This is a genomic window from Micromonospora sp. NPDC005194 (assembly GCF_040608335.1).
GTDB lineage: Bacteria > Actinomycetota > Actinomycetes > Mycobacteriales > Micromonosporaceae > Micromonospora.
Genome location: NZ_JBEXIA010000035.1, coordinates 1 through 57,086 on the forward strand (window position 1 = coordinate 1; position 57,086 = coordinate 57,086).

Genomic DNA, 57,086 nt, shown 5'->3' on the forward strand with positions numbered 1-57,086 from the left:
GGCCGCGCGCACCCGGGGCGCGGGCATCGCCCGGGCCGTCGCCGGCGGCGCCCGGGAGGCGCTCACCCGACTCACCACGTCGATCGCGGCGGCCGAGGAGCACCGCGACGCCGTCGCGCGGGAGCGCGCCGCCCGCGAGGCCGAGCTCCAGGAGGTACGCGGGGCAGCCAAGCGGCTCGGCGCGGAGCTGGAGCGGCTGACCAGCCAGGTGCACCGCGACGAGGTGGCCCGCGCGGAGCAGCGCCTGCGCATCGAGCAGCTGGAGGCGAAGGCCGCCGAGGACTTCGGGCTGGACGTGGAGACGCTGGTTGCCGAGTACGGCCCCACCCAGCCCGTTCCGCCCACCCAGGCGGACGTGGCGGCGGCCGAGCGCGACGGTCTGCCGGTGCCCGAGCCGGTCCGCTACGAGCGGCCGGTGCAGGAGAAGCGGGCCGCCAAGGCGGAACGCGAACTGGCCCTGCTCGGCAAGGTCAATCCGCTCGCGTTGGAGGAGTTCGCCGCGCTGGAGGAGCGCTTCAAGTTCCTCTCCGAGCAGTTGGAGGACCTCAAGGCGACCCGGCGGGACCTGCTCACCGTCGTGAAGGACGTGGACGAGCGGATCCTGGAGGTCTTCGCCAGCGCGTTCGAGGACACGGCCCGGGAGTTCGAGCAGGTGTTCACCGTGCTCTTCCCCGGCGGCGAGGGTCGGCTGATCCTCACCGACCCCGAGGACCTGCTGACCACCGGCGTCGAGGTCGAGGCCCGACCGCCGGGCAAGAAGATCAAGCGGCTGTCGCTGCTCTCCGGTGGCGAGCGGTCGCTGACCGCGGTGGCCATGCTGGTGGCGATCTTCCGCGCCCGGCCGAGCCCGTTCTACATCATGGACGAGGTGGAAGCGGCCCTGGACGACGTGAACCTGGGTCGGCTGATCACATTGCTGGCACAGTTGCGGGAGAAGAGCCAGCTGATCGTCATCACGCACCAGAAGCGGACGATGGAGATCGCCGACGCGCTCTACGGGGTGACCATGCGCAGCGGGGTCACCCAGGTGATCAGTCAACGGCTCAACCGGGCCGACGAGGACGACCAGCGGCCCGGCCGCGGCGAGGAGAACGGGTAGTGGCTCGGGAACGCGCGACAGCGCTCCTGCTGGACTTCGACGGCGTACTGCGCCGGTGGGACCCGGCGGTGGCCGCCGATGTCGAGCGGGAGTACGGCCTCGCCGAGGGGGTGCTCGGCGACATCGCCATGCAGTGGGGGCGGCTCCAGCCGGTGCTCACCGGCCAGGTCAGTCACGCCGAGTGGGTGAGCAGCGTGGCGGACGCCCTGACCGAGTCGGTGGGCAGCCCCCAACGGGCCCGCGCCGCCGTCGAGCAGTGGCAGAGCTACCGGGGAGAGGTCGACCAGGAGGTGCTGGCGTTCGTCCGGGAGGTCCGCGCGGCGGGCGTCCGGGTGGGGCTGGGCACCAACGCCACCGACCTGCTCGACACCGACCTGGCCGCGCTCGGCCTGGTCGGCGAGCTGGACGTGGTGGTCAACTCCTCCACGCTCGGGGTGCACAAGCCGACGCCGGAGTACTTCCAGGCCGCCTGCCAGGCGCTGGCCACCCCGCCGGCCCGGGTGCTCTTCGTCGACGACGAGGACTGGGCCGTGCGGGGCGCCCGGGCCGCCGGGCTGTCGGCGCACCGCTGGGGCGGCCACGCCGACCTGCGCTACCTGCGGGCGGCCCTGGACTGCTGAGCGGCGCGGTAGGAGGGGCGCCTTGGCTGACCCGCGAGGCCGACATGCTGACAAGCGGTATACCTCAGAGACATAAATATGTCTCTGAGGTATACCGCTCACCACCGCATCCGCCCCGGCGGAGGTGACCGAGGGTGACCGTTCTACCGTACGGTGCCGGAACCGGTTGACCGGGCCTGTTCACTCGCCGGTGACGCCGTCGATGCGTTCCCGGATCAGGTCGGCGTGGCCGTTGTGCCGGGCGTACTCCTCGATCATGTGCACGTACACCCAGCGCAGGTTGAACGTGCGCTTCTTCGCGCTGACCTCGGTGAACGTCTCGTCGAGCGAGTGCCCGGCGGCGGCCGCGCGGGCCAGGGCCACCTCGCGGTGGAAAATGGCGAAGTCCGCCTCGGCGTCGGCGGCGCTCACGTCGTGGTCGGCGTCCGGGTTCTCCGGCGTGAAGTACGGGTAGTCGACGCGCTCGCCGGCGAAGTTCTCCCGGAACCACCACGCCTCCACCTCGGCGAGGTGCCGGACGAGGCCGAGCAGGGTCAGCCCGGACGGCTCGACGCTCGGAGTGCGCAACTGCTCCTCGGTGAGACCTGCGCACTTGAGCAGCAGTGTCTGCCGGTGGTAGTCGAGCCAGCCGTCGAGCATGGTGCGCTCGTCGCCGACGTACGGTTCCGGGTTCCGGGTGATCTCCGGTGCGATCCACGTCATGGCGCGCATCCTGCCCGGCACACTGACCTCACGCGACGGGTTATTCAGGGCACCACGACGACGGGCCAGTGACCCTTGCGGACCAGCCGGGTGGCGACCGAGCCGACCAGCCGGTGACCGGCCTGCTCGGACGCGCCCACCACCACCATGTCGGCCTGGAACTCGTCGGCCGCCGCGCACAGCTCGGCGTACGCGTCGCCGCGCCGGCACAGGAAGGTCACCGGGATGCCCAACTGCTCGGCCCCACGCCGGCACTCCCGGCGCAGCTCGTCGGCCAACTCGTCGTACGTGCGCTGGACCGCGCCGGCGTCCATGCCGGGCACCAGGGCGGTGAGCCCGCTCGCCGAGCTGACGAAGACCACCACCAGGGCGGCGCCCTGCCGGCGGGCCAGCCCGGCGGCGTAGGCGCCGGCCCGCCCGGAGGTACGGGTGCCGTCCACCCCCACCATGACCACCCGCGGGCCGTCCGTGCCCCGCTCGAAGGGCAGCGGGCTGATCCGAGGGCCGTACTCCTCGCGGTCCGGCGCTCCCACGCTCATGGCTCTACCTCACCTCTGCTCGCCGGTCTGGACCGCGCCGGAGACGAGGTTCGATTCCCCGTCGACCGCATCGGAAACCGGGCTGCCGTTGTGCTGCCGCAGCGGCACCTCCTTGATGAAGCTCACCGCGATCAGCGCGATCAGCGCGAAGGGAGCGGCGGCCAGGAAGATGTCGCCGGCGCCGTGGCCGTACGCGCTCTCCACCACCGCTCGCAGCGGACCGGGCAGGGTGTGCACGTCAGGCAGGGTGCCGCCGCTGCCGGAGCTGGACGCCCGGATGCCGAGCTGGGACAGCCCGTCGGCGGTGTAGTCCTTGACCTTGTGGGCGAGCACCGCGCCGAGGGCCGAGACGCCGATCGCGCCGCCCAGACTGCGGAAGAACGCCACCACGGAGCTGGCGGCACCCAGCTCGTGCGGGCCGACGGTGTTCTGCACGGCGAGCACGAGGTTCTGCATGGTCAGGCCCAGGCCGACGCCGATCAGCACCATGTAGACGCTGAGCAGGGTGAAACTGGTGTCCGCGCGCAGCGTGCCCATGAGCGCGAAGCCGACGGTGAGCAGCGCCGAGCCGAGCACCAGGAACCGCTTCCAGCGGCCGGTCCTCGTGATGATCCGTCCACCCACCGTCGAGGCGACCAGCAGGCCGAGGATCATCGGCAGGGTCATCAGGCCGGACATGGTCGGGGTCTCGCCCCGGCTGATCTGGAAGTACTGGCCGAGGAAGATCGACGCGCCGAACATGCCCACGCCCACCGCGATGCTGGCGACGACGGCGAGGCTGATCGTGCGGTTGCGGAAAAGCCGCGGCGGAATCATCGGCTCGGCGGCCCGGGTCTCCACCCGGATGGCGAGCGCGCCGAGGAGCAGAGCGCCGAGGACCATGGCGACGGACTGCCAGGAGGCCCAGGCGAACTTGTCGCCGGCGAGGGAGACCCAGATCAGCAGCACCGACACGGCCGCGGTGATCAGGGTGGCGCCCCACCAGTCGATCTGCGCCTTGCGCTTGACCACCGGCAGTTTCAGGGTCTTCTGGAGCACGACCAGCGCGGCGATGGCGAACGGCACGCCGACGTAGAAGCACCAGCGCCAGCCGAGCCACGAGGTGTCGACGATCACGCCGCCGATCAGCGGTCCGCCGATGGTGCCGACGGCCATCACGGCGCCGAGGTAGCCGCTGTAGCGGCCCCGCTCGCGCGGCGCGATCATCGTCGCCATGATCACCTGGGCCAGGGCGGTGAGGCCGCCGGCGCCGACGCCCTGGAGCACCCGACACGCGATCAGCTCGCCGGTGCCCTGGGCGGCGCCGGCCAGCACCGACCCGAGGACGTAGATCCCCAGGGCGAGCTGGACCAGCGTCTTCTTGCTGGTCAGGTCGGCGAGTTTGCCCCAGATGGGGGTGGTCGCGGTGGTCGCGAGCAGAGCCGAGGTGACCACCCAGGTGTACGCGGACTGGCCGCCGTGCAGCTCGGTGATGATGCGCGGCAGCGCGTTCGAGACGACCGTGGAGGAGAGGATCGCGACGAACATGCCCAGCAGCAGGCCGGAGAGAGCCTCCAGGATCTGCCGGTGGGTCATGTCGACGGCGGGCGCCCGGGACGCTGTCGCCTGGCTCATCGTTTACTGCCTCCGAGCGGAGTAGAGGTGGTGGGCGGCGGGCCGCACGGCGGGTCCCGCCTGGGAGTTGCCTGAAGCAACCGTACGGTTCGGTTGCCTCAAGCAACAACTGGGCGGACGGTGGCCGCATTCCCACCGTCGGAGGTCATCTCCAGGAATCGTTGAACCGGCCGAGCAGCCGGGCGAACTCCTCGACGTCCCGGGCCGGCCAGTCGTCCAGGGCACGCAGGAACTCGCCCAGGCGGGCGGACCGGGCGACGTCGAACCGGCGCTGGCCCTCCTCGGTGAGGCTGATCTGCGCCGCCCGCCGGTCACTCGGGTCGGGGTCGCGGTGCACCAGACCGAGCGCTTCCAGCCCGTTGATCTGCCGGCTCAGCGTGCCCTTGCCCACGCCGAGCCGCGCCGCCAGCTCGGTCAACCGGATCGATCCACTGCGCCGCAACCAGAGCAGCAGCCCGTACGTGTTCGGTTCGAGGGTCGGGTGCACCTCCCGGGCGATTTCCCACGAAACCGCCCGACCCCGGCGCAGCAACGCCGTCAGCTCGTGCTCGACAGCCCGGATCGGCTCCGGCAGGTGCTCGTCCACGGGCTAGAGAGTACGGCGAGGCCCGGTCAGTCGTCGCCGGACAGGCGGCGGCTCATCACGGGACGTAGGTGCCCGTCGCTCGTGGTGCCCTCGATGGTCACCTCGGCCCGCCGGCCCCGGTGGGTCAGGGTGGCGACGGCATTGCCGAAGTAGGGACCGGCCAGCTTGCGCCAGCGCACCCCCGGGCGTCGGACACCCGCCGAGCGGGCCAGCGCCCGCGTGGCGCCCGCCGGCCCGGACGACCAGCCCAGCCGCATCAGCGGCCGGATGCCCGCCGGCACCTGGTTGTGGATCGGCGAGCAGGTGAGCTGGTGCACCGGGGTGACCACCGCCGGGTCGGCGAACCGGGCCCGGGCCACGTACGAGTGGTGCACGTCCCCGGAGAGCACGCTGATCGACGCCGGTGGGGCGTACGCCGGCCCGGCGCCGACCCGGGCGCCGGACTGCCCCGGGGTGCCGGTGCCGATCCGGGCGAAGGTCTCGCCGAGCGCCTCGAAGGAGCGCCGGAACGCCGCCCAGTGCTCCAGGTCGAGTGCCCGGCGCAGCTTCTCGGCCCCCCGGGCCACCCACGGCCGGCGCGAGTCGGCCAGCTTCTCGTTCCACGCCTCGATGTGATGGATGCCCTGCGGCAGCAGCCAGGGCAGCGACGCGCCCACCACCAGGTGGTCGTAGACCCCGTGCGCCTGGTCGAGGAACCACGACCACTCACCCGGCGGCAGCATCGCCCGGCTGCCCGGCTCGAGCACCCGGCTGCACCGGTTGTCCAGCATGACCAGCCGGGTGCGCCCCAGGTCGATCGCGTAGCTCCACTGGTACTGCACCGCGCGCCAGCGCTCCGTGTCGTGCGCCAGGTCGGACTCCTGGTCGACCCGGTGCCCGAAATCGCGCAGCACGCCGGTGGCGTCCTCCGCGGCGGCGACCTTGGCGAAGACCGGGTCGGCGGCGATCTCGTCCGGGGAGAGGTTGCCCAGGTGCTGGTAGACCCAGTACGAGGCCAGCCCGCTGCCGATCCGTTCGGCCCACCACGGCTGCTCGCGCATCTCGGCACGCCACTCCGCCGAGGTGTTCCAGTCGTCGATGATCTCGTGGTCATCGAAGATCATCACGCTCGGCACGGTGGAGAGCAGCCAGCGGATCTCCGGATCGCGCCACGACTCCAGATAGAGCTTGGTGTACTCGTCGAAGCTCACCACCTGGTCGGCCGGGGCGCCCTTGGGCCGCCGCCGGCGCCGGCGCAGCAGCCGCCGCACGGTCGGGGAGGTGACGTCGGCGTAGACCTGGTCACCGAGCAGCACCAGCAGGTCGGGCAGCGCGTTCGACTCGGGGTCGGCCATCAACCGGCGGGCGTACGCGTCCAGGGCGTCCGGCGGCAGCTTGCGGGTGGTGGCGTGCTGAGTGGTCTCCCGACAGGAGCCGAAGATCAGGCTGACCGGCTGGTCCCGGTCGTCGGCCGCCCGGGTGCGAATCACGCTGGGCGGAAAGCCGCTGCTCTCCACCGGCCAGACCAGCTCGTCGTCGACAAGCACCTCGTAGGTCGTCGTGCTGTCCGGGGTGAGCCCCTCCACCACGACGAGGGCGTAGTGGTGGTCGTACGCCGAGAAGGTGGGTGCGGTGCCGCTGGCGCCGTCGGCCGTGCGGACGGTGACCACGGCGGGCGCGGCGGTCTCCACCCAGATCGTCGCCCGGGTGTCGACCACTCGCCGCAGAAGTGGGCCGATCAGGAGGTGTGCGGCGGGCATGCGGCGAGCCTACCGCCGGTTCGTGAGGCCGGCCGGGTGCGGTGGCTGGGACGCCGTCGCCGGCATCTGACAGGATTCCGGCATGGCCGAATATCTCGTCCTCGCTCTGGTCCTGCTCGGTGTGCTGATCGCCGGCACAGTCGGGCTGGTCGTGCCGCGTCTGCGGCGGCGGCCCGAGCCCCCGCTTCCGCGCACCGAGGTCGACACCCGCGCCGAGGAGGATCTCGCCGGCCCGCCCGTCGAGGCACCGGAGTCTGATCTGTCCACCGGTGTCCTGGTCGAGCCGCCACCGGTCATCGAGGCGCCCGCCCCGACCGTGGAGGTGCCCGAGCCGACCGCCGGCCGCCTGGTCCGGCTCCGCTCACGGCTGTCGCGTTCGCAGAACGTCTTCGGCAAGGGCCTGCTCGGCCTGCTCGCCCGCGACCACCTCGACGAGGACGTCTGGGAGGAGATCGAGGACAGCCTGATCACCGCCGACGTGGGCGTCGACGCGACCCGCGAGATCGTCGACCGGCTGCGCGAGCGGACCCGGGTGCTGGGCACCCGCTCGCCTGGTGAACTGCGCGCGCTGCTCGCCGCCGAGCTGGTCAACGCCCTCGACCCGAGCATGGACCGCTCGCTGCGGACCGCCCCGAAGGACGGCGTACCGGCGGTGGTGCTGGTCGTCGGCGTCAACGGCGCCGGCAAGACCACCACCTGCGGCAAGATCGCCCGGGTGCTGGTCGCCGACGGCCGTACCGTGCTGCTCGGCGCCGCCGACACCTTCCGGGCCGCCGCCGCCGACCAGTTGCAGACCTGGGGCGAACGGGTCGGTGCGGAGACCGTCCGCGGCCCGGAGGCGGCCGACCCGGCCAGCGTCGCGTTCGACGCGGTCCGCCGGGGTATCGACACCGGCGTGGACACCGTGCTCATCGACACCGCCGGCCGCCTGCAGAACAAGGTCGGTCTGATGGACGAGCTGGGCAAGGTCAAGCGCGTGGTGGAGAAGCAGGGGCCGATCGACGAGACGCTGCTCATCCTCGACGCCACGACCGGCCAGAACGGTCTGGAGCAGGCCCGGGTGTTTACCGAGGTCGTCAACGTGACAGGTCTGGTGCTGACCAAGCTCGACGGCACCGCGAAGGGCGGCATCGTGATCGCCGTGCAGCGCAAGCTCGGCATCCCGGTGAAGCTCGTCGGCCTCGGTGAGGGTAAGGACGATCTCGCCCCGTTCGACCCGGCGCAGTTCGTCGACGCGCTGCTGGGCACCGAGCCCGCCGGACGGGACGCGTAGTCTCGGGTGACCACTGACGATCGCGCGTACGCGGGCTGGCGCGACCCCGGCCACCCTTCGCAGCGCCTCGGGAGACCGTACGTGACTTCGCAGGAGATCCCGCTGCACGGCGGCAACGTGAGCACCGTGGTCCGGGTCGGTGACACGGTCCGTCGTAACGCCGGGCCGTGGACCCCTTCCGTGCACGCCCTGCTGCGCCACCTGGAGTACGTCGGGTTCACCGGCGCCCCCCGGGCGCTCGGGATGGACGAGCGCAACCGGGAGGTGCTGTCGTACCTGGAGGGGGAGTGCGGGGAGTACCCGCTCGCCCCGCACTGGGTGACCGACGAGGCGCTGGTCACCGTCGCCACCATGCTGCGGATGTTCCACGACGCGCAGTACGGCTTCGCCCCGCCGCCGGGGGCGGTCTGGCGCTCGTTCGGGCCCCCGCCACCGGACACCGAGGTGATCTGCCACCACGACGCCGCGCCGCACAACGTGATCTGGCGGCCGGACGGCACGCTCGGGCTGATCGACTTCGACCTCGCCTCGCCCGGCGCCCGGATCTACGACGTGGCGTACGCCGCGTGGACGTGGGTGCCGATCTTCGCCGACCGGGACTCGATCACGCTGGGCTGGAAGCATCCGGACCGGCCGCGGCGGCTGCGCCTCTTCGCCGACGCGTACGGGCTGATCCCGCGGGACCGGCACCGGCTGATCCGCACCATCCGCAAGCGGATCGTGGACCACGTCGAGGGCATCCGCCGGATGGCCGCCGCCGGTGAGCCGGCGTTCGTCCGGATCGTGCACAAGGGGCACCTGCGGCGGCCGATGCGCGACCTGCGGCTGCTCGACTACGAGCGGCACGCCCTGGAGAACGCCCTCCGCTGAGCGCCGACCGGTCGGTTCCGGAAGGCGGTCGGTCGATGGCTCCACCCGGTCAGCCATCGACGTCCGCCGTCCGGGCGATCAACCCCTGTCCATGCCGCCTGGTGTGCGGACTTCGTGACACGTACGAAACAACCCGTCACGAAACGGAAACCCGCACGGGACCCTGGGTGAAACAGCCGGCCGCGAGGCTTCCGCGCAACCGGCCTACGGGCGACGCTGCCCCGGAAAGCCGCGAAGGAGGACTTCACCTTTAGGAGGCCAGCGTGCCTGAAGCACCGACGATCGACGGCGCCAATACCACGTGGCTGCTGGTTTCGACCGCGCTCGTGCTGCTCATGACCCCCGGACTGGCGCTGTTCTACGGCGGCCTCAACCGGGCCAAGGGCGTACTCAACATGATGATGATGAGCTTCTCGGCCATCGGGCTCATCTCTGTTCTGTGGTGGTTCTACGGCTTCAGCGTCGCCTTCGGGACCGACGTGAACGGCTTCTGGGGTGACCCGGGCGCGTACCTCGGCACCAAGACGTTCCTCGCCGAGACCGACCTGTGGGGCGCCACGGCGGAGAACCCCAGCGGCATCGGGATTCCGCTCTACGTGTTCATGGCGTTCCAGATGGTCTTCGCGGTGATCACCGTCGCGCTGATCAGCGGCGCCATCGCCGACCGGGCCAAGTTCGCCGGCTGGCTGCTGTTCGCCTTCGGCTGGGCCACCCTGGTCTACTTCCCGGTCGCCCACATGGTGTGGGGCGGCGGCATCATCGGCGCTGACATCCACGCACTGGACTTCGCCGGTGGCACCGCGGTGCACATCAACGCCGGTGCGGCGGCCCTGGCCGTGGCGCTGGTGCTCGGCAAGCGGCTCGGCTGGCCCCGCGAGGGCATGAAGCCGCACAACATCCCGCTGGTCGCGCTCGGCGCCGGTCTGCTGTGGTTCGGGTGGTTCGGGTTCAACGCCGGCTCGGAACTGACCGTCGACTCGGTCGCCGGTCTCGCTTTCATCAACACCCAGCTCGCCACCGCGGCCGCGGTGCTCGGCTGGATCGCGGTCGAGTGGGTCAAGGACCGCAAGCCGACCATGGTCGGCGCGTCGTCCGGCGCGGTCGCCGGCCTGGTCGCGATCACCCCGGCCTGTGGTTTCATCGCACCCTGGGCGTCCGTCCTGCTCGGCATCGTCGCCGGGGTCGTGTGCGCGCTCGCGGTAAGCCTCAAGTACCGGCTCGGCTACGACGACTCCCTCGACGTGGTCGGCGTGCACTTCGTCGGTGGCTGGATCGGCTCGCTCTGGCTCGGCCTGTTCGCCACCAACTCGGTCAACGCCGCGATCAGCGACGTGGTGGGCGCCTCCGACGGCCTGTTCTACGGCGGCGGCGCGACCCAGCTCGGTCGGCAGGCCCTCGCCGGCCTGATCGTCACCGCCTGGTCGTTCGGCATCGCCTGGGTGCTCGCCTTCGTCATCGAGAAGACGATCGGCTTCCGCGTCCAGGGTGAGGCCGAGGTCGAGGGCATCGACATCGCCGAGCACGCCGAGAGCAGCTACGACCTGTCCCCGGCCGGCGGCGGCACGGGCAGCGCGTTCGCGATGGCCGGCATCGGCACCCCTGGTGGCGGAGCGCCGAGCGGTGCCACGCCGGAGGCGGAGTCCACCGAGCCGGTCAGCGCCAAGGTCGCCGGTTAACGTTCCTGGGATGGAGGGGTTGGACATGAAGCTGGTGACCGCGGTCATCAAGCCGTACCAGCTGGACGCGGTGAAGGAGGCTCTGCACGCCCTGGGCGTGGCCGGGCTGACCGTCAGCGAGGTTCAGGGGTACGGACGGCAGAAGGGGCACACCGAGGTCTACCGGGGTGCCGAGTACACGGTCGAGTTCCTGCCCAAGATCCGGGTCGAGGTGCTCACCGACGAGATCGACGTGGAAAAGATCGTGGACGCCATCGTCGGCGCCGCCCGCACGGGCAAGATCGGCGACGGCAAGGTGTGGGTCACCGGTGTCGAGGAGGTCGTCCGGGTGCGTACCGGCGAGCGCGGCCTCGACGCCCTCTGATCCGGGCCACGACGACATGACCTCGTTGATCAAGAAGAACGCGTCAGGGCACGCCGGTGACGGCGACGCGAACCTCTTGATCAACGAGGTCGTCGGCGTACCTGGGGGGATCGGGGAGGCCGCCCGCCGGGCCCGGGCGGCCGCGTACGACGAGTTTCTGCGCGGGTTGCTGCCGGCGCGCGACGGGGTCGCCCTGATAGCCGTCGGGGGGTTGGGGCGGCGGCAGTGTGCCCCCTACGGCGACCTCGACCTGGTGCTGCTGCACGCCGGGGTGCCCGGCACGGACGAGTTGGCGGCCTCGGTCTGGTACCCGATCTGGGACGCCGGCCTGCGCCTGGACCACTCGGTGCGGACCGTCTCCGAGGCCCTCTCGGTGGCCCAGGACGACGTCAAGGTCGCCCTCGGGCTGCTCGACGCGCGCCTGGTGGTCGGCGACCAGGCGCTCGCCGACGCCCTGATCCGCACCGCCGCCGATCACTGGCGGCGTACCGCCGTCCGCCATCTGCCGGGCCTGCGGGAGGTCACCGTCGCCCGCTGGCAGGCGCACGGCGAGCTGGCCTTCCTCCTCGAAGGCGACCTGAAGGAGGCCGCCGGCGGGCTACGCGACGTCGGGCTGCTGCGCGCCATCTCCGCAGCCGGGATCACCGACGCGCTGCGCCCCGCCGTCCGCGCCGCCCACCTGCGCCTGCTGGACACCCGCGACGCCCTGCACCAGCAGGTCGGTCGCCGGGTCGACCGGCTGGTCGCTCAGGAACGCGAGGGCGTCGCCGCGCTGCTCGGGGTGGAGGACGGCGACGCCCTCCTGCGTCGGGTGGCCGGGGACGCACGCACGGTCAGCCACGCCCTCGACGACGCCTTCCGCGCCGCCGACCGGCTGCGCTCCGGCCGCTCCCGGAGCGGGAACGGCGGTCCCGTCCGCCGGCCCGTGGCCCGGGACGTGGTCGAGCACGACGGGGAGCTGGTGCTGGCCCGGACGGCGATCGGCGCGCGCCCCGACCCGAGCCTGTCGCTGCGGGTGGCCGCCGCCGCGGCCACGACCCGGCTGCCGATCGCGCGGGCCACCTGCGAGTGGCTGGCGGCGTACTGCCCCCCGCTGCCCGCGCCCTGGCCGGCCGAGGCCCGGGCCGCGCTGACCACGCTGCTGGGCGCCGGTCCCGGCCTGGTGCCGGCCTGGGAGACCTGCGACCGGTACGGGCTGGTGGACGGCTGGCTGCCCGAGTGGACCAGACTGCGCAGCCTGCCCCAGCACAACCCGGTGCACCGCTACACCCTGGACCGGCACCTCGTGCAGGCCGCCCACGAGGCCAGCCGGCACGCCCGCGAGGTGGACCGCCCCGACCTGCTGCTGCTCGGCGCCCTGCTGCACGACATCGGCAAGGGCCTGCCCGGTGACCACAGCACCGTCGGCGTGCCGCTCGCCGAGACGGTGGCGACCCGGGTCGGGCTGCCCGGCCCGGAGGTCGAGCTGATCGGCACGCTGGTCCGGCTGCACCTGCTCCTGCCCGACGTGGCCACCCGCCGGGACCTCGCCGACCCGGTCACCATCGCGTCGGTCGCCGAGGCGGTGGGGGACACCGGCACACTCGACCTGCTGCACGCGCTGGTCCGTGCGGACGCCGCGGCCACCGGCCCGGCCGCCTGGTCGGACTGGAAGGGACGACTGGTCGCCGAGCTGGTCGCCCGCGTCCGTACCGCCCTGGACACCGGCGTGCTGCCCGAGCCACCCGCGCCCGATCCGGCGCTGCTGGCCGGGCCGCTGCCGGTCGTCCATCTCACCGGAGACCGGGTGGCGGTGGCCGCCGCCGACCGGCGGGGACTGCTCGCCACGGTGGCCGGCTGCCTGGCCCTGCACCGCCTGGAGGTGCTCTCCGCGGACGCCTCCGTGGTCGATGGCCGGGCCCTTGTCGAGTGCCGGGTGCAACCCCGCTACGGCCTGCCGCCCGACCCGGTCCCGCTGCGCGCCGACCTCCGTCGCGCGGTCGCCGGCGACGTGTCCGTCACCCAACGGCTGCGCGGCCGTGCGCTCGCCGCCCGGGGCAGCGGTGCCGCTCCCCGGGTCGTCTGGCACCGTGAGGCCGCCACCGACGCCGTGCTGCTCGAACTTCGCGCCGCCGACGCCGCCGGGCTGCTCTACCGGGTCGCCTGCGCGCTCGACGAGGCGGGAGCCCTGGTCCGCGCCGCGCGCATCTCCACCCTCGGCGCCGACGTGGTCGACGCCTTCTACCTGGTGGGTGGCTGGCCGGACGACGCCACCCGGGCCCGCCTGGAGGCCGCCGTCCTCGCCGCCGTCTGAGTGGGTGGGTACGTCCCGGGGCGTAGCGGCGGTGCCGCTCGTGGACGCACGTCAGGGGGCGTCGGCGCGGGCAGAATGACGGCCATGCGATGGAACGGGCGGCGGGCGTGGCCGGGCGCGGTGGGTGACGCCGTGCTCGCCCTGGCGCTGCTCGGGTTCGGGCAGCTCGCCACCGGGCTCGCGGGGGTCAACCAGCCGGGGTCGACGCCGGTGGACGGGTTCTGCCGGGTGCTCATGGCGGTCGCCGCGCTGGCCCTGGTCGGCCGCCGCTACGCCCCGGTGAGCACCCTCGTCGTGGTCACCGTGGCCACCACGACGTACCTGGTGCTCGGCTATCCGTACGGGCCGATTCTGCTCACCTTCCTGATCGCGGTGTACACCGTGGCCGTGCGGCTGCCGGTGCGCCCGGCGGCACTCGCCACCGCCGGCGCGTTCGTGGTGCTGCTGGCGCACGTCTTCTGGTCCCGGGGGCCGGCGCCGGGCTGGGCCGGAGTGCTCCCCGCGTCGGCCTGGGCGGTCGTACCCTTCGCTGCGGGCGTGGTCGTGCGGGTCAACCGCGAGGCCGCCGCCCGCAGCCGCGCCGAGCAGGCCCGCGATCGTGTCGAGCAGGCCCGGCGGCAGGCCGACGAGGAGCGGCTGCGCATCGCTCAGGAGGTGCACGACGTGGTGGGGCACGGGCTGGCCGCGATCAGCATGCAGGCGGAGATCGCCCTCCATCTGCTGCCGAAACGGCCGGAGCAGGCGGAGGTCGCGCTGACCGCGATCGGTCGCACCAGTCGGGAGGCGCTGGACGAACTCCGCGTCACGCTGGGCGCGGTGCGCCGGGGCGCGGAGCGCGAACCGGTGCCGGGACTGGCTCGGCTCCCGGCGCTGTGCGAACGGTTGGCCGGTGCCGGTCTCGCCGTCGACCTGCGCCGTGACGGCGACCCTCGGGAGTTGCCGGCGGCGGTGGACCTGGCCGCGTACCGGGTGGTGCAGGAGGCGCTGACCAACGTGCTGCGGCACGCCGGGGTGACCAGCGCGGAGGTGACCGTCGGCTACCGGGCCGACGAGGTGACCGTCGAGGTCACCGACCGGGGCGTCGGCGCCGCCGCCGGCCCGTTCGACGCGGCCGACGGCCAGACCGGAGGGCACGGTCTGGCCGGTATGCGGGAGCGGGTGGCCGCGCTGGGCGGGCGGCTGACCATCGGACCGCGCCCGGACGGCGGATTCCGCGTCTGGGCCCGGCTGCCCGTGGAGCCGCCCGCGTGATCCGGGTGCTGATCGCCGACGACCAGGATCTGGTCCGCCTTGGGCTGCGCGCGCTGGTGGAGAGCGAGGACGACCTGGCGCTCGCCGGCGAGGCGGCCGACGGGCTGCGGGCGGTGGAGCTGGCCCGCCAGGTTCGGCCGGACGTGGTGCTGATGGACATCCGGATGCCCGGCATCGACGGGATCGAGGCGACCCGCCGGATCGTCGCCGACCCCGAGCTGACCGGCACGCGGGTGGTGGTGCTCACCACCTTCGAGCTGGACGAGTACGTCTTCGACGCGCTGCGGCACGGCGCGAGCGGGTTCCTCACCAAGGACACCCGGCCGCCGGAGCTGCTGCGCGCCATCCGGCTGGTCGCCGAGGGAGAGGCGCTGCTGTCCCCGTCGGTGACCCGGCGGGTGGTGCGGGAGTTCGCCACCCGGCCGTCGAGGGCACCCCGTCCGCACCCGCGGCTGGACACCCTCACCGACCGGGAGCGCCAGGTCGTCGGCCTGGTCGGTGAGGGCCTGAACAACGAGGAGATCGCCGCCCGGTTGGTGGTCAGCCCGGCGACCGCTCGGACCCACGTCAGCCGGGCGATGGGCAAGCTGGGAGCCCGGGATCGGGCCCAGCTCGTCGTCTTCGCGTACCAGTCGGGTCTGGTGTCGGGGTGAGGCCCGGGAAGCGGGCCGGGCCGGGCGGAAGCAACCCCGCGGCTGGGCGGTTACCCTAGCGGTGGCCGGACTCCGCAGTGCCGGCCGCGTTGTGCCCGCCGGAACACTGACAAACGGGATGTTCGTGTGTTTGACACCTTGAGTGACCGCCTGTCCGGGATCTTCACCAAGCTCCGCGGCAAGGGGCGGCTCACCGACGCCGACATCGACGCCACCGCGCGCGAGATCCGCCTCGCGCTGCTGGAGGCGGACGTCGCGCTGCCGGTGGTCAAGGGCTTCATCGCGGCCGTCAAGGAGCGCGCCCGCAGCGCCGAGGTCTCCCAGGCGCTCAACCCGGCCCAGCAGATCATCAAGATCGTCAACGAAGAGCTGATCAAGGTGCTCGGCGGCGAGGGCCGGCGGCTCCAGTTCGCCAAGCAGCCGCCCACGGTGATCATGCTGGCCGGCCTCCAGGGCTCCGGTAAGACCACCCTCGCCGGCAAGCTGGCCCGCTGGCTCAAGGCCCAGGGGCACCAGCCGCTGCTGGTCGCCGCCGACCTCCAGCGCCCCAACGCCGTCGGGCAGCTCCAGGTGCTCGGTGGCCGGGCCGGCGTCGAGGTGTACGCCCCGGAGCCCGGCAACGGCACCGGTGACCCGGTGCAGGTGGCCCGCGCCTCGATCGAGCACGCGAAGCGCGCGGCCCGCGACATCGTCATCGTCGACACCGCCGGCCGCCTCGGCATCGACGCCGAGATGATGCAGCAGGCCGCCGACATCCGCGACGCCGTCTCGCCGGACGAGGTCATCTTCGTCATCGACGCGATGGTCGGTCAGGACGCCGTCCGCACCGCCGAGGCGTTCCGCGACGGCGTCGGCATCACCGGCGTGGTGCTCTCCAAGCTCGACGGCGACGCCCGTGGTGGCGCCGCGCTCTCCGTGCGCGAGGTGACCGGGCAGCCGATCCTGTTCGCGTCCACCGGCGAGAAGCTGGAGGACTTCGACGTCTTCCACCCCGACCGGATGGCCAGCCGGATCCTCGGCATGGGCGACGTCCTCACTCTGATCGAGCAGGCCGAGCAGGCCTTCGACTCGGATCAGAAGGAGAAGATGACCGCCAAGCTGATGGGCGGCGAGCAGTTCACCCTGGACGACTTCCTCGACCAGCTCATCGCGGTGCGGCGGATGGGCCCGATCGCCAACGTGCTGGCCATGATGCCGGGCATGGGGCAGATGAAGGACCAGCTCGCCGAGCTGGACGACAGTCACTTCGACCGGGTCACCGCGATCATCCGGTCGATGACCCCGGGCGAGCGCACCAACCCGAAGATCATCAACGGTTCCCGCCGGGCGCGCATCGCCAACGGCTCCGGGGTCACCGTGATGGACGTCAACCAGCTGCTCAACCGCTTCGCCGACGCGCAGAAGATGATGAAGCAGATGGGCGGCATGATGGGCCTGCCCGGCGGTGGCCGGCGCAAGGCGACGAAGTCCCCGAAGAACAAGCGCAAGGGCACCAAGGGTGGCGGTCGTCCGCGTACGGGCGCCGGCATGCCGGCCGGCTTCCCGGGTGGCATGCCGCAGCTCCCGCCGGGGATGGACCCGAACGACCTCGCGGGCGGCCAGGGCCTGCCGCCCGGCTTCAAGCTCCCGAAGATCGACTTCAACAAGCTCGGCAAGGGTGGCGACAAGGGCCCGCGCTGACGCGTGTCGGTGACGGCGGGCGACGTTTCCGGCGCTTAGGGTGACGTCGCCCCTTGGAAGGAGATGTCATGACCGCTGCCCCGATCCTGCCCGAACGGCACGAGTGGACGGTCGACGACCTCGGTGATCTGCCGAAGGACCTTCCGTACGAACTGATCAACGGAAGGTTGATCGTGCCGTCCCCCACGCCGCTGCACCAGTTCATCTGCGGTCGAGTCATGTTCGCCCTGGAACTCGCCTGCCCGGACGACTTCTTCGTCAGCATGGACCAGTCGCTCTCGATCGACCGCCGCAACGAGCCACGGCCGGACGTGGTGGTCATCCGCGTCGAGCAGGCCAACAGGTCACCCGTGCCGGTGCAGGACGCTCTCCTCGCGGTCGAGGTGATCTCGCCCGATTCCACTATTCGTGATCGGCACGAGAAGGTGCGCATCTACGCCAATGCAGGCGTCGCCGCATACTGGGTGATCGACCCGTTGCGGGAGAAGGTCACCTTCACCGAACTGCTGCTCAGCCCCAAGGGCGGCTACGAGCCCAGCGTGGAGACCGATGGCCTCGTCACGATCGACCGCCCGTGGAAGGTGACACTGGACCTGCCGGCGTGGACGCGCCGCCGACAGGAGGTCCTCGAACGGGCAAAAAGGTGATCGGGTAGGACTGTGCGCATGGCTCTTCATGTGCGCGGCGTGCTGCTCCCCGACGACGAGGTCCGGGATCTCTGGCTGGTCGGCGACCGGGTGACCTTCACCCCGGTGCCCGGGGCGGAGACGGTCGTCGACGGCGGGTTCGTCCTTCCGGGGCTGGTCGACGCGCACTGCCACATCGGCATCGCCCGCGGTGGCGCCCCGATCACCTCCCTCGACCAGGCCCGCGAGTTGGCCCGCGTGGACCGGGACGCCGGTGTGCTGACGATCCGTGACGCGGGTTCGCCGTACCCGTACCCCGAACTCGACGACGAACCGGACCTGCCGCGACTGGCCCGCGCCGGTCGGCACGTCGCGCCCCCGAAGCGCTACCTGCGTGACATCGGCGTCGAGGTCGGCGCGGCCGAGGTGGCGGCGACGGTGGCCGTGCAGGCCCGAGCCGGCAACGGCTGGGTGAAGCTGGTCGGTGACTGGATCGACCGGGGCGTGGGCGATCTCGCGCCCGCCTGGGACGCCGACACCCTCACCGCCGCCGTACGGGCCGCGCACGACGCCGGGGTACGCGCCGCGGTGCACACCTTCTCTGAGTCGGCCGTCGAGATCATGGTGCGGGCCGGGGTGGACTCGGTGGAGCACGGCACCGGGCTGAGCCTCGACCTGATCGACGAGATGGCCCGCCAGGGCACTGCGCTGGTCCCCACAATGATCAACATCGCCACCTTCGGGGGCATCGCCGAGCAGGCGCGGGGCAAGTTCCCCGGCTACGCCGAGCACATGCTCGCGCTGCGCGACCGCTTCCCGGAGGTGGTGCGGGCCGCGCACGAGGCGGGCGTGCCGATCTACGTGGGCACCGACGCCGGTGGCGGCATCGACCACGGGCTGGCCGCCGAGGAGATGCTGCTGCTGCACGAGCGCGCCGGCCTGGCGCCGATCGACGTGCTCGCCGCCGCGTCCTGGGGCGCCCGCGAATGGCTCGGCTTCCCCGGCCTGGTCGAGGGCGGCCTCGCCGACCTGACCGTCTACCCCGAGGACCCCCGCCACGACCTACGCGTCGTTCGTGCTCCGTCCCGCACGATCCTGCGCGGCCGAGTCCTCCGCTGACCCCACGCCGCGCCGCGCCGGGCCGCGTCACGCTGGGCCGCGTCGGGCGGTGCCGGGCCGCGTCACGCCGTGCCGGGCGGCGTCACGCCGTGCCGGGCCGTGTGCCCCGCCCACCGCAAGATCGTGCTGGATCCAGGAAGTAGGGGCCTCGGCGTCGTGGGGATGCCACTACAACCAGGATCGAGCACGATCTTGCCGGGCGGAGAGGTCGACGAGGGAAGATCCGCGCAACTTCCCTGATGTTGCTGCCTCACGCTCGCCGGAGGCAGCAACATCACTGATGTTGTGCGGATCTTGGCGCGTGGCGCGGGGGCGTCGGGGGCGTCGGGGGTGCGTGGGCGCGACGACGCGACGACGCGAGGGTGCGGCGCGTGGAGGGGCCAGATGCGGCGCGCGACGGACGGTGCGGCGCGGGGCGCTGGGACGCGGGGTGGGAGGGTCAGCGGGACGGGCGGGTGGCGGCGGCGGTGAAGAGGTGCACGGCCAGGTCGGCCAGGGCCGTGGCGGTCTGGTCGATCGGGGAGCGGGGGAGCACGATGTGGCTCACCACCAGGCGGACGATCGTGTCGGCGGCGAAGGCCAACGCTTCCTGGTCCGCTCCCGGCAGGTGGTCGCCGGCCCACTCGATCAGCGCGCCGGACGCCTCGGTGAGGACCACCTCGGCCCGGGTGGTGAGGTACGGAAGCAGTTCGTCCGAGCCGCCCCGGGCGCTGGTGAGGATGGCCTTGACCAGCGGGTTGTCGGCCGCCGTGGCGAGGGTGTGGGCGATCGCGGCGTACGCGCCGGCCCGTACGTCGGCGCCGTGCGCGAGCAACGCCTCTCGGACGTCGCCGACGAACCGGTCCACCTCGCGCCGGGCGAGCGCCTCGGCGAGGCCCGCCTTGCTGCCGAACTCGTTGTAGACGGTCTGCCGACTGACCCCCGCCGTGGTGGCCACGCCACCCATGCGGACCGCGTCCCAGCCGGCGGCGATGGTCCGTGCGCGGGCGGCGTCCACGATTGCGTCCCGCAGTCGCTGGCGTGGTGAGTCGGTCGTCGCAGTCATGGTGGTCGAATTCTACGGTCCCCCCGCCGACCCGCCCAGCGCGCGCGGCGGGCCCCGCCCGGCGCGCGCCGCCGACCTGTCCGGCGTGCGCTGTCGACTCGACCGGCATTCGCCGAAGGCCCCGCTCAGCGCCTGCCCAGCGCGTGTCGCCGGACCGGCCGGTGCCGGGCCCTGCCGTCGCGCGGAGGGCACGTCGCGCGGCGCGGCGCCTCCCGGGCGCGGCGGGGCCCCGCGTGGCGCATAGGATGTGCGGTCATGGCACGCGTGCTCACTCCCCGTGCGGAGGACTTCCCCCGCTGGTACCAGGACCTGATCGCCAAGGCGAAGCTGGCCGACAACGGCCCGGTCCGCGGCACCATGGTCATCCGCCCGGCCGGCTACGCCATCTGGGAGCGGATGCAGGCCGAGATGGACGCCCGGATCAAGGCGGCCGGCGCGGAGAACGCGTACTTCCCGCTGTTCATCCCGGAGAGCTACCTGAAGCGCGAGGCCCAGCACGTCGAGGGCTTCTCGCCGGAGCTGGCGGTGGTCACCCACGGTGGCGGCAAGCAGCTCGCCGAGCCGGTGGTGGTGCGCCCCACCAGCGAGACGGTGATCGGCGAGTTCATGGCCAAGTGGATCGACTCGTACCGGGACCTGCCGCTGCTGCTCAACCAGTGGGCGAACGTGGTCCGGTGGGAGCTGCGCCCGCGGATCTTCCTGCGGACCAGCGAGTTCCTCTGGCAGGAGGGGCACACCGCGCACGCCACCCGCGAGGATGCCCGCGCCTACGCGCGGCGGATCCTGCACGAGGCGTACGAGGATCTGATGGTCAACGTGCTCGGCATTCCGGTGGTGGTGGGCCTGAAGACGGCCCGTGAGCGCTTCGCCGGGGCCACCGCCACGTACACCTGCGAAGGCATGATGGGTGACGGCAAGGCGTTGCAGTTGGGCACCAGCCACGAGCTGGGCCAGAACTTCGCCAAGGCGTTCGACATCAGCTACTCCGCCAAGGAGGGCGGTCGCGAGCACGCCTGGACGACCTCCTGGGGCACGTCGACCCGGATGCTCGGCGGGCTGATCATGGCGCACGGCGACGACAACGGCCTGCGGGTGCCGCCGAGGCTGGCGCCCATCCAGGCGTACATCATGATCGTCAAGGCCGGCGAGGGCGTCGCCGAGGCGGCGGCCAAGCTGCGCGACGGCCTGCGCGACGCCGGTGTCCGGGTCGCGCTCGACGACCGGACCGACACCGCGTTCGGCCGCCGGGCCGTCGACGCCGAGCTGCGCGGCTATCCGGTACGCGTCGAGGTCGGCCCTCGCGACCTGGCCGTCGGCAACGCGACGGTGGTCCGCCGTACCGACGGGTCGAAGTCCCCGACGCCGGTGGCCGACGTGGTCGGCGCGGTGCTGGCGGCGCTGGAGGCCGATCAGCAGGCGCTGCACGACCAGGCCCTCGCGCACCGCGAGTCGCGCACCGTCGAGGTGTCGACGCTGGCCGAGGCGATCGAGGCGGCGGCCACCGGCTGGGCCAAGGTGCCGTGGTCGGCGGTCGGCGTGGCCGGCGAGGCCGAGGCGAACGGCCAGGGCGTGACGGTGCGTTGTCTGCTGCGCGCCGACGGCTCGGTGCCGGACTCGGAGGACGAGCCCGACCTGGTCGCCATCCTCGCTCGCGCCTACTGAGGTGACTGTCGACCGCTTCGAGCCGGGTCGGCTGATCCTGCACCGAAACGTGCGGCGGGGGCGGATCGGGTGGGTCCGGCCGGCGCGGGTCGTCCTCGACGACGAGCGAGGGCTGCTGCTCTGGATCGCGAAGGGCTCGCCGGTGGCCCACGAGGTGAACGCGGTCGGCCTGACCATGCGAGGGCTGCCGTTCGCCGACTGGATCACGCCGACCTACCAGCTCGCACAGGTGCGCTGGAACGGACCACCGCTGCTGAAGTTCCTGCCCACCGGCGCGGCGCACTCCGTCTGGTGGTTCCGCGACGCGGCGGGCCGGTTCAGCCACTGGTACGTCAATCTGGAGGAGCCCGGCGTGCGCTGGGACGACGGGGCGGTGGCCGGCGTCGACGTGATCGACCAGGATCTCGACGTGCTGGTCGCCGCGGACCGCACCTGGCAGTGGAAGGACGAGGACGAGTTCGTCGAGCGTCTCGCCTTTCCGGACGACTACTGGGTGACCGACGAGAAGGCGGTCCGCGCCGAGGGGGAGCGGGTGATCGCGCTCGCCGAGGCGGGTGAGTTCCCGTTCGACGGCACCTGGTGCGACTTCGCACCGCCGCCAGACTGGGACGTACCGGACGAACTTCCGCCCGGGTGGGACCGCCCACCGGTGCGGTGAGAGGTGTTCCGGGTCACCGGTGACGCGGTGTCCGGGTCCGATGCGTGCGATCGGCATCGGATCTGGCAGAATGGGTCGCTGGTATCCGGCGCGCGTTCGGCGCCCTCTAACCCGGGCGCGTTGCCAGTCCACCGAGTAGTCTCCGGCCCAACCCCACGGGTCCGGTCGGCGCTCACCCATGCACACCGCCCCGTACGGGCCGGTGAGATCGCAACAGGAGCGAAACAACTGTGGCCGTAAAGATCCGGCTCCTGCGGATGGGCAAGATCCGCAACCCGCAGTACCGCATCGTCATCGCCGACTCGCGCACCAAGCGTGACGGTCGGGCGATCGAGTTCGTCGGGGTTTACCAGCCCAAGGAAGACCCCTCGATCATCGAGGTCAAGTCGGAGCGGGTCCAGTACTGGCTGTCCGTCGGCGCCCAGCCGAGCGAGGCGGTGCAGCGGCTGCTGGAGCTGACCGGTGACTGGCAGAAGTACAAGGGCCTGCCGGCCCCGCCGCCGCTGAAGGTCAAGGCCGAGCAGGTCGACCGCAGGGCCGCGTACGAGGCTGAGGCGAAGGCCGCCGCCGGGCTGGCCCCGGAGACCCCGGCCAAGCCGGCCAAGAAGGCCGCGAAGGCCGCCGAGGCTCCGAAGGCTGAGGCGCCCGCCGAGGCCCCGCAGGCTGAGGCTCCGGCCGAGGCGCCGAAGACCGAGGCTCCGGCCGAGGCTCCGGCCGAGGCTCCGGCTGCCACCGCCGACGCCGGTGAGCAGGCCTGACATGCCTCTGCGTCCGGCGTTGGAGCACCTGGTCAAGGGCATCGTCGATCACCCGGATGACGTCCGGGTGCGGATGGTCGATTCCCGTCGGGGCAAGCGGCTGGAAGTCCGCGTGCACCCCGAGGACCTCGGCACGGTGATCGGGCGGTCCGGCCGGACCGCCAAGGCGCTGCGCCAGGTGATCGGCTCCATCGGCGGGCGCGGCGTACGCGTCGACATCGTCGACTCGTACTGATGCAGCTCGTCGTCGGAAGGATCGGCAAGCCGCACGGCGTCCGCGGTGAGGTCACCGTGGAAGTGCGGACCGACGAGCCCGAAGCACGGTTCGCCCCCGGTGCGGTGCTGCGCACTGAGCCGGGGGCGACGCCCCCTTCAGCCGCCGATGAGCCGGGCGTGCCGTTCCGGGTTCCCGCGAAGCTGACCATCGAGGAAGCCCGCTTCCACCAGGGCCGGGTGCTGATCGCGTTCGAGGGCATCCTGGACCGCAACACCGCCGAGGCGCTGCGCGGGACGCTGCTCGTGGTGGACAGCGCCGACGTGGCCCCACCGGACGACCCGGAGGAGTTCCACGACCACCAGTTGGTGGGTCTGGCAGTTGTCACGCCGGCCGGTGAGCGCCTCGGCGAGGTCGCCCGGATCGACCACGCGCCGTCGTCCGACCTGCTGGTGCTGCGGCGCCCCGAGGGACGTACCGCGCTGATCCCGTTCGTCCGGGCGATCGTTCCGGAGGTCGACCTGGCCGGTGGACGTGTGATCGTCGACCCGCCGGCCGGACTGCTCGATCTTTAGGACCACCCCATGCGCGTCGACGTCGTGTCGATCTTTCCGGAGTACTTCGCCCCGCTGGACCTGTCGCTGATCGGACGGGCGCGGGCCAACGGCGTACTCCAGCTCGCCGTGCACGACCTGCGGACCTGGACCCACGACGTGCACCGCACGGTCGACGACACCCCCTACGGCGGCGGCCCGGGCATGGTGATGAAGCCCGAGCCGTGGGGTGCGGCGCTGGACGCGCTCGCCCCGGCCGAGGCCCCGCCGCCCCGGCTGCTCGTGCCGTCGCCGGCCGGCGTGCCGTTCACCCAGGCCATGGCGCACGAGCTGGCCGCCGAGCCGCACCTGCTCTTCGCGTGCGGCCGGTACGAGGGGATCGACCAGCGGGTCCTGGCGCACGCCGCCACCCGGATGCCGGTCACCGAGGTGTCGCTCGGCGACTACGTCCTCTTCGGCGGCGAGGTCGCGGTGCTGGTGATCCTGGAGGCGGTCACCCGACTGCTGCCCGGGGTGCTGGGCAACGCCGGCTCGCTGGACGAGGAGTCGCACGCGCACGGGCTGCTGGAGGCCCCGATCTACACGAAGCCTCCGAGCTGGCGCGGGCACGACGTTCCGGAGGTGCTCCGCTCCGGCGACCACGGCAAGATCGCGCGCTGGCGGCGCGAGGAGGGGCTGCTGCGGACCGCGTCCCAGCGCCCGGACCTGCTGGCCGCGCTGCCGCCCGAGCGGCTCGACAAACGGGACATCGCGGCGCTGGAGCGGGCCGGATTTCGGCCACCGCCGGGGGATGTGGCAAAGTAGGGGGGTTGCCGCATCCGTCCGCGCCCGCGGGCGGCTGCGAGGATCCCCGACCGGGGTCGGCCCGCCGACCACCACCCGGGAATCAGAATCACCCACCCGCGCACCGAGTGACGGTGCGCCGTGAGCCTTACGAGGACGCAGCGATGAACATCCTGGACGCCCTTGACGCCCAGTCGAAGCGGACCGACCTTCCCGACTTCCGTGCCGGTGACACCGTCAAGGTGCACGCGCGGGTCGTCGAGGGCAACCGGTCCCGTGTCCAGATCTTCCAGGGCGTCGTGATCCGCCGCCAGGGTGACGGTCTGCGCGAGACCTTCTCGGTCCGCAAGGTCAGCTTCGGCGTCGGCGTCGAGCGGACCTACCCGCTCAACGGCCCGGGCATCGACCGGATCGAGATCGTGACCCGCGGTGACGTGCGTCGCGCCAAGCTCTACTACCTGCGCGAGCTGCGCGGCAAGAAGGCCAAGATCAAGGAGAAGCGGGAGAAGCAGCCCAGCTGACTTCCCGCTCGCCACGCCGCCTGAGCTGCACGTATGCCGTACCGACCAGACCGCACTACCCTGGTCGTACGGGCGCAGCCAGGCGGCGGCCCCGCCTTCGTGGCGGGCAGCTGTCCACTACCGCCCGTGGAGCCTCGACGAGGCTCCCGGGCGGTGGTGTTTCTGCGGACCGGGGAGTGGCGTGGTGCAGACGCTTGACGAGGACGGCACCGTCGATCCGTGGCGCCGGCGGGTGCGCCGCGGCCGCCGGCAGATGCCCCTCTGGCAGGAGCTTCCACTGCTGCTGGTGGTCGCGTTCTGCCTCGCGGTGCTGATCCGCACATTCCTGCTCCAGGCGTTCTTCATCCCGTCCGGTTCGATGGAGGACACCCTTCTGATCGGCGACCGGGTGCTGGTCAACAAGGTCGTCTACGACGTCCGTGACCCGGTGCGCGGCGAGGTGGTGGTGTTCCGGGGCACCGACCGCTGGGCGCCGCAGGTCGACGAGCAGCCGGAGCCCGGGTTCGCCGGCAAGGTCGGCCGCACCGTCGGGGACCTGGTCGGGGTGAGCCGCCCCGGCGAGAAGGACTTCATCAAACGGGTGATCGGCCTGCCCGGTGACCGGGTCAAGTGCTGCGACTCCCAGGGTCGGGTCACCGTGAACGGAACCCCGCTCGACGAACCGTACGTGCTGCGCGACTCCCCGCTGGATCTGCCACCGAATCCGCAGGAGTGCCGCTCCCGACGCTTCGACGAGGTGGTCGTACCCCCGGGTCAGATCTTCGTGATGGGCGACCACCGGGAGGTCTCCCAGGACGCGCGCTGCCAGGGGCCGGTGCCGATCGACAACGTGGTCGGCCGGGCGTTCATGGTGGTCTGGCCGTCGTCGCGCTGGGCCGCGCTGTCGGTGCCCTCGACCTTCGACGACGTGGCCGCGCCGGCTGCCGCCTCCTCCGGGGCGCCCCCGGTCCGTCCGTCCCCGCAGGGCGGTGTGCTGCTGATTCTCCCGTTGATGGCCGCGCTGAGGGGTTCCCGCGCGTTCCGGACGGTGCCGTCCGGTCCGGCAACGTAGGCTCCTTGGCGTGATTGACGAGCAGACCGACAAGCCGCGCAGCTCCTTCTGGAAGGAGCTGCCGATCCTGCTGGGTGTGGCGATCCTGGTCGCGGTGCTGGTCCGCGCCTTTGTGCTGCAGACCTTCTTCATCCCCTCTCCGTCCATGGAGAACACTCTCAAGATCGATGACCGGGTGTTGGTCAACAAGCTGGTCTACGACTTCCGATCACCGCACCGCGGCGAGGTGATCGTCTTCAAGGCGCCCACCGAGTGGAGCGGCAACCCCGACGGCGAGGACTTCATCAAGCGGGTGATCGGCGTCGGTGGCGACCACGTGGTCTGCTGCGACGCACAGGAACGGCTGATGATCAACGGCAAGTCGCTCGACGAGCCGTACATCTTCTCGATCGACGGGGTCCGCGACAAGCCGGCCGACCAGGAGTTCGACATCACCGTGCCGAAGGGGCGGCTGTGGGTGATGGGCGACCACCGGTCGGCCTCGGGTGACTCGCTGGAGCACTGGCAGCAGTCCAACCAGAACATCACCGAGGCCACGATTCCCGAGGGCGAGGTGGTCGGGCGGGCGTTCACCGTCTTCTGGCCCGTCAACCGGGCCACCTGGCTGACAGTGCCCGATCAGTTCGACGGCATCGGAAAGCCGTAGAACCGGCGGGGGCATGGGCGATCGGCCGCACGTCTGGCAGGCTGGTGCGGTGACCGTCTACACCCCTCGACGCGCGGCGCGGGTGCTGCTCGTCGACGCGGCCGGCCGGGTCCTGCTGTTTCAGGGCTTCGACCCGGCCCGCCCGGAGCACCGCTACTGGTTCACTCCCGGCGGCGGGCTCGACGAGGCGGAGTCCCCGTCGACCGGCGCGGCACGGGAGTTGGCCGAGGAGACCGGGCTGCGGGTCGATCCCGCCGAGCTGGGCGAGCCCGTCTGGTCCGACACGACCGAGTTTCCGTTCGACGGCGACTGGTACCGCCAGGAGCAGGATTTCTTCCTGCTCCGGGTGCCGTCGTGGCAGGTCGACACCGTTGGCTTCAACGACGTCGAGCAGCGCAGCATCGCCGGTCACCGCTGGTGGCTGCCGGCCGAGCTGGCCGCCAGCGGCGACCGGTACTACCCGCCCGAGCTGCCCGACCTGCTGGCCCGGCTCCTGCCGCCGGCCGTCGAGGCGTCGTGCTGACCCCGCCGCGCACCGTCGTGCGCCGGGAGGCCGGCCTCTACGCGCTGGAACGGGCGCTGCAACGGCGCGGGTTCCGGCACGTGGCCGGCGCCGACGAAGCCGGCCGGGGCGCCTGCGCCGGCCCACTGGTCGCCGCCGCGGCGGTGCTGCCGGAGGGGCGACGCGGCGAGATCGACGGGCTGGCCGACTCCAAGCTGCTCACCCCGGCCAGCCGGGAGCGGGTGTACGCCGAGGTCGTGGACCGCGCCCTGGCGTACGCCGTGGTGGTCATTCCGGCCGACGAGGTCGACGCCCGGGGTCTGCACGTGTGCAACCTGGCCGCCATGCGCCGGGCGCTCGCCTCACTCACCACCCGACCGGAGTACGTGCTGACCGACGGCTTCGGCGTGGACGGCCTGGGCGTGCCGGGGCTGGCGGTGTGGAAGGGCGACCGGGTGGCCGCCTGTGTGGCGGCGGCCAGCGTGCTCGCCAAGGTCACCCGCGACCGGATCATGGTGGAGCTGGACGGGGTGTTCCCGGCGTACGGCTTCGCCGAGCACAAGGGCTACATCACCCCGGAGCACAGCGCGGCGCTGCGGGAGCACGGGCCGTGCCGGGAGCACCGCTTCTCGTACGTCAACGTCGCAGCGGTCTCCGGCCGCGACGGCCGGCCGCCGCGCGCCCGACGGCCCGTCGGCGCGACGTCGGACGAGCCGATGGAGCGCTCCTGGGCGTCAGGGGGTACCGTCGGCGTGGCGTTGGGCGAGCAGCCTCGGCCTCCGGCGCCGGTGGGGGAAGATGTGGTCATGGAAGGCGGAGTGCGATGAGCGCGGAAGATCTCGAGAAGTACGAGACCGAGATGGAGCTGCAGCTCTACCGGGAGTACCGCGACATTGTCCGCCAGTTCTCCTACGTGGTGGAGACGGAACGCCGGTTCTACCTGGCCAACCAGGTCGACCTGCACGTGCGCAACTCCGACGGCGAGGTCTACTTCGAGGTCGAGATGCACGACGCCTGGGTGTGGGACATGTATCGTCCTGCCCGCTTCGTGAAGAACGTCCGAGTGATGACTTTCAAGGACGTCAACGTCGAAGAGCTGGAGAAGCCCGACATCTCGCTGCCCGCCGACTCCGGCTTCGGCGGCTGACGACCCTCGGCCACGCCACGGTCCCCCCATCCGTGGCGCGGCCGGCCGCGCCGGTCACTCGGCCGGCACCACGACCTCGACGCGCTGCACCAGGTTGTTGGCGAAGCCGCCACGGTTCCACGGCTGCTCGACCGGCTGGGTCCGCCCGGACGCGTCGGTCGCCCGCGCGCTGAGCACGTACCGGCCCGGCGTCGCCGTCCACTCGAACCGCCACCGCCGCCAGGCGAACTCCCCGCCCGTCGCCGGGTCCAGCTCGGCCGGCGCCCAGCTCGTTCCGCCGTCGACGCTCACCTCCACCGCGACCACCGGCGCGTGCCCCGACCAGGCCCGACCGTCCACAGTGCATGGGCCCGGTGGCAGCACCCGGCGGCGCGTCATGAAGTCGGGAAAGCCCGGTGGGCGGACCAGCGCACGTGGCTCGATCCGGGTGACCGGCACGCCCGGGTCGTCGGCGTCGCGACGCAGCCGGTACGCCACCGCGTTCTGGTAGCCCTCGAACGGCTCCGTCCGAACCTCGATCGAGTTCAGCCACTTGACGTGCGCCATGCCGTACCAGCCCGGCACGATCAGCCGCAGCGGGGCGCCGTGCTGCGGCAGCAGGGGAGCGCCGTTCATCTCGTACGCCAGCAGCACCTCCTCGCGCAGCGCGTCGGCCACCGGCAGCGCCCGCTGGTAGTCCTGCTCGACGCCGCGCTCGACCCCGTGGTCGGCGCCGGTGAAGACCACGTCGACCGCGTCCGCGCCCAGGCCCGCCTCGCGCAGCAGCGGCGCGAGGGGGGTGCCGGTCCACTCGGCGTTGCCGACCGCCTCGACCAGCCAGGGCTGGCTCACCGGTCGGGGGTGCAGCAGAGCCCGGCCGTTGCCGGCGCACTCCATCGTGACCCGGTGGGTGACCCGGGGTCGCTCGCGCAGGTCGGCCAGCGTGACCGTCAGCGGTCGGTCCACCGCGCCGCCGATGGTCAGTGTGTGCGCCGCCGGATCCAGCTCCGGAATGTCGTAGTGGATCAGCAGATAGTGCAGCCCGGCCGGGGTGACGTCGTACCGCAGCGCCTCCAGCGGAAGGCCGTGGTTGCGGGCGGCGAGCTGCAACTCGTCGGCACTGATCGCCTCGTCGGGCTCGGCGAGCCGCGACGGGCCGCTCACGTCGGCCGCCCTCGGCCCTCGGTCATCGACAGTGGTCATGCGATGCCTCCCCGGTGCAGACGGCGGCACCCGCCGTACGCGGCCCAGCCTAGGCCCTTCGTGGCGGCCCGGTGGTGGTGTCCTGGGCCGGTTGGCGTCGGGCCGGGACAGCGCTCGCTTAACAGATCATCGAGCCCTTCGGTGGTCGTCCACAGCACCTCCGGTTGTCCACAGCTTCGTCGGCCGGGCTGGCGGACGAGTCGGCCTCGGCCGGAGGCTGCCGTCATGCGACAGCCACCCGTCGACTCGATCCGCCGCACGCTGCTGCTGTGCGCCGCGCTCCCGCTCGCACTTACCGTCCAGCTCTGCGGGCTGGCGGTGCTGGTCGCGGCGGTGCCCGGCCAACCACCGACGCCGACAGTGCCGGTCGCGGCCGTGACCGACCCGCCCGCCGACCCAGCGCCCGCCGGGCGGTTCCGCTGGCCGGTCGACGGGCCACCTCGTCCGGTGCGCCGGTTCGACCCGCCGCCCCGACCGTGGCTGCCTGGCCACCGCGGCGTCGACCTGGCCGCGCCGGCCGGAGCGGTGGTCCGTAGCGCCGGGCCGGGCACCGTGCTCTTCGCCGGCCTGGTGGCCGGTCGACAGGTGGTCACCGTGGGGCACGCCGACGGGCTGCGGACCACCCACGAGCCGGTCCAACCCGTCGTACGCCCCGGCCAGCCGGTCATCGCCGGCACGCCGCTGGGCGAACTGCTGCCCGGGCATCCGGGTTGCCCGGCCGAGGCGTGCCTGCACTGGGGCCTGCGGCGGGGCGAGGAGTATCTCGACCCGTTGGCCCTGCTCGGCCTCGGCCCGGTGCGACTGCTCCCGGTGCGCCCGCCTCCGCTCGGTCGGGCGGGAGACGGTCAGCGCTGGGCGAGCAGCGCCGGCAGCCGCACGGCCAGCCGTTCGTACTCGTCGGCGGCGTTGTAGACCTGACCGGTGAGCCGCAGCCATCCGCGACCGTTCCAGCTCATCACCGCGACCTCGGCGGCGAGCCGCTCGCCGATCCGCGCCTGCAACGCCCGCGCCGCGTCGATCGTGGTGCCCGTGCCGGACGGCAGCGGAATGAGGCGTAGAGCCACCCCCGGTCCGCCGGGGTCGGGCAGATCAGCGGGGGCCACCCCCAGCGCGTCCCCCACCACCCGCTGACCGTACGCGGCGAGCGCGGCGTTGTGCGCCCGTACCCGGTCGACGCCGAGGCTGCGCAGCGTGAACAGTCCCGCCGGGGCGGCCAGCCAGGAGGTGTAGTCGAGGGTGGCCTGCCATTCGAGCCGGGCCGGGAAGCCGGCTTCCTGCTCCCACGAGACCACCAGCGGCTCGATCCGCTCCCGCCACTGTGGGGCCACCGCCAGCAGGGCGGTGCCGCGCGGGGCGTACCCCCACTTGTGCAGGTTGCCCGCCCAGAAGTCCGCGCCGATGCTGGCGACCGTGGTGGCCAGCATCCCGGGGGCGTGTGCCGCGTCCACCAGGACGGGCACGCCGCCCTCGTGGGCCACCCCGACGATGGCGGCGATCGGGAAGAGCCTGGCGGTGGCGGAGGTGAGCTGGTCGACGACGAGCAGCCGCGTCCGCCCCGGGCGCAGGCCGGCCCGGATGGTCTGCACGATCTGTTCGTCGGTGGCGGCCAGCGGGATCGGCAGGACGCGGCTGATCGCGCCGGTGCGCCGGCACTCCCGCTGGATGGCCAGGCTCACCGCCCCGTACCCGTGGTCGGTGCTGAGCACCTCGTCACCGGGTTGCAGGCCCACCGACTGAAGCACCACGGCGACGCCGGTGGTGGTGTTGCCGATCAGCGCGCTGCCGTCCGGGTCGGCGCCCAGGAACCCGGCGAGGTGCCGGCGGGTGTGCGCGATCCGGTCGACGAGCCCCTGGGTGAAGAAGCGCAGCGGGTTGGCCTCCATCTCGTCGCGCAGCCGCTGCTGGGCTCGCTGCACGCCGATCGGCACCGCGCCGAACGATCCGTGGTTGAGATGGCTGACCGCCGGGTCCAGGGAGAACAGCAGGCGGGCGCCCGGGATCGGCTCGGGGGGCTGCGGGACGCTCACCCGATGATCGTAACCGTCGAGCGACCCGCCCCCTCGGCCCTTGATCAGGCGCGGGGATGTGCCTGCCGGTAGGCGGCGCGCAGCCGTTCCACCGAGACGTGGGTGTAGATCTGCGTGCTGGCCAACGACGAATGGCCGAGCAGCTCCTGCACGGCGCGCAGGTCGGCCCCGCCCTCCAACAGATGGGTGGCGGCGGAGTGGCGCAGCCCGTGCGGGCTGGTCCGGGGAAGGCCGGCCGTCTCGGCGTACCCGCCGACGATCTGTCGCGCGGTCGTCGGGTTGAGCCGGCCACCGCGAGCCCCGAGCAGCAGCGCGTCGCCGGAGCGGGCACCCGCCAACAGCGGTCGGCCCCGGCGCAACCACTCGTCCAACGCCCGCTGCGCGGGCACCCCGTACGGCACCGAGCGCTCCCGCCCGCCCTTGCCGAACACCCGGATCACCCGGCGACCGTGGTCGACGTCCCCGACGTCCAGCCCGCACGCCTCGCTGACCCGCACGCCGGTGGCGTAGAGCAGCTCCAGCAGAACCCGGTCGCGCAACAGCACCGCCTCGGCGGCGGCCGCGTCCGGCGCCGCAACCGTCATGGCTTCCGTCGTGATCGTGGCGGGTGCGGTCGTCGGCTGCCGGGCCGGTGCCTCCACCAGGGCGGCGGCCTGGTCGGCGCGCAGGACGCTGGGCAACTCCCGGTGAGCACGAGGGCTGGCCAGTGCGGCGCCCACGTCGGAGCGGAGCAGCCCGGCGCGGTGCGCCCACGCGCTGAACGCCCGCGCCGAGGCGGCCCGACGGGCCAGCGACGTACGGGCGGCGCCGGTGGTCCGTTGCCGGGCCAGCCAGCTCCGCAGCACCGACAGGTCCAGCTCGGCCACCTCCAGGCAGCCCATCCGGACGGCGTGGTCGAGCAAGGCGACCACATCGGTCACGTACGCGCGGACGGTGTGGGCCGACCGGTTGCGGACCCGGGAGAGGTGCTCGGCGAAGTCGTCGACCGCGTCCCGCAGCGCCGGCGGCAGCTCCTGGTGGGTGGCCCGGGTGCCCCGGGTGGACCGGCTCACCGCCGCCGCGCCGATGGCGGCGTTGCGATGGCTGCACCCCCACTGACAGTTGGCACGGCACCAGCGTACGGCCGAGAGCCGCGCAGCGTTCGCCACGATGGTGCCGGTGTCGCCACCACGCCCGTGCACTGGGGCAGTTCGTCTGTTTATGCGCCGCCCCTTCGGCTTGGTGGCCGGGGCGAGGGCGCAGCCGTCGTCGCGGCCACCACCATGGACGGCTCCTTCAGCAACGACAGCTTTCGCCTAGACGAATAAATCCTAACTCAAGACGGGGCTGGGGCTGCGGCGAAGGGCGCCGATGATCCGCTGTGGCTGCCCGTCGTGTCGATGTGCTGTTGAGCGGTATACCTCAGAGGTATGAATATGACTCTGAGGTATACCGCTTACGACCGCATCCGCCCCCACGGAGGTGACCGAGGGTCACCGCCGGCCGCCGGCTGCGCCAACCGCCGCAGCAAAGGTTAGGAATTATTTGTCTAGGCCTGAAGGTGGCGGGACGGACCTGGAGCTGGTCCGCCTGAAGCGGCAGATAGCCGGCGGCGGCGTGGAGTGGCTGATCCCCGCCGTGACGGAGCGCGGGAAGCCCGGCCGCGGCTTCGGTCCCCCGAAGGCAGGGAGACGGCCCCGGGTGCGGCTACCGCCCCGGGGCCGCTCCGTGTCTCGGGAGGGCCTCCGGACGGGCGGAAGGACCTACTCCTCGTCCCCGTCGGTCGGGCGGGGCGGGCGGGGGTGCCCCTCCGACCCCGACCCGGGAGGTTGACGTGGCACCAGACGACGAACTAAACCGACTAACTGAGCGGGTCCCAGCGGGCACCCGGGGTGGTCTTCGGCTCGGTGAACTCGGTCCTGAACAACGCGCATCCACCCCTGCGCCGGTTGAGCCGCTGGTCGCCGGTTCGGTACCGGGGAATCCAGCGGTGAGCGACCTTCAGCGGCACGCCCCGGTCCGACCGTTCTGGTTCTGCGCGGCGGATGCCCAGCCCTGGCCGTGTGGTCGAGCCCGCGCCGATCTGGCCGGCGAATACGCCGACGAGCCCCGGTTACTGGCGGTCGACATGGCTGATTGCTTGGGGGAGGCGACCCGGGACCTGTGCGGGCTTTACCCGGAGCCCCCGAACCCAGTCGAGATGTACGCCCGCTTCCTCGGCTGGGTCCGGCACCTCGCGATCAACCGGTTCCGCAATGCCGGCCGGTTCCCGCTATAGCGCAGTAACGCCGAGCTTTCGTTCCTCCGGTCGGGGACTCACGCATATCCGTCGGACGGCGGAGATGGCCCCCGCACGGCCGAGTATCCGCCGCCGCAGTCCACACTGGTGCCGGTGTCGCCACACCCATGACCGTGCGCCGTGGCGGTTCGTTGCTTATCCGCCGCCCTTCGGTGTGGTGGCCGGGGCGAGGGCGTAGCCGTCGTCGCGGCGCACCACCATGGACAGCTCCTCCAGCAGCGACAGCTTGCGCAGCGCGGTACGCACGTTCACGCCGGCGCGGGCGGCGAGCGCGTCCACTCCCCGTACGCCCCGTCGGGGCAACGCCTCCAGCAGCGACCGGGCGTCGTCGTCCAACGCGTCGGTCGGCCGCTGCGGGCCACGGGCCAGCGGGGCCAGGTCCGCGCCGACCCGGCCCACCTCCTCGAGCACGTGCGCCACCCCGGTGACCAGCCGCACCTCGGAGCACTCGCGGAGCAACTCGTGTGCGCCGACGGACATCGCCGAGGTCACCGGCCCGGGCACGACCATCGCGACCCGTCCGGTGTGGATGGCCCGTCGGGCGGTCTGCGTCGCGCCGCTGCGCGCCGACGCCTCCACCACGACGGTGCCGAGGGTGCCCCCGGCGATGACCCGGTTGCGGATCAGGAACCGGGGGCGTAGCGGCTCGGCGCCGGGTGGCCACTCGCTGACCAGCAGCCCCGTGTCGGCGATCCGGTCGAAGAGCGCGGTGTTGCCCATGGGATACGGCCGGTCCACCCCGCAGGCCAGCACCGCGACGGTCAACCCGCCCGCGTTGAGGGCACCCCGGTGGGCTGCCGCGTCGATGCCGAACGCGCCGCCGGAGACCACGGTCCAGTCCCGCTCGGCCAGCCCGTACCCCAGTTCCGTGGCGACGTGCTGGCCGTAACCGGTGGCCGCCCGCGCGCCGACCACCGCCACCGAGCGCTCCAGCGCCTCGCCCAGCGGCCAGGCTCCGCGTACCCAGAAGCAGAGCGGCGGCGCGGTTTCACCGTCCACCCGGCGGGTGGCGTCCGGCAGCCGGAGCGTTTTCAGGCCGGCCACCCGGGCCGGCCACTCCGCGTCGTCGGGGGTGACCAGGCGGGCACCGAGCCGGTCGGCCCGCTCCAACGCCTCGGCGGCGACCGCCCGTGCGTCACCGGCGGCCGACCGGGCCGCCACCGTGCTGTGCAGCCAGCCGTCGGGGCTGCCGCCGTCGAGCAACAGATCCAGTGTGGCCACCGGACCGAGTCGGTCGACCAGCTGGTACACCGCCCGGGTGCCCGGCTCGGCCAACCAGGTCAGCGCCACCCGGGCCAGTCTGCTCTCCTCGTCGGCGCTCATGCCGCCTCCCCTGTCCGTAGTTGGATCGCCTCTCGTACGTCGTCGCGGTCCGGCCGGTCCCGGCCGTCCAGGTCCGCGATGGTCCAGGCCATCCGGATCACCCGGTCGAAGCCCCGTGCCGAGAGCGAGCCGGAGTCGAGTCGGCCGCGCAGCTCGGCGGTGACCAGCGCCGGTAGCCGCCACGGCGGGCGGCGCAGGAGCGGGCCGTCCACCTCGGCGTTGAGTCGCCGCCCGAGGCTGGCCCAGCGGTTGGCCGCCGCGCGGCGGGCCGCCGCGACCCGGGCGGCGACCGTGGCCGAGGACTCGGCGTCGCCGACGGACGCCATCAGCTCCGCCGCCCGTACGGGCATCAGCCGCACCTGCACGTCGATCCGGTCGAGCAGCGGCCCGGAGAGCCGGCCCAGGTAGCGACGGCGGACCAGCGGCGAGCACTCGCAGTACGCGTCGCCGGACGGCTTCGCGCACGGGCACGGATTGGCGGCCAGCACCAGTTGGGTCCGGGCCGGGTACTCGGTGCCGCCCCCGCTGCGGCTCAGCTGGATGCGGCCGTGCTCCAGTGGCTGGCGCAGCGCCTCCAGCGCGCCCTTGCTGAACTCCGGCGCCTCGTCCAGGAAGAGCACCCCGCGGTGGGCCAGCGACACCGCGCCGGGGCGGGCCAGCCCGGAACCGCCGCCGACGAGGGACGGGATCGTGGCCGTGTGGTGCGGTGCCTGGAACGGCGGGCGGCGCAGCAGTTGACCACCCGGTGGCAGGAGCCCGGCGACCGAGTGCAGTGCGGTCACCTCCAGCGCCGCGTCGTCGTCCAGCTCGGGCAGGAGTGACGGCAGCCGCTCGGCCAGCATCGTCTTGCCGGCGCCTGGAGGGCCGAGCAGCGCGATGTGGTGCCCGCCCGCCGCGGCGACCTCCAGCGCCCGCCGGCCCAGCTCCTGCCCGGCGACCTCGGCGAGGTCGGGGCCGCCGGGAACCGGTGCCGGGGCGTCCGGCGGTGGTTCGATCAGCGGGCTGCCGTCGCGCACGAAGGCGACCAGCCGGTGCAGCGTGTCCACCGCCCGCACCCGTACGCCGGGGATGACCGCGGCCTCGGCGGCGTTGCCGGTCGGCACGATGACCCGTTCGACGCCGGCCCTGGCCGCGGCGGCGACCATCGGCAGCACCCCGCGCACCGGCCGGACCGTCCCGTCCAGTCCCAACTCGCCGAGGACCACGACCCCCTCCAGCGGAAGCAGCGGTAGCTCACCCGAGCCGCCCAGCAGCGCGGCGGCGATGGCCAGATCGAACGCCGAGCCGAACTTCGGCAGCGTGGCCGGCAGCAGGTTCAGCGTGATCCGCCGGTTCGGCCAGCGTTGGCCGGAATTGACCACGGCGGCCCGGACCCGGTCGCGGGCCTCGTGCAGGGCCGTGTCCGGCAGGCCGGAGATCACCACGGCCGGTAGTCCGGCGGCCAGGTCCGCCTCGACCTCGACGAGGTGGCCGGTGACGCCGACCAGCCCCACGCAGAGCACCTTCGCGTAGCTCATGACGCGTCACCGATCCGTCGGCGGCGCATCTCAGAACGCGCCCTTGAGGTGATCGACCTGCGCGGGACCGGCGGCGGGCAGTCGTACTGACAGCACGTCGAACCGCACCTCGTCGGCGCTCGTGCCGGTCTCGGCGAGCCAGATCGCGGCGAGCCCGCGCAGGCGACGGGCCTTGGCCGGTACGACAGCCTCGGCCGGTGTGCCGAACACGTCCCCCCGACGCGTCTTCACCTCGCAGAACGCGAGCACCGGCCCGTCCCAGGCGATGATGTCGATCTCGCCTTGCGGGCAGCGCCAGTTCCGGACGATCGGGCGTAGCCCTGCCTCGCTCAGGTGCCGGGCGGCGCACCGCTCGCCGTACGCGCCGACCGCCTGGTTCCGCTTCGTCATGGCCGCGACGGTGCCCGTCCGAGGGCGGGCGTCGCGACCCCACGACGGCCCGGCTGTGGACGACGGGTGTCCTGTGGACAACCGGACGATCAAGCCCGGGCTGTGCTATGCGGCGACCCCGACCCGGACGCCGTGCCGCACGCCTCCCCGCTGATCGCTGGCGGCCGGCCGGGCCGAAATGGCGCGGGCGTGGCCGGTCGCATACGGTGCCTGACGTGGACGGACGACGGAGCTTTCCGGAAGATCAGGAGTCGCGCTGGTATCCCGACGAGCGGGGTCGCGGTTACGGCGATTCCGAGTGGCGCGGTGCGGGTGAGCCGCGATACCGGGACAGCGAGATCCCCGAGCAGCGCGGCGGCGAAGACGGTCGATCCGTCGAGGACACCGGCGTCGGCCGACGCCGGGAGCCGGATTCGACGCGCTTCGGCGCAACCCCGGAGCTGGGCTCGGGCCGATTCGGCGCGGTGGACGCGGGCCGCTTCGGTGGCCCGCCCGAGTCGGACTCGGGCCGTCTGAGCGCGGTGGACGCAGGCCGCTTCGGCGCCCCGCCCGAGTCGGACTCGGGCCGTCTGAGCGCGGTGGACGCGGGCCGGTTCGGTGGCCCGCCCGAGTCGGACTCCGGGCGGTTCGGCGCCGTCGACGCCCAAGCGGGGATGTTCGGCAGCGGCGAGGCCGACTCTGGACGCTTCGGCGCGGTCGACCCGCTGGGTGACGCGCGTACGGACGGGGACGGTTACCGGGCGACCCGCTCGCGCAGGGCGGATCGGGACCCCTCGGAGATCTCCGGGGAGCTGCCCGGCCGCCGAGCCGCCCGAGAGTCGCTGAGCCCCGCCGCGCCGGAGGTGGCGCGAGACGCCACGCCGGAGGCCGCCCGAGACGCCGGGTCAGCGGCCGGCAGAGATGTCGGGCCAGCGGCTGGTGTGCTCGCCGACCAGGCTCGGCCCGCCCCGCTCGCCGGATATCCGATCATCGAGCCGAACCGGGGCGGCGGGGAGCAGCCGCACCCGCTGGAGATGCCGACCGGCCCGATGCCGGGGATCGGCCCGCGGCCCGACCTGCCCGCCGGCGAGCCGCCGGTTTACCCCCAGCCGGCAGACGGTGTCTACCGGACCCGTCGCCCGGCGTTGGCCGCGCTCTTCGCCCTGCTGGCGTTGATCTTCGAGGTCCCCGCGCTGCGGGTGTTGCTGGCGGGCGTGACCGGCGACCCGCTGGACGCCGGCAACGTCGTGGTGGGCATCTGCCTGGTCGCCGCGCTGCCGATCTTCGCATCGGGACTGTACGGGCTCAAAACCGGCGGAATGGCGCTCTCCGACAGCGGACGGGGCTGGCTGCGCCCTCCCACGGCGTACCTGACCGTCGGCCTGGTGCTCTTCGTCGCCGCCGCCCTCGCCGCCGGCTGATCCCCGCCCGGCCGCCCCGCCCGGCCGCCCCGCCCGGCCGCCCCGCCCGGCAGCCCGCCCACGCGCACCCGGGGGCCGTCGGGCGGGGGAGGGGCGTACACTGGCCAACTGGCGACCGCCTCGCGCGGTCGACCTCGCGCGCCCTCTTCACGAATCGTCGTGAAGCGACGGCCTCCCTGGTCCCGATCTTGATCGGGCCCACCATGGGCCGGCGACCAGGCGCCAGGACGCCCGACCACCGGCCGGGCGTGACAACCAGGGATCTTGAGGAGTACCCCAACCATGGCCGTCGTGACCATGCGTCAGCTGCTGGAGAGCGGTGTCCACTTCGGACACCAGACCCGGCGCTGGAACCCGAAGATGAAGCGCTTCATCATGACCGAGCGCAACGGCATCTACATCATCGACCTGCGCCAGACTCTCGACTACATCGAGAAGGCGTACGAGTTCGTGCGTGGGACCGTCGCCGAGGGTGGCAGCATCCTCTTCGTCGGCACCAAGAAGCAGGCCCAGGAGGCCATCGCCGAGCAGGCGACCCGGGTCGGTCAGCCGTACGTCAACCACCGCTGGCTCGGTGGCATGCTGACCAACTTCCAGACGGTGTACAAGCGGCTCCAGCGGATGAAGGAGCTGGAGGGCCTGGGTGACCTCAGCGGCACCGCCGCCGGTTACACCAAGAAGGAGACCCTGCAGCTCTCCCGCGAGAAGATCAAGCTGACCCGCACGCTGGGTGGTCTGCGGGACATGCAGAAGCTGCCGGCCGCGGTCTGGATCGTCGACACCAAGAAGGAGCACATCGCCGTCGACGAGGCCCGCAAGCTGGGCATCCCGGTGATCGCCGTTCTCGACACCAACTGCGACCCGGACGAGGTCGACTTCCCGATCCCGGGCAACGACGACGCCATCCGCTCCGCCGAGCTGCTGACCCGGGTGGTCGCGGCCGCCGTCGCGGACGGTCTGATCGCGCGTTCCGGTCGTCGCCGGGGCGGGGACGAGAAGCCCGAGGGTGTCGCGAGCGACGAGCCGCTGGCCGAGTGGGAGCGCGAGCTGCTGGAGCCGAAGAAGGCCGACGAGTCGGCCGCCCCGGCCGAGCAGCCCGCCGCTGCCGCCGCCGAGCAGCCCGCCGCTGCCGCCGCCGAGCAGCCCGCTGCGGAGCAGCCGGCGCAGGCCGCCACCGAGCAGCCGGCGGCCGCCACCGCGGAGTGACCCGCACCGTCGCTGCCCGTCCGTCCGTTTTCCGAAGACGGCGGGCAGCGGCGGTACGCCGGGCACGATCCGCCCGGATCCGGGTAACCGGCACCTCTGACCATCCACACGCCGTCTCAACACCGAAGAGAGAGCCATGTCCCAAATCACCGCCGCGGACGTCAAGAAGCTCCGCGACCTCACCGGCGCCGGCATGATGGACAGCAAGAAGGCGCTGACCGAGGCCGAGGGCGACTTCGACAAGGCCATCGAGATCCTGCGCGTCAAGGGCGCCAAGGACGTCGGCAAGCGGGCCGGCCGTACGGCCGCCAACGGCCTGGTCGCCCACTCCGGCAAGGCGCTGCTCGAGCTCAACTGCGAGACCGACTTCGTCGCCAAGACCGAGTCGTTCATCGCGCTGGCCCAGCAGCTGGTGGAGCACGGCGAGCGTTCCGGCGTGAACAACGCCGAGGAGCTGCTCGCCTCCGAGCTGGACGGCAAGGTCGTCGCGGACCTGGTCCAGGAGCAGTCCGCCAAGATCGGCGAGAAGCTGGTGCTCAACCGGTTCGCCAAGGTCGAGGGCACCACCGCGGTCTACCTGCACCGCAAGGCGCAGGACCTGCCGCCGGCCGTCGGCGTGCTGGTGTCGTACACCGGCAAGTCGGACGAGGCGGGCGACGCTGACGCCCGTGGTGTCGCGATGCAGATCGCCGCGATGCGGCCGAAGTACCTCACCCGGGACGAGGTTCCGGCCGAGGTCGTCGAGTCCGAGCGGCGCATCGCCGAGCAGACCGCCCGCGAGGAGAACAAGCCCGAGGCGGCCCTGCCGAAGATCGTCGAGGGTCGGGTGAACTCCTTCTTCAAGGACTACGTCCTGATCGAGCAGTCGTCCGTGGCTGACAACAAGAAGACGGTGAAGCAGGTGCTGGCCGAGGCCGGCATCGAGGTCACCCGCTTCGTGCGGTTCGAGGTCGGCCAGGCCTGAGCCGCCACCGGGCGCCGCGCGCGCCCGTGGGCGCAAGACGTCGACGAGGAGGCCGCCGGTGTACGTGACAGGCACCGCGGCCTCCTCGTCACATAGGGTCGGCAGCGGCAGGTTCGCGGTAACGCGTCGCGCGGGGCGTGCGCGTGGGGGAAGGCGGGGCGGATGACGCAGGTTGTGAGTGACCGGACGCTGGCGGTGGACGATCCGACGGCGCCGCCGCCGGGACGGGCCCGCCGGGTGGTGCTGAAGCTCTCCGGTGAGGTGTTCGGTGGCGGCGCGATAGGCGTCGACCCGGACGTCGTCCAGGCCATCGCCCGACAGATCGCCACCGTGGTCCGCCGCGGCGTACAGGTCTCCGTCGTGGTTGGCGGCGGCAACTTCTTCCGCGGGGCGGAGCTGCAGAAGCGCGGCATGGACCGGGCCCGCGCCGACTACATGGGCATGCTCGGCACCGTGATGAACTGCCTCGCCCTTCAGGACTTCCTGGAGAAGGAGGGCATCGAGACCCGGGTGCAGAGCGCGATCACGATGGCCCAGGTCGCCGAGCCGTACATCCCGCTGCGGGCGATCCGGCACCTGGAGAAGGGCCGCGTGGTCATCTTCGGCGCCGGCGCCGGGATGCCGTACTTCTCCACCGACACGGTGGCCGCCCAGCGGGCGCTGGAGATCCGGGCCGACGTGGTGCTGATGAGCAAGAACGGCGTGGACGGCGTCTACACCGCCGACCCCCGGATCGACCCCACCGCCAGCAAGCTCGACTCGATCACCTTCTCCGAGGTGCTGCGCCGCAACCTGCGGGTGGCCGACGCGGCGGCGTTCAGCCTCTGCATGGAGAACGGCCTGCCGATGCTGGTCTTCGGCGCGCAGGGTGACGACACCATCATCCGCGCGGTGGGTGGCGAAAAGATCGGCACCCTGATCACCGCCTGAGCCCCGCCGGTGGCGACGGCAGCAGCGGTCTGACGACTTTCAGCAAGGCCCACGACGAGCACAGAAGGAGGCGAGGAGACCGGTGATCGACGACACCCTCCTCGAGGCCGAGGAGAAGATGGAGCGTGCGGTTGAGCACGCCAAGGAGGAGTTCGGCGCCATCCGTACCGGTCGCGCCAACGCCGCCATGTTCTCCAAGGTCATCATCGACTACTACGGCACGCCCACGCCGCTGACGCAGATGGCGTCCATCGCGGTTCCCGAGCCGCGGATGGCCATCATCAAGCCGTACGACAACTCGCAGATCAACGCGATGGAGAAGGCGATCCGCGACTCGGACCTCGGGGTGAACCCGAACAACGAGGGCAACCAGCTGCGCATCCTGCTCCCACAGATGACCGAGGAGCGCCGCCGCGACATGATCAAGGTGGCCCGGCACAAGGGCGAGGAGGCCAAGGTGGCCATCCGCAACGTCCGCCGCCGCGCCAAGGAGGAGCTGGACCGGATCGTCAAGGACGGCGAGGCCGGCGAGGACGACGGTCGCCGCGCCGAGAAGGAACTGGACGACCTGACGCAGCGCTACGTCGCCAGCATCGACGACCTGGTCAAGCACAAGGAGACCGAGCTGCTGGAGGTCTGAGGCCCGACCCGGCGTCCGCCGGGTGAGCAGCCGACGTGAGGCCCGCCCCCGATCCGGGGACGGGCCTCGTGCCGTCTGCGCGTCAGCGGGGGATCCGGACGGTACGGGTCGTCTCGGTCAGGGTCGTTCCGACGTACGCGTCGTGCAGCTCGAAGCGCACGGTGGCCCGACCCGGGTGCAGCACCGGGCCGCCCCGGTAGAAGCCCATCGAGATGCTGGCGGTGCCACCGTCGCAGACGATCTCGCCGGCGCCGAGGCCGCCGGTGGCCCAGTAGGTCGGCAGGCCGTCCTGGGTCAGCGACGCCGACAGGAAGTACACGCCGGTCGGGCAGTTGCGCACCTCCCCCCGGGCGGTGGCGGCCGGGAACGCCGGCCCGGTGCCGTCGGGACTCCCGTCGTACAGGTAGATCTCGCTGGTGCGGTGGTCGATCCTGATGCTGGCGTTCCGCGTCGCCGCGGTGGCCGGTGGAGCCGCCGTCAGGACGAGGGCGACCATCGTCAGCACCGCCAGGCTGATTCTGCGCACGAACGTTCCTCCCCGCTGCTGTGGTGGAAACCGCCGGCGGACGCCAGCACACCGACAGCCGACCACCGACGGGTAGCGCGGGTCATCCCCTGTTCGCCCGGATGCTCGGTCGGATAGGCGTCGATGCACCGCGGGTGCTCGTGCTCACGGCGGGCGCGGTTCTCGGGCCGGCCGTGCGGCCGCCGCCGTCGTGGCAGCGCGGCGACTCGCCGGATCTCGCCCACCGCGACCCCCGGAGGGGCCCCGGCGGTCAGGGGCGCCATCGTCCGCCTCGCCCCGGCGGCGGGTGCAGTAGGCTCGGCAGGATTCCCGGCCACCGGGCGGTGCACACCGGGAATCGACCGACCGTCGGGGCGGTCGAGCCGGAGGAACACAGTCGCGCGTGTAGGGGATGCTTGTGGTCTTGCGTCATGTGGTGGTACTCGTGCCGCGTCGCGGTGCGTGATGTCCCACCCCGACCCCTACACCGACGAGCCGCGCGGCTGGGACCGGCCCGAGCGCCCGGTGGCCCTGCCCTGGCCCGAGCAGGAGCTTGAGGCGGGCCAGTGGAGCCGCCGTCCGGCCGCCGGGCCCGAGTTGTACGCCGAGCCCCGCAGCCGCCCGTACGCCGATCCGTACCCGGCAGACCCGTACCCCGCGGACCCGTACGACGAGCGCGGCCGGACGGTCCGCCCGGACGACCGGGACCGCTTCGACGACCGGGACCGGCGCGACCGTTTCGACGACCGGGACCGCTACGACGACGGCAACCAGGCCGACCGGTACGACGACCGGGGTCGCCCCGGCCGCTACGGCGACCGCCCGCCAGCGGGTGACGCTTCGCCACGTTATGCCGACCCCGGCGCCGGCCAGCGTTACGACGACCGTGACGCGCCGTCCCGCTTCGACGACCGTGACGCGCCGTCCCGCTTCGACGACGATGCGGGTTACCCGACCGCGCAGCTCGCGCCCATCGGCGCCGAGATCCTGCCGGACGACGATCCGGTGACCGAGCCGGAGCCGCCGAGCGGCCGGCGGCCGAAAGGCCGGCGACGGGCCAGCCTCGACCGGCCGGCGACCCAGCAGGTGGGCACCGGGCGGGCCGGCCGGAACCTGCCGGCGGCGATCGGGGTCGGGCTCGGCCTCGGCGCGCTGATCGTGGTTCCGCTGGTCTTCTACCCGCTGGCGTTCCTGCCGGTGATCGCCGCCGCCATCGCGGTCGGCATCTGGGAGATGGCCCGCGCGGTCCGCCGCAGCGGCGCCCACCCGCCGCTGGTGCCGCTGCTCGCCGGTGGCGTGCTGACCATCGGGCTGGCGTGGTTCGCCGGCCCGGACGCGCTCAGCCTGGGCCTGCTGGTCACCGTGCTGGGCACGATGGTCTGGCGGTTGGGCGACGGCCCGGCCGGCTTCCAGCGGGATCTCACCGCGGCCACCCTGATCGCGGTCTACGTGCCGTTCCTCGGCGGTTTCGCGGCGTTGCTGGCGGCGGCCCCCGACGACGGCCGGCTGCGCATCCTGGCCACGCTGATCGCGGTGGTCCTCTCCGACACCGGCGGGTACGCGGCCGGCGTCTCCTTCGGCCGCCACCCGATGGCCCCGTCGATCAGCCCCAAGAAGTCCTGGGAGGGCTTTGCCGGCTCGGTCACCGCGGCGGCGCTGGGCAGTGCGCTGCTGCTGTGGCTGATGTTCGACGTGGCCCCCTGGTGGGGTGCCGTGTTCGGGGTGGCCGTCTCCTGTGCGGCGGTCCTCGGCGATCTCGCCGAATCGATGATCAAGCGGGACCTCGGCGTCAAGGACATGAGCAACCTGCTGCCCGGGCACGGTGGCCTGATGGACCGGCTGGACTCGATCCTGTTCGCGGTGCCGACCGCGTACCTGCTGTTGGCGATCTTCGTGCCGACGGTGGGGTGAGGCATGGATCACCGTGGCCCGAGCGTTCGCGACCGCCGGCCGGGAGCGGTTCCACACCTCCGGAGGGGTGCCCGGCGCCGGAGGCGTGACACACTGGACCAGCCATGACGAGCCTGCCGTTGATCCCCGCCATCTCGGAAGCCCCCGCCGCACGCCGGGCCTCCATGCCGCCGCAGCACCTCGCCGACCTGGATCTGGCCGGCCGCCAGGCGCTGGTCGCCGGGTTGGGTGAGCCCGCGTTCCGTGCCAAGCAGATCTCCAACCACTACTTCGGGCGGCTGGTTCGCGACCCGCAGGCGATGACCGATCTCCCGGCGGCGACGCGTGAGCGGCTGGCCGACCAGTTGCTGCCCACGCTGCTCAATCCGGTGCGCGAGCTGGCCTGTGACGACGGCGCGACCCGCAAGGCGCTCTGGAAGCTGCACGACGGCGCGCTGGTGGAGAGCGTGCTGATGGGCTACCCGGACCGCGTCACGGTCTGCATCTCCAGCCAGGCGGGCTGCGGCATGGCCTGCCCGTTCTGCGCCACCGGCCAGGCCGGGTTGACCCGCAACCTGTCCACGGCGGAGATCGTCGACCAGGCGGTCTACCTGGCCGGGGTGGCGGCCTCGGGCGCGGTCGCCGGCTCACCGCCGCGGCTGTCGCACGTCGTGTTCATGGGCATGGGCGAGCCGCTGGCCAACTACAACCGGGTCATCGCGGCGATCCGTCGGCTGGTCAGCCCCGCTCCGGAGGGCCTGGGCCTCTCCCAGCGGCACATCACCGTTTCCACGGTCGGCCTGGTTCCGGCCATCCGCCGACTGGCCAGCGAAGACCTCTCTGTGACCCTTGCGTTGTCGCTGCACGCGCCCGATGATGATCTGCGCGACGAACTCGTGCCGGTAAACCAGCGCTGGAAGGTAGCCGAGGTGCTGGACGCAGCGTGGGACTACGCCGCCCGGACGGGCCGTCGCGTGTCCATCGAATACGCAATGATCAAGGACGTGAACGACCAGCCGTGGCGAGCTGACCTGCTCGGGCGGCTGTTGGCCGGCAAGTTGGCGCATGTGAACCTCATCCCGCTCAATCCGACGCCGGGCAGCCGCTGGGACGCGAGCCCGAAGCCGGTCGAGCGGGAGTTCGTCCGGCGCTTGCGTGACGCGGGAGTCTCCACCACCGTACGGGACACCCGGGGTCGCGAGATCGACGGCGCGTGTGGCCAGCTCGCCGCCGCCGAGGACACCGACACCTTCACCGACCGCGCCGGAGAGGCACCGGCGTGACCGGGCGTGGCGAACGAGACCAGGAGACATAGTGGCGAGTCAGGGTCAGCGTTTCCGGCGCAAGGCGCTCCGCCGGGGATACAAGGTCGACGAGGTGGATGCCTTCCTCGACCGGGTCGAGGCGACGCTCGACGGCCGGCAGGTGGGTGCGCCGGTGGCCTCCCAGGAGGTCCACGACGTCGTCTTCCGGGTCCGGTTCAACGGCTACGACGAGTGGCAGGTCGACCTGCACCTGGACCGGGTCGAGCGACAGCTGGCCGAGCTGGAGGAGCGCACGAGCGCCGGGCGCGGCGGCGACCCTCGGATGGGTGACCGGTTGGGCCCTCCGGATCGGATGGGCCCGCCGCTGCGCGACGACCGTGGGGGCATGGTTCCGCAGCCGATGCCGCCCCGGCCGATGCCCGCGCAGGCCGGTCCGCCGGCCGACCGCTACGGCCGGTACGACGAGCCCACCGGCGCCTTCGCCGGCGGGTACGACGCCCCCCGCGGCGGCTACGACGCGCAGCGCGGCCCCGGCGGCCCCGGCCCGATGGGGCCCGGTGGTCCGATGGGTGGCCACGGCGTCCCGCCGCGCGGTCTGCCCGCCGGTCCGGGGGCCTACGGTCCGCCGGACGAGCAGCGCATGCCCGGTGGCTACGGTCCGCCCGACGACCAGCGTGGGCCCGGTGGCTACGGCCCGCCCGACGACCAGCGTGGGCCCGGTGGCTACGGCCCGCCCGACGACCAGCGTGGGCCCGGTGGCGGCTATCCGCCGGAGGAGCCCCGCTTCGACGGCTTCGAGGCCGGTCGGCACGGTCGCGCCGACATGACCGCCGAGATCCGGATGCCCGAACGGGATCTGCGCGACATGCGCCGTGGCCCGGCCGGCCCGCCCCCGATGCCGCAGCAGGGCCTCGGTGGCCCGCCGATGGCGGGTCCGCCCGCCGTGGCCGGCCCGCCGATGGGTGGCCCGCCGATGGCCGGGCCGCCGATGGGTGGCCCGCCGATGGCCGGCCCTCCCGGCAGCGACCTGTACCGGGTCGACCAGATCCGCCGCAGCTTCCAGGTGCGCCGGTTCGGCAGCGGGTACGACCCGGACCAGGTGGACCGGTTCTTCGAGACCCTGCTCGGCGGCATGCAGCGCCGCAACCCGATGCCGGTCGACCCGAAGGATCTGGACACGCTCCGGTTCGGCCTGGTGCCCGGCGGCTACTTCGAGGCCGAGGTCGACGCCGCGCTCAAGGACGTGCAGGACATCCTCTTCGGGCGCTGACCCCGACACGTACGCGAACGAGGGCCCGTCCCCGGGTGGGGGGCGGGCCCTCGGCGTACGTCGGCCGGTCGTCCGGCGGCCGGTCGGGTCAGGAGCGCAGGCCGTTGCGCCGCAGCACAGCGTCGCCGATCACGATGACCAGCAGCAGCGCGGCCAGGCCGACCAGCCAGATGTCCTCGACCCTGCCCTCGTGGTTGCCGCAGAACGCCATGACGACCAGCGCCAGCGCGGACAGCACGGCGCCGATGCGCCCCGACTTGCGGTGCCCGGGCTTGTGCTGGTCCGGCGACGTTACCGGCTCGCTTCCTGCCACTGTCGGTCCTTCCCTCGCGATCGGATCTTTGGTTAGTCTGGCACGCCTCCCGCACGGGGCGGCGCGGTGGGGGTTTCCCCGCCTTCTGGCCCTGCCCGCCCAGGCCGGACGGCACTACGGGCGTCGCGGGGTGGCGGTCAGACTCCCTCCGGTAGCGTTTGGCGTACACCTGATTGTCTGTTTGAGGGGGACTGTGCGGTGCGAGTGACCGGAACCGGGCACGCCAGCATGCGGATCGACACGGCCGCGGGCAGCATCCTGTGCGACCCGTGGGTCAACCCGGCCTACTTCGCCTCGTGGTTTCCCTTCCCGGACAATTCCCTGCTCGACTGGGAGACGCTGGGCCAGGTCGACTACCTGTACGTCTCCCATCTGCACCGGGACCACTTCGACGCGAAGCACCTGCGGGACTTCGTCTCGAAGGACGCCACCGTCCTGCTCCCCGAGTTCCCCACCTCGGAGATGGAGGACGAGTTCCGGGCGCTGGGCTTCACGAAGTTCCTCAAGGCGCCCAACGAGCAGGTCGTGGAGCTGGACGGCGGCCTGAAGATCATGATCCAGGCGCTGACCAGCCCCACCGACGGCCCGATCGGTGACTCCTCGCTCTGGGTCGAGTACGACGGTGTGCGGCTGCTCAACCAGAACGACGCCCGCCCCACCGACCTGAGCGTCTTCGCCGAGCTGGGGCACGTGCACGCGCACCTGCTCCAGTTCTCCGGGGCGATCTGGTACCCGATGGTCTACGAGCTGCCGCAGGCGGCGAAGACCGCGTTCGGCAAGCAGAAGCGCGACCGGCAGTTCGACCGGACGTGGCGCTACATCGACGACCTGAAGGCCGACCACGTCTTCCCGATCGCCGGCCCGCCGTGCTTCCTCGACGACGCGCTGTGGCAGTTCAACGACATCCACGGCGACGAGGGCAACATCTTCCCGGACCAGTCGGTCTTCCTGAGCGAGTACGCGAAGGTCGGCGGCACCAACGGCATCGTGCTGCTGCCGGGCAGCGTCGCCGAGGTCACCACCGAGGGCGCGAGCACCACCCACCCGGTGCCGGTGGAGGAGTTCTTCGCGAACAAGGTCGCCCACCTGGAGGAGATGCGCGAGCGCAAGCGCCCGATCATCGAGGCGGAGAAGGCGTCCTGGCGGCACCCCGAGGTGGACGTGCTCGGCGAGATGAAGCGCCGCATCGAGCCGCTGCTCGACGAGTCGATCTACCTGGCCAAGGGGGTCGGCGGCCCGGTCCGCTTCGACCTGGTGGGCACCGACGACTCGGGCGGGGAGACCATTGAATCCATCGTGGTGGACTTCCCGGGCAAGGAGGTCCGGCCGTACGCGGATGAGAAGGTCCGCTACCGCTTCCGGACCGAGCGGTCGCTGATCGAGCACCTGCTCTTCATCGACGAGGTGGACTGGGTCAACTCGCTCTTCCTGTCCTGCCGGTTCTCGGCGGCCCGGATCGGCCAGTACAACGAGTTCGTCTACGCGTTCTTCAAGTGCCTCTCCGAGGAGCGCCTCCAGTACGCCGAGGGTTGGTACGACGAGCACGAGCGCAGCACCGACGCCGAGGACATCACGCTTGGCGACTGGGTGGTGCAGCGGCGCTGCCCGCACCTGAAGGCGGACCTGACCCGGTTCGGCATCGTCGAGGGTGACCAGCTGACCTGCCAGCTGCACGGTTGGCGCTTCGATCTGCCCAGCGGCCGCTGCCTGACCAGCGTCGGCCACAAGGTCCGCGCCCACCGCGTCGACGCGGAGACCCCGGCCCCGGCGGGCGAAGCCCTGAGCTGACCCCCCTCCCCGCGATCTTGCACTTCCCGCGGCAGCAAAGTTCGGCAATCGCCCCGGAACGGCGACCGGAAGCGCAAGATCGCGGGGAGGGGTGCGCGAGCGACGCACCACCGGGAGCGGGGCAGGCGTGGCGGGGGCGGACGCGCAGGAGGAGGAGTACCGGTACGAACGCGGCCGGGAGAAGGCCCGGGACGCCGCCCGGGTGGAGACGTTCAGCGACGGCGTCTTCGCGGTCGTCCTGACGGTGATGGCCGTCGAGCTGCTCCAGACCGGCCCCGCCAGGGACAGTGGACGAGAGGTTCCGGACGCCCTGGCCCACGCCTGGCCGTCCTACCTGGCGTATGTGATCACCTTCGCGCTCGCCGGGCAGGTCTGGCTCGCCCACCACAACCTGTGGCGGTACGTGGTCCGGGTCGATCAGATGCTGCTGGTCTTCAACCTCGGCGTCCTGCTCTTCATCGCCACCCTCCCGTTCACCGCCGACCTGCTGTCGGACAACCTGCGGGGTGGGGCGACCGAGCAGCGACTGACCGCCGCCCTGTACCTCGGCACCGTGCTCGGTGAGGCGATCTTCGTCAACCTGAGCTGGTGGTGGGCCCGCAGGCGCGGGCTGCTGAACCCCGACCTGGATCCCCGGCTGGCCCGGGCGATCGCACGTCGGGTGCTGCTCAAGCCCCTGCTCTACCTCGTCGCCTTCGCCGTCGTCTTCATCGACCCCATCCTGAGCCTCTGCGCGTACCTCCTGCTGGTCGGCTACTACCTGATCGGCGGCCCGGGTGACCTCCGGCCGTCCGCCGGACCGAGCGGGGACCGGTCAGCGCCCTAGGTCGGCGAGGATGCGTCGGGCGGCGTTGTGGCCGGCGGCGCCGATGACGCTGCCCGCCGGGTGGCAGCCGGCGCTGCCCGCGTACACGCCGTCGATGCCGGTGGCGTACGGCATGCGGTCGGTGAACGAGACGGTGTTGTCGACGTGGTGGATGTGACCGCCGGTGATGCCGAAGTGCTTCTCGATGCCCGGCGGGGGCAGCGGCACCGCGTCGGCGATCAGGTCGGCGGTGCCCGGCGCGTACCGCTCGACGATCTCGACGAGCCGGTCGACGTAGCCGGGCAGCTCCGCGTCCCAGCTGGTGCCGGCCAGCTCGTAGGGGACCGACTGGACGAACAGCGCCGACGAGTGGTGCCCGGCGGCGTCGGAGAGCGACGGGTCGACTGTGGTGTGCAGGTACCACTCGATGGTCGGCTCCGCCGGCAGCCGCCCGGCCTGCACGTCCGCCCACATGTCCCGCAGCGCGGTCATCGGCGAGGTGGCGTCGCCGCCGACCAGCGACGCGGACCCGGGCAGCAGGTGGATGGTCGAGCCGAACGGGCTCGGCGTACCCGCCGGCAGGCAGGAGAACTGCGGCAGGCCGGTGAGCGCCAGGTTGAGCTTGAGGGTGGTGCCGGGGCGGCGGACCGCCGCCATCCGTTCGCCGAGTCGCGCCGGGAGCGCGCCGTCGGGCACCAGGTCCATCAGCCGGTACGGGTCACACGCGCCGAGCACCACCCGGGCGGCGACCTCTCGACCGTCGGCCAGCACGACTCCGCTGGCCGCGCCGCCGTCGAGGGTCACCGCGCGCACCGGCGTACCGGTCGCGATGGTGGCTCCGGCGGCGCGCGCGGCGTCGGCGAACGTGCGGGAGACGGTGCCCATCCCGCCCTCGGCGATCATCCAGGTGCCGCCCGAGCCGGGCAGCCGGCACATGTTGTGCACGAGGAAGTTGTGGCCGGTGCCGGGGTCGTCCGGGCCGGCGTTGAGGCCGGAGAGCCCGTCGGTGACCGCGTACATGCTGACCAGCAGTTCGGAGCGGAACTCGAACCGGGCCAGGTAGTCCGCGACCGAGCCCCGGACGAGGTCGACGAAGACCTGCCGCAGCGCCGGGCGGACGTGCCGCTCGGCGGTCTCCTCGGCGGTCAGCGGCTCGGCCAGCCAGGCCGGGGCGAGGTCCTCGCGCAGCGCGGCCAGCTCGGCCTGCATGGCGTCGTCGGCGGCCACGTCGGCGGGGGAGAAGAACTCGGCGAGCTGTGCCCGGGTGGCGGCGGTGTCGCTGCCGAAGAGCAGGTACGGCGAGCCGAGGCCGCCGGGCGTGGGCAGGAAGTAGTGCGGGTCGCGGCGCAGCACCGGGATCCGCACGTCGAGGGTGGCGAGCAGCTCCGGCGGCATGAGCCCGAGCAGGTACGACCCGGTGGAGTGGCGCAGCCCCGGCACCTTCGGGAACGGGTTCTCGGTGCGGGTGGCGCCGCCGATCACGTCGGCCGCCTCCAGCACCAGGACGTCCAGGCCGGCGCGGGCCAGCAGGATGGCGGAGACCAGACCGTTGTGCCCGGCACCGACGATCACGACGTCGGTCCGGCCGGGAAGTTCACTGCTCATGCCGCCGCAGCCTAGCCCCACCACCCCGCCGGGTCAGCCCACCCCGCGTTGCGAAGGGGTGCGTTGGGCGCGCCAGCGGGAGAGGGCCAGCGTGGCGGAATAGCCGGCCAGGACGATCACGTGGAACAGGTACAGCCACAGGAGCACGGCCACGCCGGCGCCGATCTCGTCGAAGCCGCCGAACGGCGCTCCCAGATCCAGCGGCAGGGACGCGAAGAGCACGAAGCCGTGCAGGAACCCGGAGAGGTTCGCCGCGGTGAACGACCCGACAACGAGGGTGGAGAGCCAGTCCGGCGATGCTGGCCCCACCACCCGGAACACCCACACCAGCACCGGTGTGAGCACCAGCCACACCGCCAGGAACGACAGCACCACGCCCAGAGCGCCGACCCAGCCGCCCTGGGTGACCAGGTGGGTGGTGAGCGGGAGCGCCAGCAGGATCGACAGCAGCAGCGCGGGCGCCGGTGCGAGCAACGGCAGCAGCAGCAGCCGACCTCGCCAACCGACCAGGTGCTCGTCGCTGCGCGGAGCCGCCACCGACACGAACGCCCGGCGCAGCCCCTCGCCGTACAGCGACGCGGGCAGCAGCGACGCAAGGGCCAGCACCGGGGTCAACTCCACCCCGGCGTCGACCAGCGCGGCCACCGCCCGGGGCGCGCCGATCGCCGTCGGCAGGGCCTCCACGGCGTACGACGTGAGCCGGCGTACCCGATCGGCTCCCGCGATCAGCGAGGTGAGCCAGAGGGCCAGCAGCGCCACCGGGACCACGGCGATCGCCCCGTAGAAGGTGATCGCGGCGGCGTGCAGCGACAGGTCCCGCCCGCGCACCGGACGGAACGCGGCACTGGTGATCCGCTTCGCGCGCTGCCATCCGTTGCCCACCGGGTTTTCCTTCCCTGTCCTCGGTGCGGTCACTCCTTAAGATCGCCGGTCATGACTGTTCTCACCACCGAACGTCTCATCCTGCGCGATTGGACCGACGATCCGGCCGATCTGGCCCGCATCTACGACATCTACTCCCGCAGCGAGATCACCCGCTGGCTGGGCATGGCACCCGGGCTGCCGCTGACCGATCCGGCGCAGGCCGCCGAGCGGTTGCGACTCTGGCGGGACCGGCACGCGGCCGACCGCGGCCGGTACGGCACGTGGGCGATCGAGGTGCGCGACAGCGGGCTGGTGGCGGGCACGGTGCTGCTCAAGCCGCTCCCGGGGCGGGACGAGACGCGCCGTACGTCAGACATCGAGGTGGGTTGGCACCTGCACCCGGATTCCTGGGGTCACGGCTACGCCACCGAGGCGGCGCGTGCCGTCGTGGCGCGGGAGTTCGCCGCCGGCACCCCGGAGATCTACGCGGTGGTGTCGCCGGGCAACGAGCCGTCGATGGCGGTCTGCCGGCGACTCGGCATGGCGCACGTGGGGCAGCGCACCGACTGGTACGGCGGAGAGCTGTTGGAGACCTTCGTCCTGGCGGCACCAGATACCTGACCGGGCAGGCAAGCCCGTCAATAGTCACAGCGGTCGAAGTGTTGACGCTCCCGTAGCACGTCAGTAACCTTTGGCCAAAGTAACGCAAGATTTCGACAAAGACGTGCACGATTCCGAGCACGTATCCGGAAGATTCAACGGGTCTCCCTGGGGTCCGTTGCTGGTCGTGCCCCGCGCCGTCCGTACCACCCCCGTCTCTCTCGACGCCGGCCCGCTCTTGCGGGCCGGCGCTGCACCGCCGCACCCCCACCCCCGTGGTCACGCCGCCGCGGCAACCGTCCCCCACGACAAGGACAGTGATGAGACGAACGAATCTGTTCAGGATGGTGGCGGCCATGGCCGCGGCCACGCTGATGGCCACGGCGGGGGCGACCGCGATCGCGAGCCCGGCCGGCGCCGCCCGCCCCGCCGCCCCGGCCAGCAGCGCCTTCGCCCCGGCCGCCACCAACCTCGCCCAGGGGCGTCCCACCCAGGAGAGCGGCCACGCCGACGTCTACGACTCGTCGAAGGTCGTCGACGGCAACGCGGGCAGCTACTGGGAGAGCCTCAACAACTCGTTTCCCCAGTGGGTGCAGGTCGATCTCGGCTCGTCGCAGTCGGTCAACCAGGTCGTGCTGAAGCTGCCGACCTCCGGTTGGGCGACCCGTACGCAGACGTTGAGCGTGCAGGGCAGCGCCACCGGTTCGTCGTTCACCGACCTGGTCGGGTCGCAGACGTACACCTTCAACCCGGCGAGCGGCAGCACCGTCACGATCAACTTCAGCTCGGCCTCCACCCGCTATGTGCGGATCACCGTCACCGCCAACAGCGGCTGGCCGGCTGGGCAGCTCTCCGAGCTGGAGGTGTACGGCAGCGGCACGACCACCCCGGACACCACCGCACCGAGCGTCCCGGGCAACCTCTCGTACACCCAGTCGGGCACCACCATCACCCTCAACTGGGTCGCGTCCACCGACAACGCGGGCGGCAGCGGCATCGCCGGCTACGACATCTACCGCAACGGCGCGTTCCTCCAGTCCGTCGGCAACGTGACCACCTTCACCGACACCCAGCCGGCCACGGCGACGGTGTCGTACTACGTCCGGGCGCGCGACGCCGCCGGCAACCTCTCCGGCAACAGCAACACGGTCACCCGTACCGGCAGTGGTGACACCACCGCGCCGAGCGTCCCGGGGACGCTGTCGCAGAGCACGTCGGGCAGCACGATCACGCTCACCTGGGGTGCGTCGACCGACTCCGGTGGCAGCGGCCTGGCCGGCTACAACGTCTACCGGGGCGGCAACCTGATCGCGACGCTGAGCACCGTCCTCACCTATCAGGACACCCAGCCCGCGACGGCGACCGTGTCGTACTACGTCCGTGCCCGCGACGGCGCCGGCAACCTCTCCGGCAACAGCAACACCGTGACCCGGACCGGCAGCAACCCGCCCGCCTGCACCAACGTGGCGCAGGGCAAGAGCATGACCGCGAGCGGCTCCACCTTCAGCTTCACCCCGGACAAGGCGAACGACGGGCAGCTCAGCACCTACTGGGAGGGCGCGGCGAGCTACCCGCAGAACCTGACCGTGGCGCTGGGCGCGAACCACTCGATCTCCGGCGTCACTGTGAAGCTCAACCCCGACCCGGCCTGGGGCACCCGTACCCAGACCATCCAGGTCCTCGGCCGCGACCAGGCGTCGTCGGCGTACACCAGTTTGGTGTCGGCGGCGGCCTACCAGTTCGTCCAGGGCGCCAACGTGGTGACCATCCCGGTCACCGCGACCACGGCGGACGTGCAGTTGCGGTTCACCGGCAACACCGGCGCCCCGTCCGGCCAGGTGGCCGAGCTGGAGGTGTGCGGCACCCCGGCGCCCAACCCGGACCTGGTCGTCAGCTCGGTGACCTGGTCACCCACGTCGCCCACCGAGGCCAGCGCGGTCACCCTCTCGGCCGTCGTGCAGAACATTGGTTCAGCGTCCGCCGGCGCGACCACTGTCAACTTCAGCCTGGCCGGCGCGGTCGTCGGCAGCGCCACGGTGGGCGCGCTCGCCGCGGGCGGCTCGACCACCGTGTCGTTCAACGCCGGTACGCGGCCGATGGGCAGCTACGCCGTCTCGGCGGTGGTCGACCCGACGAACACGATCGTCGAGCAGAACAACGGCAACAACAGCCTCACGGCGGCGTCGCCGCTGGTGATCGCGCAGGCACCGGGGCCCGACCTCCAGGTGCTCAGCATCGCCTCGAACCCGCCGAACCCGGCCGTCGGGGCGTCCGTCACCTTCACCGTGGCGGTCCGCAACCGGGGCACCACCGCGACCGGCGCCACCACCGTCACCCGGCTGGTGGTGGGCAGCACCACGCTCAACACCAGCACCGCCTCGATCGCGGCTGGCGCGACGGTCACCGTGGCCGTCACCGGCAGCTGGACCGCCACCAGCGGCGGTGCCACCATCACCGCCACCGCTGACGCGACAAACGTGGTGACCGAGACCAACGAGAGCAACAACGCGTTCAGCCAGTCGATAGTGGTCGGCCGTGGGGCCGCCGTTCCGTACGTCTCCTATGAGGCCGAGGCCGGCCGTTACCAGGGCACGCTGCTGGAGACCGACCCGCTGCGCACCTTCGGGCACACCAACTTCGCCAGCGAGTCCTCCGGCCGCAAGTCGGTACGGCTCACCAGCACCGGCCAGTTCGTCGAGTTCACCTCGGCCAACCAGGCCAACTCCATCGTGGTGCGCAACTCGATCCCGGACGCGCCCGGTGGAGGGGGCATCGAGGCGACCATCAGCCTCTACGTCAACGACGTGTTCTCCCGGAAGCTGACGTTGTCGTCGAAGCACAGCTGGCTCTACGGCAACACCGACGGGCCGGAGGCGCTGACCAACACCCCGCAGGCCGACGCCCGACGGCTCTTCGACGAGTCGAACGCCCTGCTGGCGCAGTCGTACCCGGCCGGCACTCGGTTCAAGTTGCAACGCGACTCGGGTGACACCGCCTCCTTCTACGTCATCGACATGATCGACCTGGAGCAGGTCGCCCCGCCGGCCAGCCAGCCCGCCGGCTGCACCTCGATCACCGCGTACGGCGCGGTTCCGAACGACGGGCTCGACGACACCGCCGCCATCCAGCGGGCCGTGACCGACGACCAGAACGGTGTCATCGGCTGCGTCTGGATCCCCGCCGGGCAGTGGCGGCAGGAGCAGAAGATCCTGACCGACGACCCGCAGAACCGGGGCATGTACAACCAGGTCGGCATCAGCAACGTCACGATCCGGGGCGCCGGCATGTGGCACTCGCAGCTCTACACGCTGACCGAACCGCAGAACGTGGTGGGCGGCATCAACCACCCGCACGAGGGCAACTTCGGCTTCGACATCGACAAGAACACCCAGATCTCCGACATCGCCATCTTCGGCTCGGGCCGGATCCGTGGCGGTGACGGCAACGCCGAGGGCGGCGTCGGTCTGAACGGTCGCTTCGGCACCGGCACCAAAATCAGCAACGTCTGGATCGAGCACGCCAACGTGGGTGTCTGGGTGGGCCGCGACTACGACAACATCCCTGAGCTGTGGGGCCCGGCCGACGGGCTGGAGTTCACCGGCATGCGGATCCGCGACACGTACGCCGACGGCATCAACTTCAGCAACGGCACGCGCAACTCGCGGGTGTTCAACTCGTCCTTCCGCACCACCGGCGACGACGCGCTCGCCGTCTGGGCCAACCCGTACGTCAAGGACCGCAGCGTCGACATCGCCCACGACAACCACTTCGTCAACAACACCGTCCAGCTGCCCTGGCGGGCCAACGGCATCGCCATCTACGGCGGCTACGACAACTCGATCGAGAACAACCTGATCTACGACACCGCGAACTACCCGGGCATCATGCTGGCGACCGACCACGACCCGCTGCCCTTCTCCGGAACGACGCTGATCGCCAACAACGGGCTCTACCGCACCGGCGGCGCGTTCTGGAACGAGGACCAGGAGTTCGGCGCCATCACGCTCTTCCCGGCAACCCGGGACATCGTCGGGGTCACCATCCGCGACACCGACGTCATCGACTCGACGTACGACGGC

General features: G+C 72.3%; 54 protein-coding genes (1 of these 54 running past the window's edge). 38 read left to right on the forward strand and 16 right to left on the reverse strand.

Translation table 11 applies throughout. The annotated features are described in order from the left end of the window. Together ABZU53_RS25050 and ABZU53_RS25055 are read left to right on the forward strand one after the other, a co-directional pair. Window positions 1-1,099 (forward strand): AAA family ATPase (locus tag ABZU53_RS25050; protein WP_355067831.1); only part of this gene is annotated, 1,099 nt, incomplete at its 5' end. Then, window positions 1,099-1,719 (forward strand): HAD-IA family hydrolase, encoded by a 621-nt coding sequence (locus ABZU53_RS25055; RefSeq protein WP_354856425.1) that lies wholly within the window; start codon window positions 1,099-1,101, stop codon window positions 1,717-1,719. The genes ABZU53_RS25050 and ABZU53_RS25055, both read left to right, overlap by 1 nt. A gap of 180 nt (window positions 1,720-1,899) precedes the next feature. Here ABZU53_RS25055 and ABZU53_RS25060 read toward each other — a convergent pair whose 3' ends face one another. The 5 genes from ABZU53_RS25060 to ABZU53_RS25080 all read right to left on the reverse strand — a co-directional run bounded on the left by ABZU53_RS25060 (window position 1,900) and on the right by ABZU53_RS25080 (window position 6,899). Next, window positions 1,900-2,421, reverse strand: coding sequence for a DinB family protein (locus ABZU53_RS25060; RefSeq protein WP_355067833.1), 522 nt, complete (start codon window positions 2,419-2,421; stop codon window positions 1,900-1,902). A gap of 44 nt (window positions 2,422-2,465) precedes the next feature. After that, window positions 2,466-2,960, reverse strand: a complete 495-nt coding sequence (locus ABZU53_RS25065) for a universal stress protein (protein ID WP_354856421.1) — start codon at window positions 2,958-2,960, stop codon at window positions 2,466-2,468. 9 nt (window positions 2,961-2,969) lie between these two features. Further along, entirely contained in the window at window positions 2,970-4,574 is a 1,605-nt protein-coding gene (locus ABZU53_RS25070; protein ID WP_355067835.1) for an MDR family MFS transporter, read from the reverse strand. Between the two features lie 145 nt (window positions 4,575-4,719). Beyond that, a complete protein-coding gene (locus ABZU53_RS25075; protein WP_354856417.1) occupies window positions 4,720-5,160 on the reverse strand; it encodes a MarR family transcriptional regulator in 441 nt (146 codons plus the stop codon). A gap of 26 nt (window positions 5,161-5,186) precedes the next feature. Beyond that, window positions 5,187-6,899: an alkaline phosphatase D family protein gene (locus ABZU53_RS25080; RefSeq protein ID WP_355067837.1), complete on the reverse strand. Its 1,713-nt coding sequence runs from the start codon at window positions 6,897-6,899 to the stop codon at window positions 5,187-5,189. A gap of 82 nt (window positions 6,900-6,981) precedes the next feature. Between ABZU53_RS25080 and ftsY the strand changes: the two genes are divergently transcribed. From ftsY to ABZU53_RS25130, 10 genes are all read left to right on the forward strand, one after another. Next, the gene (gene ftsY, locus ABZU53_RS25085; RefSeq protein ID WP_355067839.1) at window positions 6,982-8,172 is read left to right on the forward strand and encodes a signal recognition particle-docking protein FtsY; all 1,191 of its coding nucleotides are present in this window, start codon (window positions 6,982-6,984) and stop codon (window positions 8,170-8,172) included. Window positions 8,173-8,178: 6 nt separating this feature from the next. Next, a complete protein-coding gene (locus ABZU53_RS25090; protein ID WP_234590129.1) occupies window positions 8,179-9,042 on the forward strand; it encodes an aminoglycoside phosphotransferase family protein in 864 nt (287 codons plus the stop codon). Between the two features lie 263 nt (window positions 9,043-9,305). After that, complete coding sequence (locus tag ABZU53_RS25095) at window positions 9,306-10,718, forward strand: ammonium transporter (protein ID WP_354856412.1); 1,413 nt, start codon at window positions 9,306-9,308, stop codon at window positions 10,716-10,718. A 25-nt stretch (window positions 10,719-10,743) separates the two neighbouring features. Then, window positions 10,744-11,082, forward strand: a complete 339-nt coding sequence (locus tag ABZU53_RS25100; RefSeq protein WP_007456507.1) for a P-II family nitrogen regulator — start codon at window positions 10,744-10,746, stop codon at window positions 11,080-11,082. A 16-nt stretch (window positions 11,083-11,098) separates the two neighbouring features. Next, window positions 11,099-13,375, forward strand: a complete 2,277-nt coding sequence (locus ABZU53_RS25105; RefSeq protein ID WP_355067841.1) for a [protein-PII] uridylyltransferase — start codon at window positions 11,099-11,101, stop codon at window positions 13,373-13,375. 84 nt (window positions 13,376-13,459) lie between these two features. Further along, on the forward strand, window positions 13,460-14,626 hold the full coding sequence (locus tag ABZU53_RS25110; RefSeq protein WP_355067842.1) for a sensor histidine kinase: 1,167 nt from the start codon (window positions 13,460-13,462) through the stop codon (window positions 14,624-14,626). Beyond that, the gene (locus ABZU53_RS25115) at window positions 14,623-15,279 is read left to right on the forward strand and encodes a response regulator transcription factor (RefSeq protein ID WP_234590136.1); all 657 of its coding nucleotides are present in this window, start codon (window positions 14,623-14,625) and stop codon (window positions 15,277-15,279) included. Before ABZU53_RS25110 ends, ABZU53_RS25115 begins: the two co-directional genes overlap by 4 nt. A 126-nt stretch (window positions 15,280-15,405) precedes the next feature. Further along, entirely contained in the window at window positions 15,406-16,959 is a 1,554-nt protein-coding gene (gene ffh, locus ABZU53_RS25120) for a signal recognition particle protein (protein WP_354856405.1), read from the forward strand. A gap of 68 nt (window positions 16,960-17,027) precedes the next feature. After that, on the forward strand, window positions 17,028-17,606 hold the full coding sequence (locus ABZU53_RS25125) for a Uma2 family endonuclease (protein WP_354856403.1): 579 nt from the start codon (window positions 17,028-17,030) through the stop codon (window positions 17,604-17,606). An 18-nt stretch (window positions 17,607-17,624) separates the two neighbouring features. Then, the gene (locus ABZU53_RS25130) at window positions 17,625-18,704 is read left to right on the forward strand and encodes an amidohydrolase family protein (RefSeq protein WP_355067844.1); all 1,080 of its coding nucleotides are present in this window, start codon (window positions 17,625-17,627) and stop codon (window positions 18,702-18,704) included. Window positions 18,705-19,143: 439 nt separating this feature from the next. Here ABZU53_RS25130 and ABZU53_RS25135 read toward each other — a convergent pair whose 3' ends face one another. Further along, the gene (locus ABZU53_RS25135) at window positions 19,144-19,749 is read right to left on the reverse strand and encodes a TetR family transcriptional regulator (RefSeq protein ID WP_355067846.1); all 606 of its coding nucleotides are present in this window, start codon (window positions 19,747-19,749) and stop codon (window positions 19,144-19,146) included. A gap of 255 nt (window positions 19,750-20,004) precedes the next feature. Between ABZU53_RS25135 and proS the strand changes: the two genes are divergently transcribed. From proS to ABZU53_RS25195, 12 genes are all read left to right on the forward strand, one after another. Further along, entirely contained in the window at window positions 20,005-21,411 is a 1,407-nt protein-coding gene (gene proS / locus ABZU53_RS25140; RefSeq protein WP_355067848.1) for a proline--tRNA ligase, read from the forward strand. A gap of 1 nt (window position 21,412) precedes the next feature. After that, on the forward strand, window positions 21,413-22,069 hold the full coding sequence (locus ABZU53_RS25145; protein WP_355067850.1) for a DUF402 domain-containing protein: 657 nt from the start codon (window positions 21,413-21,415) through the stop codon (window positions 22,067-22,069). 230 nt (window positions 22,070-22,299) lie between these two features. Then, complete coding sequence (gene rpsP / locus ABZU53_RS25150; RefSeq protein ID WP_355067852.1) at window positions 22,300-22,827, forward strand: 30S ribosomal protein S16; 528 nt, start codon at window positions 22,300-22,302, stop codon at window positions 22,825-22,827. Window position 22,828: 1 nt separating this feature from the next. Next, window positions 22,829-23,062, forward strand: a complete 234-nt coding sequence (locus tag ABZU53_RS25155) for an RNA-binding protein (protein ID WP_013284588.1) — start codon at window positions 22,829-22,831, stop codon at window positions 23,060-23,062. Next, on the forward strand, window positions 23,062-23,616 hold the full coding sequence (gene rimM / locus ABZU53_RS25160) for a ribosome maturation factor RimM (RefSeq protein ID WP_355067854.1): 555 nt from the start codon (window positions 23,062-23,064) through the stop codon (window positions 23,614-23,616). The genes ABZU53_RS25155 and rimM overlap by 1 nt, the downstream gene beginning before the upstream one ends. A 9-nt stretch (window positions 23,617-23,625) precedes the next feature. After that, window positions 23,626-24,399: a tRNA (guanosine(37)-N1)-methyltransferase TrmD gene (trmD, locus tag ABZU53_RS25165; RefSeq protein ID WP_355067856.1), complete on the forward strand. Its 774-nt coding sequence runs from the start codon at window positions 23,626-23,628 to the stop codon at window positions 24,397-24,399. A gap of 143 nt (window positions 24,400-24,542) precedes the next feature. Further along, window positions 24,543-24,899 carry a 50S ribosomal protein L19 gene (gene rplS / locus ABZU53_RS25170; RefSeq protein WP_007456548.1) on the forward strand — a complete coding sequence of 119 codons (357 nt, stop codon included), beginning with the start codon at window positions 24,543-24,545 and terminating at the stop codon, window positions 24,897-24,899. Window positions 24,900-25,080: 181 nt separating this feature from the next. Continuing rightward, entirely contained in the window at window positions 25,081-25,950 is an 870-nt protein-coding gene (gene lepB / locus ABZU53_RS25175; RefSeq protein ID WP_355067859.1) for a signal peptidase I, read from the forward strand. A 10-nt stretch (window positions 25,951-25,960) separates the two neighbouring features. Next, window positions 25,961-26,596, forward strand: a complete 636-nt coding sequence (gene lepB / locus ABZU53_RS25180) for a signal peptidase I (RefSeq protein ID WP_354856385.1) — start codon at window positions 25,961-25,963, stop codon at window positions 26,594-26,596. 49 nt (window positions 26,597-26,645) lie between these two features. Beyond that, entirely contained in the window at window positions 26,646-27,119 is a 474-nt protein-coding gene (locus ABZU53_RS25185) for an NUDIX domain-containing protein (protein WP_354856384.1), read from the forward strand. Next, window positions 27,113-27,925 carry a ribonuclease HII gene (locus ABZU53_RS25190; protein WP_355067861.1) on the forward strand — a complete coding sequence of 271 codons (813 nt, stop codon included), beginning with the start codon at window positions 27,113-27,115 and terminating at the stop codon, window positions 27,923-27,925. Before ABZU53_RS25185 ends, ABZU53_RS25190 begins: the two co-directional genes overlap by 7 nt. Continuing rightward, window positions 27,922-28,245 (forward strand): DUF2469 domain-containing protein, encoded by a 324-nt coding sequence (locus ABZU53_RS25195; RefSeq protein ID WP_007075222.1) that lies wholly within the window; start codon window positions 27,922-27,924, stop codon window positions 28,243-28,245. The genes ABZU53_RS25190 and ABZU53_RS25195 overlap by 4 nt, the downstream gene beginning before the upstream one ends. 54 nt (window positions 28,246-28,299) lie before the next feature. Here ABZU53_RS25195 and ABZU53_RS25200 read toward each other — a convergent pair whose 3' ends face one another. Next, window positions 28,300-29,427 (reverse strand): sulfite oxidase, encoded by a 1,128-nt coding sequence (locus tag ABZU53_RS25200; RefSeq protein WP_355067863.1) that lies wholly within the window; start codon window positions 29,425-29,427, stop codon window positions 28,300-28,302. A gap of 225 nt (window positions 29,428-29,652) precedes the next feature. Here ABZU53_RS25200 and ABZU53_RS25205 point away from each other — a divergent pair, with 225 nt between their 5' ends. Then, window positions 29,653-30,339, forward strand: a complete 687-nt coding sequence (locus ABZU53_RS25205) for a M23 family metallopeptidase (protein WP_355067865.1) — start codon at window positions 29,653-29,655, stop codon at window positions 30,337-30,339. Here ABZU53_RS25205 and ABZU53_RS25210 read toward each other — a convergent pair. Together ABZU53_RS25210 and ABZU53_RS25215 are read right to left on the reverse strand one after the other, a co-directional pair. Continuing rightward, on the reverse strand, window positions 30,273-31,454 hold the full coding sequence (locus ABZU53_RS25210; RefSeq protein WP_355067867.1) for an aminotransferase class V-fold PLP-dependent enzyme: 1,182 nt from the start codon (window positions 31,452-31,454) through the stop codon (window positions 30,273-30,275). The two genes, ABZU53_RS25205 and ABZU53_RS25210, sit on opposite strands and share 67 nt — an antisense overlap. Window positions 31,455-31,498: 44 nt before the next feature. After that, window positions 31,499-32,506 (reverse strand): tyrosine recombinase XerC, encoded by a 1,008-nt coding sequence (locus ABZU53_RS25215; RefSeq protein WP_355067893.1) that lies wholly within the window; start codon window positions 32,504-32,506, stop codon window positions 31,499-31,501. A gap of 917 nt (window positions 32,507-33,423) precedes the next feature. Here ABZU53_RS25215 and ABZU53_RS25220 point away from each other — a divergent pair. Next, window positions 33,424-33,711 carry a flavin reductase gene (locus tag ABZU53_RS25220; RefSeq protein ID WP_354856377.1) on the forward strand — a complete coding sequence of 96 codons (288 nt, stop codon included), beginning with the start codon at window positions 33,424-33,426 and terminating at the stop codon, window positions 33,709-33,711. 156 nt (window positions 33,712-33,867) lie between these two features. Here the strand turns inward: ABZU53_RS25220 and dprA are convergent, their stop codons facing one another. The 3 genes from dprA to ABZU53_RS25235 are packed head-to-tail and all read right to left on the reverse strand — an operon-like array spanning window position 33,868 to window position 36,962. Beyond that, a complete protein-coding gene (gene dprA, locus ABZU53_RS25225; RefSeq protein WP_355067869.1) occupies window positions 33,868-35,055 on the reverse strand; it encodes a DNA-processing protein DprA in 1,188 nt (395 codons plus the stop codon). Continuing rightward, window positions 35,052-36,572, reverse strand: coding sequence for a YifB family Mg chelatase-like AAA ATPase (locus tag ABZU53_RS25230; protein ID WP_355067871.1), 1,521 nt, complete (start codon window positions 36,570-36,572; stop codon window positions 35,052-35,054). The genes dprA and ABZU53_RS25230 overlap by 4 nt, the downstream gene beginning before the upstream one ends. Window positions 36,573-36,602: 30 nt before the next feature. Continuing rightward, complete coding sequence (locus ABZU53_RS25235; protein ID WP_354856371.1) at window positions 36,603-36,962, reverse strand: YraN family protein; 360 nt, start codon at window positions 36,960-36,962, stop codon at window positions 36,603-36,605. Between the two features lie 215 nt (window positions 36,963-37,177). Here ABZU53_RS25235 and ABZU53_RS25240 point away from each other — a divergent pair, with 215 nt between their 5' ends. The 5 genes from ABZU53_RS25240 (at window position 37,178) to frr (ending at window position 42,102) form a co-directional block, all read left to right on the forward strand. Continuing rightward, entirely contained in the window at window positions 37,178-38,362 is a 1,185-nt protein-coding gene (locus ABZU53_RS25240; protein ID WP_355067873.1) for a hypothetical protein, read from the forward strand. 282 nt (window positions 38,363-38,644) lie between these two features. Further along, window positions 38,645-39,568: a 30S ribosomal protein S2 gene (gene rpsB / locus ABZU53_RS25245; protein ID WP_355067874.1), complete on the forward strand. Its 924-nt coding sequence runs from the start codon at window positions 38,645-38,647 to the stop codon at window positions 39,566-39,568. 136 nt (window positions 39,569-39,704) lie between these two features. After that, on the forward strand, window positions 39,705-40,532 hold the full coding sequence (tsf, locus tag ABZU53_RS25250; protein ID WP_354856366.1) for a translation elongation factor Ts: 828 nt from the start codon (window positions 39,705-39,707) through the stop codon (window positions 40,530-40,532). 162 nt (window positions 40,533-40,694) lie between these two features. Beyond that, window positions 40,695-41,462: a UMP kinase gene (pyrH, locus tag ABZU53_RS25255; protein WP_354856364.1), complete on the forward strand. Its 768-nt coding sequence runs from the start codon at window positions 40,695-40,697 to the stop codon at window positions 41,460-41,462. Between the two features lie 82 nt (window positions 41,463-41,544). Continuing rightward, on the forward strand, window positions 41,545-42,102 hold the full coding sequence (gene frr / locus ABZU53_RS25260) for a ribosome recycling factor (RefSeq protein ID WP_354856362.1): 558 nt from the start codon (window positions 41,545-41,547) through the stop codon (window positions 42,100-42,102). Window positions 42,103-42,184: 82 nt separating this feature from the next. Here the strand turns inward: frr and ABZU53_RS25265 are convergent, their stop codons facing one another. Further along, entirely contained in the window at window positions 42,185-42,628 is a 444-nt protein-coding gene (locus ABZU53_RS25265; RefSeq protein ID WP_355067876.1) for a hypothetical protein, read from the reverse strand. Between the two features lie 444 nt (window positions 42,629-43,072). Between ABZU53_RS25265 and ABZU53_RS25270 the strand changes: the two genes are divergently transcribed. From ABZU53_RS25270 to ABZU53_RS25280, 3 genes are all read left to right on the forward strand, one after another. After that, the gene (locus tag ABZU53_RS25270) at window positions 43,073-44,518 is read left to right on the forward strand and encodes a phosphatidate cytidylyltransferase (protein WP_355067877.1); all 1,446 of its coding nucleotides are present in this window, start codon (window positions 43,073-43,075) and stop codon (window positions 44,516-44,518) included. Between the two features lie 104 nt (window positions 44,519-44,622). Further along, a complete protein-coding gene (rlmN, locus tag ABZU53_RS25275) occupies window positions 44,623-45,780 on the forward strand; it encodes a 23S rRNA (adenine(2503)-C(2))-methyltransferase RlmN (RefSeq protein WP_354856357.1) in 1,158 nt (385 codons plus the stop codon). A gap of 31 nt (window positions 45,781-45,811) precedes the next feature. Further along, window positions 45,812-47,032, forward strand: a complete 1,221-nt coding sequence (locus ABZU53_RS25280; protein ID WP_355067878.1) for a DivIVA domain-containing protein — start codon at window positions 45,812-45,814, stop codon at window positions 47,030-47,032. An 88-nt stretch (window positions 47,033-47,120) separates the two neighbouring features. Here the strand turns inward: ABZU53_RS25280 and ABZU53_RS25285 are convergent, their stop codons facing one another. Beyond that, window positions 47,121-47,345: a DUF2631 domain-containing protein gene (locus ABZU53_RS25285; RefSeq protein ID WP_007456591.1), complete on the reverse strand. Its 225-nt coding sequence runs from the start codon at window positions 47,343-47,345 to the stop codon at window positions 47,121-47,123. Between the two features lie 198 nt (window positions 47,346-47,543). Here ABZU53_RS25285 and ABZU53_RS25290 point away from each other — a divergent pair, with 198 nt between their 5' ends. Both ABZU53_RS25290 and ABZU53_RS25295 read left to right on the forward strand, forming a co-directional pair. After that, complete coding sequence (locus ABZU53_RS25290) at window positions 47,544-49,133, forward strand: Rieske 2Fe-2S domain-containing protein (RefSeq protein WP_355067880.1); 1,590 nt, start codon at window positions 47,544-47,546, stop codon at window positions 49,131-49,133. Window positions 49,134-49,260: 127 nt separating this feature from the next. Continuing rightward, a complete protein-coding gene (locus ABZU53_RS25295; RefSeq protein ID WP_354856352.1) occupies window positions 49,261-49,959 on the forward strand; it encodes a TMEM175 family protein in 699 nt (232 codons plus the stop codon). On the opposite strand, the gene ABZU53_RS25300 is transcribed toward ABZU53_RS25295, so the two are convergent. Both ABZU53_RS25300 and ABZU53_RS25305 read right to left on the reverse strand, forming a co-directional pair. Beyond that, on the reverse strand, window positions 49,948-51,543 hold the full coding sequence (locus ABZU53_RS25300; RefSeq protein ID WP_354856351.1) for an NAD(P)/FAD-dependent oxidoreductase: 1,596 nt from the start codon (window positions 51,541-51,543) through the stop codon (window positions 49,948-49,950). The genes ABZU53_RS25295 and ABZU53_RS25300 overlap by 12 nt on opposite strands. A 33-nt stretch (window positions 51,544-51,576) precedes the next feature. Continuing rightward, a complete protein-coding gene (locus ABZU53_RS25305; protein WP_354856349.1) occupies window positions 51,577-52,425 on the reverse strand; it encodes a YhjD/YihY/BrkB family envelope integrity protein in 849 nt (282 codons plus the stop codon). 51 nt (window positions 52,426-52,476) lie between these two features. Between ABZU53_RS25305 and ABZU53_RS25310 the strand changes: the two genes are divergently transcribed. Then, window positions 52,477-53,028 (forward strand): GNAT family N-acetyltransferase, encoded by a 552-nt coding sequence (locus tag ABZU53_RS25310; RefSeq protein WP_354856347.1) that lies wholly within the window; start codon window positions 52,477-52,479, stop codon window positions 53,026-53,028. Window positions 53,029-53,327: 299 nt separating this feature from the next. After that, window positions 53,328-57,086, forward strand: the 5' portion of a protein-coding gene (locus ABZU53_RS25315; protein ID WP_355067882.1) for a CARDB domain-containing protein. 204 nt of this gene lie beyond the right edge of the window; 3,759 of the gene's 3,963 nt are visible here — the first part of the coding sequence; its start codon is at window positions 53,328-53,330; its stop codon lies beyond the right edge, outside the window.

Coding starts and splice junctions, on each gene's coding strand:
- ABZU53_RS25230 (WP_355067871.1), bottom strand. CDS start 36,572: ATGAGCTACGCGAAGGTGCTCTGCGTGGGGCTGGTCGGCGTCACCGGC.
- rpsB (WP_355067874.1), top strand. CDS start 38,645: ATGGCCGTCGTGACCATGCGTCAGCTGCTGGAGAGCGGTGTCCACTTC.
- ABZU53_RS25130 (WP_355067844.1), top strand. CDS start 17,625: ATGGCTCTTCATGTGCGCGGCGTGCTGCTCCCCGACGACGAGGTCCGG.
- rplS (WP_007456548.1), top strand. CDS start 24,543: ATGAACATCCTGGACGCCCTTGACGCCCAGTCGAAGCGGACCGACCTT.
- ABZU53_RS25195 (WP_007075222.1), top strand. CDS start 27,922: ATGAGCGCGGAAGATCTCGAGAAGTACGAGACCGAGATGGAGCTGCAG.
- ABZU53_RS25105 (WP_355067841.1), top strand. CDS start 11,099: ATGACCTCGTTGATCAAGAAGAACGCGTCAGGGCACGCCGGTGACGGC.
- rlmN (WP_354856357.1), top strand. CDS start 44,623: ATGACGAGCCTGCCGTTGATCCCCGCCATCTCGGAAGCCCCCGCCGCA.
- ABZU53_RS25060 (WP_355067833.1), bottom strand. CDS start 2,421: ATGACGTGGATCGCACCGGAGATCACCCGGAACCCGGAACCGTACGTC.
- dprA (WP_355067869.1), bottom strand. CDS start 35,055: ATGAGCGCCGACGAGGAGAGCAGACTGGCCCGGGTGGCGCTGACCTGG.
- ABZU53_RS25300 (WP_354856351.1), bottom strand. CDS start 51,543: ATGAGCAGTGAACTTCCCGGCCGGACCGACGTCGTGATCGTCGGTGCC.
- ABZU53_RS25100 (WP_007456507.1), top strand. CDS start 10,744: ATGAAGCTGGTGACCGCGGTCATCAAGCCGTACCAGCTGGACGCGGTG.
- tsf (WP_354856366.1), top strand. CDS start 39,705: ATGTCCCAAATCACCGCCGCGGACGTCAAGAAGCTCCGCGACCTCACC.
- ABZU53_RS25070 (WP_355067835.1), bottom strand. CDS start 4,574: ATGAGCCAGGCGACAGCGTCCCGGGCGCCCGCCGTCGACATGACCCAC.
- ABZU53_RS25080 (WP_355067837.1), bottom strand. CDS start 6,899: ATGCCCGCCGCACACCTCCTGATCGGCCCACTTCTGCGGCGAGTGGTC.
- ABZU53_RS25205 (WP_355067865.1), top strand. CDS start 29,653: ATGCGACAGCCACCCGTCGACTCGATCCGCCGCACGCTGCTGCTGTGC.
- rimM (WP_355067854.1), top strand. CDS start 23,062: ATGCAGCTCGTCGTCGGAAGGATCGGCAAGCCGCACGGCGTCCGCGGT.
- ABZU53_RS25135 (WP_355067846.1), bottom strand. CDS start 19,749: ATGACTGCGACGACCGACTCACCACGCCAGCGACTGCGGGACGCAATC.
- ABZU53_RS25155 (WP_013284588.1), top strand. CDS start 22,829: ATGCCTCTGCGTCCGGCGTTGGAGCACCTGGTCAAGGGCATCGTCGAT.
- ABZU53_RS25125 (WP_354856403.1), top strand. CDS start 17,028: ATGACCGCTGCCCCGATCCTGCCCGAACGGCACGAGTGGACGGTCGAC.
- ABZU53_RS25310 (WP_354856347.1), top strand. CDS start 52,477: ATGACTGTTCTCACCACCGAACGTCTCATCCTGCGCGATTGGACCGAC.
- proS (WP_355067848.1), top strand. CDS start 20,005: ATGGCACGCGTGCTCACTCCCCGTGCGGAGGACTTCCCCCGCTGGTAC.
- ABZU53_RS25200 (WP_355067863.1), bottom strand. CDS start 29,427: ATGACCACTGTCGATGACCGAGGGCCGAGGGCGGCCGACGTGAGCGGC.
- ABZU53_RS25110 (WP_355067842.1), top strand. CDS start 13,460: ATGCGATGGAACGGGCGGCGGGCGTGGCCGGGCGCGGTGGGTGACGCC.
- ftsY (WP_355067839.1), top strand. CDS start 6,982: ATGGCCGAATATCTCGTCCTCGCTCTGGTCCTGCTCGGTGTGCTGATC.
- trmD (WP_355067856.1), top strand. CDS start 23,626: ATGCGCGTCGACGTCGTGTCGATCTTTCCGGAGTACTTCGCCCCGCTG.
- ABZU53_RS25065 (WP_354856421.1), bottom strand. CDS start 2,960: ATGAGCGTGGGAGCGCCGGACCGCGAGGAGTACGGCCCTCGGATCAGC.
- ABZU53_RS25270 (WP_355067877.1), top strand. CDS start 43,073: ATGTCCCACCCCGACCCCTACACCGACGAGCCGCGCGGCTGGGACCGG.
- ABZU53_RS25235 (WP_354856371.1), bottom strand. CDS start 36,962: ATGACGAAGCGGAACCAGGCGGTCGGCGCGTACGGCGAGCGGTGCGCC.
- pyrH (WP_354856364.1), top strand. CDS start 40,695: ATGACGCAGGTTGTGAGTGACCGGACGCTGGCGGTGGACGATCCGACG.